The 57671-nt window shown below is 39.5% G+C and carries 46 protein-coding genes, 2 tRNA genes and 2 pseudogenes (2 of these 50 cut by a window edge); 21 read left to right on the forward strand and 29 right to left on the reverse strand.

Annotated elements, in window-relative coordinates; genetic code table 11:
* Positions 1-551, forward strand: partial view of a rhomboid family intramembrane serine protease gene (locus tag ACLD6A_RS05660; protein WP_004133875.1) — the 3' portion only. The gene continues 160 nt to the left of window position 1, outside the view; only the last 551 of its 711 coding nucleotides appear in the window; the start codon falls outside the window, past its left edge; it ends in the stop codon at positions 549-551.
* 235 nt (positions 552-786) lie between these two features.
* On the opposite strand, the gene ACLD6A_RS05665 is transcribed toward ACLD6A_RS05660, so the two are convergent.
* On the reverse strand, positions 787-2439 hold the full coding sequence (locus ACLD6A_RS05665; protein WP_410313818.1) for a PASTA domain-containing protein: 1653 nt from the start codon (positions 2437-2439) through the stop codon (positions 787-789).
* A gap of 154 nt (positions 2440-2593) precedes the next feature.
* Between ACLD6A_RS05665 and ACLD6A_RS05670 the strand changes: the two genes are divergently transcribed.
* Positions 2594-3907, forward strand: a complete 1314-nt coding sequence (locus tag ACLD6A_RS05670) for a THUMP-like domain-containing protein (RefSeq protein ID WP_410313819.1) — start codon at positions 2594-2596, stop codon at positions 3905-3907.
* A 72-nt stretch (positions 3908-3979) separates the two neighbouring features.
* Here ACLD6A_RS05670 and crgA read toward each other — a convergent pair whose 3' ends face one another.
* Positions 3980-4372 carry a cell division protein CrgA gene (gene crgA / locus ACLD6A_RS05675; protein ID WP_004126581.1) on the reverse strand — a complete coding sequence of 131 codons (393 nt, stop codon included), beginning with the start codon at positions 4370-4372 and terminating at the stop codon, positions 3980-3982.
* Positions 4373-4449: 77 nt separating this feature from the next.
* On the opposite strand from crgA, the gene ACLD6A_RS05680 reads away from it, so the two are divergent.
* Positions 4450-5202, forward strand: a complete 753-nt coding sequence (locus tag ACLD6A_RS05680; protein WP_019260571.1) for a DUF881 domain-containing protein — start codon at positions 4450-4452, stop codon at positions 5200-5202.
* 43 nt (positions 5203-5245) lie between these two features.
* Positions 5246-6352, forward strand: coding sequence for a class E sortase (locus ACLD6A_RS05685; RefSeq protein ID WP_004133879.1), 1107 nt, complete (start codon positions 5246-5248; stop codon positions 6350-6352).
* 159 nt (positions 6353-6511) lie between these two features.
* On the opposite strand, the gene pknB is transcribed toward ACLD6A_RS05685, so the two are convergent.
* The 7 genes from pknB to ACLD6A_RS05720 are packed head-to-tail and all read right to left on the reverse strand — an operon-like array spanning position 6512 to position 15441.
* The gene (gene pknB / locus ACLD6A_RS05690) at positions 6512-8530 is read right to left on the reverse strand and encodes a Stk1 family PASTA domain-containing Ser/Thr kinase (protein WP_246906002.1); all 2019 of its coding nucleotides are present in this window, start codon (positions 8528-8530) and stop codon (positions 6512-6514) included.
* Entirely contained in the window at positions 8527-9489 is a 963-nt protein-coding gene (locus ACLD6A_RS05695) for a serine/threonine-protein kinase (RefSeq protein WP_004133883.1), read from the reverse strand. Before ACLD6A_RS05695 ends, pknB begins: the two co-directional genes overlap by 4 nt.
* On the reverse strand, positions 9486-10952 hold the full coding sequence (locus ACLD6A_RS05700) for a peptidoglycan D,D-transpeptidase FtsI family protein (RefSeq protein ID WP_019260574.1): 1467 nt from the start codon (positions 10950-10952) through the stop codon (positions 9486-9488). Before ACLD6A_RS05700 ends, ACLD6A_RS05695 begins: the two co-directional genes overlap by 4 nt.
* On the reverse strand, positions 10945-12444 hold the full coding sequence (locus ACLD6A_RS05705; RefSeq protein ID WP_004136630.1) for an FtsW/RodA/SpoVE family cell cycle protein: 1500 nt from the start codon (positions 12442-12444) through the stop codon (positions 10945-10947). Before ACLD6A_RS05705 ends, ACLD6A_RS05700 begins: the two co-directional genes overlap by 8 nt.
* Entirely contained in the window at positions 12441-14168 is a 1728-nt protein-coding gene (locus ACLD6A_RS05710) for a PP2C family protein-serine/threonine phosphatase (RefSeq protein WP_410313820.1), read from the reverse strand. Before ACLD6A_RS05710 ends, ACLD6A_RS05705 begins: the two co-directional genes overlap by 4 nt.
* A 4-nt stretch (positions 14169-14172) precedes the next feature.
* Complete coding sequence (locus tag ACLD6A_RS05715; protein WP_019260576.1) at positions 14173-14706, reverse strand: FHA domain-containing protein FhaB; 534 nt, start codon at positions 14704-14706, stop codon at positions 14173-14175.
* A gap of 39 nt (positions 14707-14745) precedes the next feature.
* Positions 14746-15441 (reverse strand): FhaA domain-containing protein, encoded by a 696-nt coding sequence (locus ACLD6A_RS05720; protein ID WP_004126547.1) that lies wholly within the window; start codon positions 15439-15441, stop codon positions 14746-14748.
* A 151-nt stretch (positions 15442-15592) separates the two neighbouring features.
* On the opposite strand from ACLD6A_RS05720, the gene ACLD6A_RS05725 reads away from it, so the two are divergent.
* Both ACLD6A_RS05725 and mscL read left to right on the forward strand, forming a co-directional pair.
* Positions 15593-16348, forward strand: a complete 756-nt coding sequence (locus ACLD6A_RS05725) for a phosphatase PAP2 family protein (protein WP_032837648.1) — start codon at positions 15593-15595, stop codon at positions 16346-16348.
* Positions 16341-16751 (forward strand): large conductance mechanosensitive channel protein MscL, encoded by a 411-nt coding sequence (gene mscL, locus ACLD6A_RS05730; protein ID WP_004126541.1) that lies wholly within the window; start codon positions 16341-16343, stop codon positions 16749-16751. The genes ACLD6A_RS05725 and mscL overlap by 8 nt, the downstream gene beginning before the upstream one ends.
* A gap of 125 nt (positions 16752-16876) precedes the next feature.
* Here the strand turns inward: mscL and ACLD6A_RS05735 are convergent, their stop codons facing one another.
* The 7 genes from ACLD6A_RS05735 to dnaA all read right to left on the reverse strand — a co-directional run bounded on the left by ACLD6A_RS05735 (position 16877) and on the right by dnaA (position 27605).
* Complete coding sequence (locus ACLD6A_RS05735) at positions 16877-17491, reverse strand: DUF3566 domain-containing protein (protein WP_004133896.1); 615 nt, start codon at positions 17489-17491, stop codon at positions 16877-16879.
* A 168-nt stretch (positions 17492-17659) separates the two neighbouring features.
* Positions 17660-20290, reverse strand: coding sequence for a DNA gyrase subunit A (gene gyrA / locus ACLD6A_RS05740; protein ID WP_410313821.1), 2631 nt, complete (start codon positions 20288-20290; stop codon positions 17660-17662).
* Between the two features lie 72 nt (positions 20291-20362).
* Positions 20363-22438 carry a DNA topoisomerase (ATP-hydrolyzing) subunit B gene (gene gyrB / locus ACLD6A_RS05745; RefSeq protein WP_410313822.1) on the reverse strand — a complete coding sequence of 692 codons (2076 nt, stop codon included), beginning with the start codon at positions 22436-22438 and terminating at the stop codon, positions 20363-20365.
* Positions 22439-22629: 191 nt separating this feature from the next.
* Entirely contained in the window at positions 22630-23091 is a 462-nt protein-coding gene (locus ACLD6A_RS05750; protein ID WP_246905999.1) for a DUF721 domain-containing protein, read from the reverse strand.
* 16 nt (positions 23092-23107) lie between these two features.
* On the reverse strand, positions 23108-24316 hold the full coding sequence (gene recF / locus ACLD6A_RS05755) for a DNA replication/repair protein RecF (RefSeq protein WP_410313823.1): 1209 nt from the start codon (positions 24314-24316) through the stop codon (positions 23108-23110).
* A gap of 108 nt (positions 24317-24424) precedes the next feature.
* Positions 24425-25549 (reverse strand): DNA polymerase III subunit beta, encoded by a 1125-nt coding sequence (dnaN, locus tag ACLD6A_RS05760; RefSeq protein WP_410313824.1) that lies wholly within the window; start codon positions 25547-25549, stop codon positions 24425-24427.
* A 433-nt stretch (positions 25550-25982) separates the two neighbouring features.
* Positions 25983-27605: a chromosomal replication initiator protein DnaA gene (gene dnaA / locus ACLD6A_RS05765; protein ID WP_410313837.1), complete on the reverse strand. Its 1623-nt coding sequence runs from the start codon at positions 27603-27605 to the stop codon at positions 25983-25985.
* Between the two features lie 422 nt (positions 27606-28027).
* Here dnaA and rpmH point away from each other — a divergent pair, with 422 nt between their 5' ends.
* The 8 genes from rpmH (at position 28028) to ACLD6A_RS05805 (ending at position 34812) form a co-directional block, all read left to right on the forward strand.
* On the forward strand, positions 28028-28162 hold the full coding sequence (gene rpmH, locus ACLD6A_RS05770) for a 50S ribosomal protein L34 (protein WP_004114029.1): 135 nt from the start codon (positions 28028-28030) through the stop codon (positions 28160-28162).
* Positions 28163-28183: 21 nt separating this feature from the next.
* Entirely contained in the window at positions 28184-28678 is a 495-nt protein-coding gene (gene rnpA, locus ACLD6A_RS05775) for a ribonuclease P protein component (RefSeq protein WP_102695111.1), read from the forward strand.
* Positions 28679-28720: 42 nt separating this feature from the next.
* The gene (gene yidD / locus ACLD6A_RS05780; RefSeq protein WP_004133909.1) at positions 28721-29041 is read left to right on the forward strand and encodes a membrane protein insertion efficiency factor YidD; all 321 of its coding nucleotides are present in this window, start codon (positions 28721-28723) and stop codon (positions 29039-29041) included.
* A complete protein-coding gene (yidC, locus tag ACLD6A_RS05785) occupies positions 29041-30054 on the forward strand; it encodes a membrane protein insertase YidC (RefSeq protein WP_004133910.1) in 1014 nt (337 codons plus the stop codon). The genes yidD and yidC overlap by 1 nt, the downstream gene beginning before the upstream one ends.
* Positions 30055-30189: 135 nt before the next feature.
* The gene (locus ACLD6A_RS05790; RefSeq protein ID WP_004133911.1) at positions 30190-30750 is read left to right on the forward strand and encodes a protein jag; all 561 of its coding nucleotides are present in this window, start codon (positions 30190-30192) and stop codon (positions 30748-30750) included.
* Between the two features lie 190 nt (positions 30751-30940).
* Complete coding sequence (gene rsmG, locus ACLD6A_RS05795) at positions 30941-31651, forward strand: 16S rRNA (guanine(527)-N(7))-methyltransferase RsmG (protein ID WP_004133914.1); 711 nt, start codon at positions 30941-30943, stop codon at positions 31649-31651.
* 836 nt (positions 31652-32487) lie between these two features.
* A complete protein-coding gene (locus ACLD6A_RS05800; protein WP_004133917.1) occupies positions 32488-33435 on the forward strand; it encodes a ParA family protein in 948 nt (315 codons plus the stop codon).
* Between the two features lie 21 nt (positions 33436-33456).
* The gene (locus ACLD6A_RS05805; protein ID WP_410296324.1) at positions 33457-34812 is read left to right on the forward strand and encodes a ParB/RepB/Spo0J family partition protein; all 1356 of its coding nucleotides are present in this window, start codon (positions 33457-33459) and stop codon (positions 34810-34812) included.
* On the opposite strand, the gene trxB is transcribed toward ACLD6A_RS05805, so the two are convergent.
* The 5 genes from trxB to ACLD6A_RS05830 all read right to left on the reverse strand — a co-directional run bounded on the left by trxB (position 34793) and on the right by ACLD6A_RS05830 (position 43199).
* The gene (gene trxB, locus ACLD6A_RS05810; protein WP_410313825.1) at positions 34793-35734 is read right to left on the reverse strand and encodes a thioredoxin-disulfide reductase; all 942 of its coding nucleotides are present in this window, start codon (positions 35732-35734) and stop codon (positions 34793-34795) included. The two genes, ACLD6A_RS05805 and trxB, sit on opposite strands and share 20 nt — an antisense overlap.
* A gap of 75 nt (positions 35735-35809) precedes the next feature.
* Positions 35810-38041 carry a kinase gene (locus ACLD6A_RS05815; RefSeq protein ID WP_032837651.1) on the reverse strand — a complete coding sequence of 744 codons (2232 nt, stop codon included), beginning with the start codon at positions 38039-38041 and terminating at the stop codon, positions 35810-35812.
* A 169-nt stretch (positions 38042-38210) separates the two neighbouring features.
* The gene (murJ, locus tag ACLD6A_RS05820) at positions 38211-40004 is read right to left on the reverse strand and encodes a murein biosynthesis integral membrane protein MurJ (RefSeq protein ID WP_410313826.1); all 1794 of its coding nucleotides are present in this window, start codon (positions 40002-40004) and stop codon (positions 38211-38213) included.
* Positions 40001-42367 carry a DUF6049 family protein gene (locus ACLD6A_RS05825; protein WP_410313827.1) on the reverse strand — a complete coding sequence of 789 codons (2367 nt, stop codon included), beginning with the start codon at positions 42365-42367 and terminating at the stop codon, positions 40001-40003. The genes murJ and ACLD6A_RS05825 overlap by 4 nt, the downstream gene beginning before the upstream one ends.
* Positions 42368-42422: 55 nt before the next feature.
* Positions 42423-43199, reverse strand: coding sequence for an NUDIX hydrolase (locus ACLD6A_RS05830; RefSeq protein ID WP_004133924.1), 777 nt, complete (start codon positions 43197-43199; stop codon positions 42423-42425).
* Positions 43200-43241: 42 nt separating this feature from the next.
* Here ACLD6A_RS05830 and ACLD6A_RS05835 point away from each other — a divergent pair, with 42 nt between their 5' ends.
* A complete protein-coding gene (locus tag ACLD6A_RS05835; RefSeq protein ID WP_047923033.1) occupies positions 43242-44714 on the forward strand; it encodes a CCA tRNA nucleotidyltransferase in 1473 nt (490 codons plus the stop codon).
* A 1-nt stretch (position 44715) separates the two neighbouring features.
* On the opposite strand, the gene ACLD6A_RS05840 is transcribed toward ACLD6A_RS05835, so the two are convergent.
* The 4 genes and pseudogenes from ACLD6A_RS05840 to ACLD6A_RS05855 all read right to left on the reverse strand — a co-directional run.
* Entirely contained in the window at positions 44716-45342 is a 627-nt protein-coding gene (locus ACLD6A_RS05840; RefSeq protein ID WP_004133930.1) for a LytR C-terminal domain-containing protein, read from the reverse strand.
* 170 nt (positions 45343-45512) lie between these two features.
* Positions 45513-46418 carry a 16S rRNA (adenine(1518)-N(6)/adenine(1519)-N(6))-dimethyltransferase RsmA gene (gene rsmA, locus ACLD6A_RS05845; RefSeq protein ID WP_019260593.1) on the reverse strand — a complete coding sequence of 302 codons (906 nt, stop codon included), beginning with the start codon at positions 46416-46418 and terminating at the stop codon, positions 45513-45515.
* Positions 46419-46487: 69 nt separating this feature from the next.
* Positions 46488-47951 carry a G5 domain-containing protein gene (locus tag ACLD6A_RS05850; protein WP_019260594.1) on the reverse strand — a complete coding sequence of 488 codons (1464 nt, stop codon included), beginning with the start codon at positions 47949-47951 and terminating at the stop codon, positions 46488-46490.
* 566 nt (positions 47952-48517) lie between these two features.
* Positions 48518-48772: pseudogene (locus ACLD6A_RS05855) on the reverse strand (IS256 family transposase); the annotation flags it as partial.
* A gap of 243 nt (positions 48773-49015) precedes the next feature.
* Here ACLD6A_RS05855 and ACLD6A_RS05860 point away from each other — a divergent pair.
* On the forward strand, positions 49016-49999 hold the full coding sequence (locus ACLD6A_RS05860) for an Abi family protein (protein WP_019260595.1): 984 nt from the start codon (positions 49016-49018) through the stop codon (positions 49997-49999).
* 84 nt (positions 50000-50083) lie between these two features.
* Here ACLD6A_RS05860 and ACLD6A_RS05865 read toward each other — a convergent pair.
* Positions 50084-50212, reverse strand: a pseudogene (locus ACLD6A_RS05865) (ATP-binding cassette domain-containing protein); the annotation flags it as partial.
* An 88-nt stretch (positions 50213-50300) separates the two neighbouring features.
* Positions 50301-50377, reverse strand: a tRNA-Thr gene (locus ACLD6A_RS05870).
* Between the two features lie 166 nt (positions 50378-50543).
* Here ACLD6A_RS05870 and ACLD6A_RS05875 point away from each other — a divergent pair.
* From ACLD6A_RS05875 to ACLD6A_RS05890, 4 genes are all read left to right on the forward strand, one after another.
* Positions 50544-52211 carry a serine/threonine-protein kinase gene (locus ACLD6A_RS05875; protein WP_410313828.1) on the forward strand — a complete coding sequence of 556 codons (1668 nt, stop codon included), beginning with the start codon at positions 50544-50546 and terminating at the stop codon, positions 52209-52211.
* A 96-nt stretch (positions 52212-52307) separates the two neighbouring features.
* Positions 52308-53294: a DsbA family protein gene (locus ACLD6A_RS05880; protein WP_410313829.1), complete on the forward strand. Its 987-nt coding sequence runs from the start codon at positions 52308-52310 to the stop codon at positions 53292-53294.
* 376 nt (positions 53295-53670) lie between these two features.
* A complete protein-coding gene (locus ACLD6A_RS05885; RefSeq protein WP_102695096.1) occupies positions 53671-54798 on the forward strand; it encodes an ABC transporter ATP-binding protein in 1128 nt (375 codons plus the stop codon).
* A 303-nt stretch (positions 54799-55101) separates the two neighbouring features.
* The gene (locus tag ACLD6A_RS05890; protein WP_102695095.1) at positions 55102-56517 is read left to right on the forward strand and encodes a DUF4032 domain-containing protein; all 1416 of its coding nucleotides are present in this window, start codon (positions 55102-55104) and stop codon (positions 56515-56517) included.
* Positions 56518-56587: 70 nt separating this feature from the next.
* On the opposite strand, the gene ACLD6A_RS05895 is transcribed toward ACLD6A_RS05890, so the two are convergent.
* Positions 56588-56660 (reverse strand) — tRNA-Lys (locus ACLD6A_RS05895).
* Positions 56661-56732: 72 nt separating this feature from the next.
* A complete protein-coding gene (locus tag ACLD6A_RS05900; RefSeq protein ID WP_004126433.1) occupies positions 56733-56990 on the reverse strand; it encodes a glutaredoxin domain-containing protein in 258 nt (85 codons plus the stop codon).
* Positions 56991-57196: 206 nt separating this feature from the next.
* Here ACLD6A_RS05900 and ftsY point away from each other — a divergent pair, with 206 nt between their 5' ends.
* On the forward strand, positions 57197-57671 hold the 5' portion of the coding sequence (gene ftsY, locus ACLD6A_RS05905) for a signal recognition particle-docking protein FtsY (RefSeq protein ID WP_410313830.1). Its footprint extends 632 nt past the window's final position; only the first 475 of its 1107 coding nucleotides appear in the window; the start codon lies at positions 57197-57199; its stop codon lies off the right edge, out of view.

Below are 57671 nucleotides of genomic sequence, written 5' to 3' on the forward strand. Positions count from 1 at the left end.
CTTTCGTGCCGGTTACTGCGTTGAATACCCCATGGACTTGGTTTACGTCAATGTTTGTTCATGCGCCAAACATCACCCATATTTTCTTCAATATGTTGTGCCTTTGGTCACTCGGCGCAGAACTTGAGCGTTATTTTGGCAAATGGAAATTCTTTGGACTTTATTTAATATCGGGTCTTGGAGGATGCGTTGCAGATATTATTTGGTGCAGAATAATTAACAATTGGCTGTCCGCCTCTTATGGTGCTTCGGGCGCAATTATGGGTCTTATTGGCGCACTTTTAGTAGCTCAGTGGCGATTAGGTGAAAACATGCGAGGAACAATTATTTGGATTGCGATTACTCTCGCTATGCCAATTATTATTCCAAATATAGCTTGGCAGGCGCATGTTGGAGGTTTAATTATTGGTACAGCACTTGCAGCATTGTTAGGCGTACAAAATCCTCTGCTTAGAAAAGCTTCGTTTAATACGCGTTTCTTAACGTATTTTATTTCGATTTTTATTATTCTTGTTGCGTGCGCAGTATTCTGCTTACAAGGATTAGCTTAGTTAAATTACACGCATGTAGTTTTCCACCATTGTGTACAGAACTGTGGATAACTTGGGTATAAGTTGGGCATAAGATGCTAACAACTACTCAAGTTATCCACATAATTATTCACAAATGCTAATAACTCGCCATTTTTGCGCTTGTGCAAAAGTGTATAAAAGTTATCCACAATTACGACTCTATGTTAATTAACTTTCGAAAAGCGCAGAAACGTAATTAGAAAAACAATCTACTCTACTGTTTTTCTGGCAGTTTATTCCAATTAAAAAGCTGTTCAACCAAGTAGTATGCGTTATCGTCATCAGGCGCAGGCGCAAACTTCACAGGCTTAGTTTTATATGATGGAATAAATGGATTTAGGAAAGAATCTATAGTTTTAGCAGGCTTAATAGGTTCTTCGGTTTTCTTATATAACTTAGGATCTCTACGCAGAATAAACGGCCTATCCATATTTGGCTTATTTTTTCCTACTCCTTGGAAGTATCCGTCTTTTTCTAATTTGATTAAATCAGCTCCTACAGGAACAAGAAGATAAAAATCAGCCATTCTAAAACTTAAACCGTGATTTATACCAGGATCTTTATTAAGAGTATCGAGATAGTCATAACCGTAATCACCAGTTTTATAAAGCTTACCGTTCACACATTTATCACCGGTAATATCGTCAAATTCAGAATTACCACAGAATGTTTCAAAACCTCCACGATACAGTTCTACAACTCCTGTATCTCCATAAATAAGATGATTCCTCATATAATTTTCTTCGCGAGGAGGGTAATTAACACTGCACCCAACAACATTCTGATTAGCATGACACATATGCAATTCATTGTTTAAATTCAGACCTGTATAAGTGCTCACATTATCAGCCTTTCGCATGTTAATATAATCTTTTTCATGCGACCCATGTAAATTCAAAATCTTATAATCAGGATCTTGTGGATTAAACGGCTCTAAACGAAAATCGAGACAATCTCCAGAATTTGTGCACCATAAACCAACAAAACTATCTAGTTTCATAGCGTCCATCAAAATATGGTTGTCGTAAGTATCTGAAGATTCAGTAAACAAAGATTGTCCTGCGCCAACACCGTAATAAAGAGTAATGGAATCACTAGTAGTTTCAGTTCCCAACGCAGGATCCGAATCAACTATTTTATACATATTATTACGAGAAGAAAGTCGTTCTTTCGTTTTAACATCTTTGAATCCTCGACTCTTCAATAAATCCTCAGCCTTGGCAAAATCCATGCCGTACAAATCAGCTGGAACACCTTTGCCTTCAGTACCAACTAAAACATGAATAGTACGATCAGCAGATTCATTAATTGAACTTCCAGGCTGAGGCGTAGTTCCAATTACCGTACCCGGATTAATAGCAGTTGCAGTATGCACTTTTACTGGCACGTTCATCTTTTTTAATTCGCGCACAGCATCTTCCGGCTTCAATTTAGTAATATCATCCGGAACTCCAGGCCCCAACGATTCATACACTGTTATTCTCGAAGAAGGTGATATTTTTTCGCCTTTTTTAACTCCTTTAATAGAAAGAACTTCACCTTTCTTTTTTGCGGAGAATTTTTTAACTACTTTTACAGCAGCTCCTGATGACGATATTTTTTCAATGATTTGTTGAGCATTTCCTCCACTCAAAGAAGAAATAACATTTTTCTGCGAATACGAATAATAGAAAATTCCAACCGCAACAAGAACTACAATAACAAAACTAGAAATGCTACAAGCAATTACTTTTTTATTAGGTTTTTTAAAATTATTAGATTGAACAACTTGATTTTCTAATTTGTCTTCTTCAACAGGAGTTCCACAGTTATTGCAAAACCTACTATTTTCAGAAAGTTGACTACCGCATTCGATACAAAATCGCATTGTTCCTTCTTCAACTGTTTAACCATTTAGCGCAAATTAAGTAAAAATCTTCTCAGCTACGCTATTTCTCTAAAATTTATTTTAATTATTATTAATCTGAAGAACAAGCGCTTATTCGCTTAAAACTTTACGTTTAGTATGCAAACACATCCATATGTTACGTAAGAATAAGATTATGCTTTCTGAGTTACATGCACCTTATGAAATTCCTTGCGCAACGCCTCAAACGCTTGCGTTTATTAAAGAAAATGCGAAATCAAATCCAAATAATGCAGCTCTTAAAGCACCACGTAACGCGGGAATTGATGTTCCTTTTGCAGTAAATCAAATCGCAGGCAAACAAATAGCACAACAAAAACTGCCAAAATGGGCGTCCTGCGAAGAGATTATATATCCGGCACATATATCTATGGAACAATGCTCTTCGCAAGCCACAGCGCAATATAAGGCTAATATTGCACAAAAATTACTTAGTGAGATAAATGAAGAAAACACTTCGAACACTCTTGTTGATCTTACAGGTGGATTTGGTGTTGATTGCGCAATAATGGCTGAGGCTTTTGACTCTGCAATATGCATTGAACAACAAAGTGATCTTTCCGCTATTTCACAACACAATATGCGAGCGCTCGGTCTTTCTAAAGTTACGTGTTACAACAACAATAGTCTTGAGGCGCTTAATCAGATTTCTAGCGCAACAATGATATACATTGACCCTGCACGTCGCAATAATCAAGGTTCTAGAACTTACGCTATTGAAGACTGCACACCAAACGTGCTATCTATTAAGGACCAACTTCTTAAAAAAGCACAAATTGTTATTATTAAACTTTCTCCAATGCTTGACTGGCATAAAACGGTAAGCGATTTTGGCGGCAACGTTTCGCAAGTGCATATTGTTGCTCATCATAATGAATGTAAAGAACTACTAATAGTATTAAGCAAATCTCAGCACACAAAACTGCCAATATATTGCGTAAACGACAATCAGTTAACTGTTATAGAAGCCGCTTACGATACTTCAAAAAATCAGGTTTCAATACTTTCTGAATTGGATGGTAAAAGTAAGGAAAACAAAACTTTAGACATACAAAAATGGCGAGAATGGGCTCGGTACGTTTATGAGCCAAATGCTGCAATTATGAAAGCGGGATGTTTAAAGTTTTTAGAAGAAAAATATGGCATTAAGCAAATAGAGCCAAATAGTCATATTGGTGTTGCAGAAAAACATTATGCTAATTTTCCGGGGAAAATATGGAAAATTGAGAATATTTGCAGCCTTAACAAGAAGGAAATAAAGAAAGCGCTTGCAGATATTACACATGCGAATATTGTTACTAGAAACTTTCCAATGTCTGCAGAAACTTTGAAAAAACGCCTTAAAATTCAAGATGGCGGAAATATTAGACTTATTGCAACAACTGACAGCAATAAAAATCACGTAATTATTCGCGCAATTGTAGAATAAAAATAATTAAAGTAGCCACACAAAACGTGCAGCTACTTTAATAGAATCGTTTTTAAACTAGTCGTAATTGTATTAACGCCACCACATGGTCATTAAGAAACCAACTACAACAAATCCGAAAGCAATAAGTAGATTCCATGCTCCAATTCCTGGGATTGGCAGCATAGGGTTCAAGTAATACACAACAGCCCACACTAAGCCAATAACCATCAACGCGCAGAACAGTGGCACGAACCATGCTGCATTAGCCTTCGCACCTTTAATGCTTTCTTCAACGCGTCGCCTATTTTCTGCTTGACGCTGCATCATCTTCTGAATTTGTGGAGAAAGCGATGCTTTATCTGCAGTAGCATTCAACACTGCTTCAACTTCATCCATAGGAACGCCATAAGTATTCTCATTTGACGTATCGCTCTTCTTTGCAGCGTCGTCAGCTGCAGTCGTGTGCAATTTCTCATCAGCCATAACTGTAACTCTCCAATCAATCGGCTACACGCTATAATAGTGGTTACACTCGAACGTAGGAAGAATGAGAGCAAATTATGGTAAAAAGAACAGGAAAACATAGAGCTCAACGCTCGTTGTTAAGTAGTGTTGCTGTTGCCGTTGCCATCTTTCTTACAGGATATTTATTTGTTACTAACCTACGAGTCAACCGCACTGCTTTCGTCACTTCCAACACGAGTCAAATGGTTGAAAGAAACTCGCAGCGAACAAAATCTTTGCGAGAAGATATTAAAGATTTAGATTCCAGAATTAGTTTGCTTAACAAAACTCTCGTAAGCAGTAATGAGAATAAAGATTCTTCAGATACTGGCAGTAGCACTGTTCTTCCTAAACTTGAAGGACCTGGAATAGTAGTAACTCTCAACGACTCTTCACTGTGGAAGGGAGCAGTAAACGGTTCTGGAACTTCTGTAAATATTAACGATTATGTTATTCACCAGCAAGATATTGAATCCGTTGTAAACGCGCTTTGGCAAGGTGGAGCAGAAGCTATGACCATACAAGATCAGCGCGTTTTGTTCAATTCTGCAGTAATTTGCATTGGGAACGTGGTTATACTTCAAGGTCATCAGTACTCGCCACCGTATAAAATATCTGCTATTGGCCCAGTAGACGATATGGTTGATGCGCTTAATAATTCACCAGCCATACGCACCTACAAGGAATACGTAAGTTCATTTGGATTAGGATGGAAAGTAGAGAAGAAGGAGAATTTGAAATTCCCAGAAGCATCTGCTTTGTTACAACCATTAAGGTACGCATCCGTGCTTAAAGAACTAAATAAATGATTTGTGTCGCAAGACCCTCACATCAATAAAGGAGTAACGTATTATGCAGTCTGCTTACACGCAGGAAAATGATACGAAGAGCAAAGGCTCTAACTTCTGCTGGCAAATTGCCGGAGTTATTGGCGAAGTTTTAATCGCTTTTGCAATTATCTGTGCACTATATATTGCATGGCAAATGTGGTGGACCGGAGCTCAAGCAGAGCACAATCAGGTAGAAGCACGTAAAGAAATATCTTGGAAGAATCCTAAAACAGGTGACAAAACAAAGATTGCTTTACCTCAAAATGGCGAGCCGCCAAAAGTTAGCAAACCAAAAGGTGACGTTTTAATAGCTCGACTTTATGTTCCTCGCTTCGGAAACCAGTGGGAGCGCAATATTATTGAAGGAACAACACCAGATATTTTGAGCAAACGTGGCTTAGGACACTATTCAGAAACTCAAATGCCTGGAGAAATCGGTAATTTTGCAGTAGCTGGACACCGCAATGGCTACGGACAGCCTTTGGGCGATGTTGATTTGCTTAAACCTGGCGATGCTATTGTTGTTAGGACTAAAGATTACTGGTTCGTATATAAGTACACTTCTTATAAGATTGTTACGCCAGATCACGGTGAAGTAATCGCTCCAAACCCTGATCATCCTAACGAAAAGCCAACAAAACGTATGCTTACTCTAACTACATGCGAGCCTAAGTATACTACTGCAACACATCGCTGGATTAGTTACGCTAAGTTAGCTTATTGGGCAAACATTAGCGATGGTATTCCGAAAGAGCTTTCCACAATTGATGAGCAAGGAAAGGTAAAGTTTATTAACAATGAGCAGCAGTCTCTTGTTTCTCATCTTTCCTCACTTGTTCCAGTAATGCTTGTTATTGCAGTGCTTTATATTGCTATTTTTGCGGCTGGCGCTATTGCTTGGCAGTGGCCGGCACTTCGCGAAATTCGCGTAGGAAGAAGAAAAAGGCCAGATGCAAGCATTTTTGGCGGAATCCTCTTAATACAACCAGGCATTACAGCAATTCGTTGGATTCTTGCAATACTAATTCATTTCTTCATCATATTAGCTCTATTCCAATGGGTATTCCCTTGGGCAGCTGCAACGGTTCCATTCCTTCAGCAGATGTCTAATTACACAACAACTATCTGAAATAAATCTAATTAAATATTTAATTGAAATATTTAATTAGATTTAGGACATACTCGAATAAAGTCTAATAAAAAATAAATATGTACAAATAAGGGCGATACTTAAAAAGTTATCGCCCTTATTTTTATTCGATTCTAAAATATTTTCTAGTATCTAATATCACTTACCTTGAGTATCAGTATCTGAAGAAGAACTAAGCCCTGGTCTAGTAATCAAAGTGATTGCAGAACCTTTATCCACCTTAGTTCCAGCATCTTCAGACATGCTGATTACTACGTCGTCATCTTTATTAGAAATAGAATCAGAAACTACTCTTAAGCCCTTTGCTTCAAGTATTTTCTTAGCCTGCTTAAACGTAATAGTACCAAGATCAATATGCGGCACTTCTACCTTTGGCGAGCCTTGTGACACATAGACTGTGATCGAGCTATGAGGCTTAACAGAAGATCCGGAATTAGGGTTTAATCTGGTTACAGAATCTTCAGGTACACTATCTGAATCTTCCTTTACAACATCCGCAGTAAAACCAAGATTTTGCAGCTGACTAATCACAATATCCTTGCTCTGACCAACAAGACCATCAGGAATCTTAGTTAAACCAGAAGCAATATAAAGCGTAATCAAAGTACCTTTATCTGCGAAGGAATCAGCATCTGGGTCAGTGCGAGTTACATGATCTTTCTTCACATCAGCACTATCTTCTACACGAACATTAGCAATCTTAAAACCAGCACGTTCGAGTATCTTACGAGCTGCTTCCTGCGATTTACCACTCACATCTGGAACACGTGTTGATTGAGGTCCTACAGAGAACCAAACCGTAACTTTAGTGCCAGACGCAACATGCTCGCCACCACGCGGAGACTGCTTTGTAAACGTGCCTTCAGGCTGGGAAGAATGATCGTCTTCGCGAATATCTGGGACTAATCCTAATGCTCTAAGCTTTTCTCTAGCCGCATCCTGAGTAGTTGTTTCCATAAATGTTGGAACAACAACATTACCAGACATTCGATTATGACCCAGCATAAACAAAACGCCTGCTAGAACAACGATTGCAACAACAGCACCAATAATAGAGCCGATTACAGCACGCTTACGACGCTTAGCTTGAGATTGAGCGCGTTGAGCTGCACGAGTGCTTGGAGCAAATGCAATATTTGATGGCTCAACCTGACCTGTAATAGGATTAAACGATTGCGTTGCAGCACCATCAGTAGCATTAATAGCCATAGTTGCAGCTGTTTGCTCAGCTTGTTTGCGAGCTTTCATATTCGCTAAATCAGTAAGCGGATTAAAAGCTGCTGCAACAGGAACTCCGCCGTTCATGAACGCTAGAATATCGTTCTTAAATTCCGAAGCTGTAGCATAACGGTTCTGACGGTCTTTTGCCATTGCTTTAGCGCAAATTTTATCCCACATAGAAGGCATTCCAGGCACAAGAGTGCTTAAAGGAGTTGCAACTTCAGAAACATGCTGGTATGCAATAGCTACAGCGGAATCACCAATAAATGGTGGGCGACCAGTAAGCATTTCATAAAGTACGCATCCTGCAGAATACAAGTCAGAGCGCATGTCTACTTGCTCTCCGCGAGCCTGCTCTGGAGACAAATATTGTGCAGTTCCCACAACGCCTTGAGACTGCGTCATAGTTGTTGCAGAATCGTCAAGAGCACGAGCAATGCCGAAGTCCATCACCTTCACCATGCCCTGCTCGGAAATCATAATATTTCCAGGCTTAATATCGCGGTGAATAATTCCCATTCTGTGAGAATATTCCAAAGCATTAAGAACACCAAGCATAACTTGCTCAGCGTCACGCTGACTTAAAGCACCATTCATCTTAAGAATATCGCGCAGCGTTTTGCCTTTAATATACTCCATTACTAGGTAAGGAAGGCGTTCTTCCAAGCCGTTGTCGGCGGTAACAGATTCCTCACCAGAATCATAAATATTAACGATATTAGGGTTGTTCATTTGCGCAATTGCGTGTGCTTCCCTGCGGAATCGCGAAAGGAAGATTTCATCGTTCGCTAAATCAGAACGCATGATTTTCACAGCAACAGTACGACCTAGACGCTTATCTACCGCAACACGCACTTCTGCCATGCCGCCGCGGCCAATAAGTTCTCCTAATTCATATCGACCATTCGCTAATGAGGTGGGCATTGTGGTATTCATTGCTGCTCCTTGCGATTATTGGTATTCAAAATGTTAATAATATTGACTTGATTCTGCGGCATACTCTTAATACATCGCGTTTGTCGAGAATCTGTAGAAATAAATCCTGTTGTATTGTTAAAAGCTGTTTCTTGATCAAGCAGCCTACGTTCAATACGAGATAAAACTTTTGACACAACAAGCGCATCTTTTGGCCGATCTTTTGGATCTTTTGCAAGCATCGACATAATAAACTGTCTTAATTGCAGATCAATATTTTCCGGCAATGGCGGAACAGGATCATTAACATGAGCCGCAGCAATATCTACCGGAGTAGCTCCAGTAAACGGCCTGTGCCCGCATAATCCTTCGTAAGCAACAACTCCTAGCGAATAAATATCGGATTGTGCTGTTGCTTGTTCGCCTTGTGCTTGTTCAGGAGAAATGTATTGTGCTGTGCCAACTACCATACCGTCCTGAGTAATCTGCTCCTGATCGCTTGAATAAGAAACACCAAAGTCGGTAATTTTTACGTTTCCTGTTTCAGAAACCATAATATTTGCAGGTTTTACATCACGGTGAATAACACCATGCGAGTGAGCTACAAAAAGTCCTCGTGCTGTTTGAATAAGAATAGGCAACAGTCTGGTTGGATCAATAGCTTTTTCTTTATGATACAAGTCTGCTAACGACTTACTTGGCACGTATTCCATAATTAAGAAGCCAATGCCATCATGCTCATAATAGTCAAATAGTGCTGCAATATTCGGGTGCGCAAGATTTGCCGAATTATGAGCTTCCGCACGAAGCCTACGCAACTTTGCTTCTACATTCGCAGTATCTGTACGCAGCGCTTTAATAGCAACAATTCGCCCAAGTTGAATATCAAAGCCTTTCCAGACTTCTCCCATACCGCCTTGCGCAAGGCGGCGATCCAGTCGATAACGATGATGAACTAACTGTCCTTCAACAAGTTTCATTGTGTAAGCGCCTCCTTCATCACTTGTCGCATAATTGGTCCTGCTGCGTAACTGCCCAGAACATTAGTATTGTGAACAATTACCGCTATAGCTATTTTAGGATCTTCTGCCGGAGCAAATCCAATAACCCACCCATTTGCAGACTGATTATTAACTCCGATCTGTGCAGTACCTGTTTTTGCAGCAACATGCATATTTGGTAATGCAAGATTTGGATTTTCTTTTATTACTACAGCTTGCATCATAGCGGATAGTTTTGCAGCACTATCGCTGCTCATGGCTTGATTCATAATTGTTGGCTTCGTTTGCGACAACACAGACAAGTCACTTGAACGCACACAATCTACAAGCGTAGGTTTCATAAGCGTACCGTTATTTGCTATAGCTGCTGCAATCATAGCATTTTGCAAAGGCGTAACTTTTGCGTCACCCTGTCCAATAGATTCCAAAGCTAATCTGTCTGGAGTTGGTTTAATTGAAAATGTTGAGCTTACGGATCTCATTGGGAAACCTGTAGAATCAGATCCATCTATAGAAAGAGAATCAAAGAAGCCAAACTTTTTTGCCTGTTTTACAATCGCATCTGAACCCAAAGAATTGCCCAACTGAGCGAATGCAGTATTTGAAGAATAAGCTAACGCGTCTTCAAACGAAATTTTTCCATCAGTGCCGTTTGCTTGAGAAACAACATTAGTTAAAGAAACACTTGTTCCAGGAAGAGTGTATTTCGCACCAGCAGGTATTAGCGTATCTGGCTGATATTTTCCAGTTTCTAGTGCTGTAGCAGCAACAATAGTTTTAAATGTAGAACCAGGTGCGTAAAGCTCAGAAATCGTACGATTTAACATTGGATTCCAAACATCTGATGTTATTTGTTCGTAAGACTTATTTACAGCACCAATATTGTGCATGGCAAGAATATTCGGATCATAACTTGGTGTGCTAACCATTGCGCGAATCCTGCCAGTTTTTGGTTCAATTGCAACAAGAGCTGCGTCTTTGTCTTTTAGAAGATTATAGGCAAGATTCTGCAGTTTTGAGTCAATTGATGTTTCAATAGAAGCTCCGCGGTTTGTAGCTCCAGTAAACAAAGATTTGAACCGCTGCCAGAATAATGCGTCAGATTCGCCGCTTAATAAACTATTCCTAGAAGCCTCAATACCTCTATCTGCACGCTGACTAATAGAAAAGTAGCCAGTAATTGGAGAATATACAGGACCGTTAGAATATTTGCGCTGATACACGAATGCATCTTTAGAGGGATCTGATTTAGCAATAACAATTCCATCCGAAGTAAGAATTGCCCCTCTAGGAGATCCAAACTCATGGTATAAGGCTCTACGATTTCTAGGATCAGCATTTAAAGCATTAGCATTAATAGAGGTAATAATAGTACTTGAAATACCAAGTACAACGAACAATACTAGTACAGCAATGAATAATTCTTTTAAGCTTTTATTCATTTTTCTCACCTCGTTCCTGCGAAGAAACAAGGGTTTGGCTATTCATACTATTCGCTTCTTCCTGACTATTAATTAAATTACTTTCACCAAGATTATTATTTTCAGATTTACTACGAATTCTCTCCTGTAATTCTCGCTCACGCAATGCTGCCAAAGCCTCATACTGGAAGGCGTCGGAAACTGGAGCTGATTCAGGTTTATTCGCAGAGTTAGAAATAACAATAAGCAATGCTGCAAGCAAATAATTTGCCACTAATGAAGATCCGCCAGCAGCCATATATGGCAAGGTTAAACCTGTTAAAGGTATAACCAAAGTAATACCACCAACAACAGTAAATACTTGGAATGCCATAGTAAAAACAAGACCGGATGCTAATAATTTACCGAAACCATCTTTAATTTTCATTGCGGTAATCATTCCGGAAGTAATAATAATTAAATACAAAACTAATACTGCAAGAAGTCCTGTAAGACCAAGTTCTTCACCAATAGAAGCATAAATAAAATCAGAATTAGCTAGTGGTGTTAAGGAAGGATGACCCTGACCTAAACCTGTTCCTGTAGTTCCTCCGGCTGCAAGACCAAATAATCCAGATACAATCTGAGCCGAACCTCCAGGGAACCTGTTATACACAGCATTATCAAACGGGTGAAGCCAAGCATCCACACGATACTGCACATGTGCGAATAACTTTACTGCAACTAAGCAGCCTAATGTGAATGCAATAGATCCAACAACCAGCCAACCTTTGCGACCTGTGGAAACATAAAGCATTGACACGAACATTGCGAAGAACATAAGAGAAGTGCCAAGATCGTGCTGCACAACTAATACGCCCATTGATGCAGCCCAAACTAACGCAATAGGACCCATATCTTGCAATCTTGGCAAATGCACTCCAAGAACTTTTTTCCCTCCTACAGCAAGCCTGTCGCGATGATTAAACAAGTATGCTGCAAAGAAGAAAGCTAGGAAAAGCTTAGCAAATTCTCCAGGTTGAACAGTGTGATTTCCAAAACCAATCCAAATTCTTGCGCCGCCAATTTCTTTGCCTAATCCTGGAATCATAGGAGAAAGAAGCAAAACTAAGCCGATTACCATATTTACGTAAGAAAAACGCCTTAATATGCGATAATCTTGCAGCACAATAACAAAAATAATAGATAATATAAGCGCTACACACACCCACACTAACTGTTTAATAGCAATATCAGTATTATTTTGTCTATCGATTCTTGCAATAAGAACTGTTCCTATTGCTGTAAGAAGCATAATACACGGCAAAATTGCTTGGCTAGCATAAGGCTGCTTAACAAGAAGTACACCCCAAAATACTAAGAATAACAGCATAACAATTGTTAGCATTGCAACATAATTAGCCGATATGCAACTGTCTATACGAAAGAACATTTGCAAAAATGCAATTGCTGAAACAAAAATTGCAAAAAGCAATAACGCTATCTGTCTAATACGCGTAGCAACCAAATTCATGAGGATTTACCCCCTTGCTGCGCATTATTGTCTTTATTATCCTTATTTTCCTTACTATCTACGCTTTCTTTGCCGCTTTTACTATCTTTGCTGCTTTTACTATCATTTGAAGAAACTATTTTTTTCTGACGCTTAGCATTTAATTTTTCTTTCGCACGCTGGAACATTTCTCTACGAATTAAAGAAGCATGACCGCGAGCTTCAGCTAAACTTCCAAAACTAATACCTTCACGCAATTGATCCTGCCATGATTTATCAAGATTTTTTACAGGAATATCGGTTGATTCAACTTCGTGAGATAACGCAATTCCGAAAATATTTGTTGGAACACCTTGATAAATAACAACGCGATCATTGTTCTGACTAATGTAATACTGCGTTTGAGTCCACGAATAAACTCCATAACCAGCACCAGCAATAATCAACAATCCAAGCAAAATTCCTAGAATAATACCTATGCGAGTCCATCTACGACGCAACGAATAAGCTTTATGAGCTTCATCTTTCTCATATTTAACCGCGCGCGCAACATCCGGATCGTGCGGATCGGTAGATATTTTGCCGTTTTTCTTAGTTACAATAGGAATTTCATTCGTATCAGGAGTGTGTAAATCTTCTGATTCTTCGCGAATATGTGAAGGCTGAACAATTCTAGTCATTAATACGGAAGGATTAACAGCATCTGACTCATCCGCATTGTTTTGAACTAAAGCTGCAGCACGTTGCGCTGGAGAATTTTTATCTTCTCTCAGTGCCGGCGACGACGATACTGCTTTATTAACAATATCTGCAATAGATTCAAGATCTTGGCTTGCAGCTCCACCAATCAATGGAGTTTGATGAGGCAAATCAAACGCGTCCGCATCGAGAGCAAGAGTCGCATCCGCAACAACAGCAGTAACATTATCTGTGCTTCCTGCTCGAAGAGCCATAGCTACAAGTTTTTGAGCACATTCTTCTTGATTAGAAATAGTGCTCATAACATCTTGAATAGTGGAATCTTCTAAAACTCCGCACAATCCGTCTGAACAAAGTAACCATCTGTCTGAAGGATGAGCTTTTCGTAAAGCAATATCAGGACGCGGATCTATATCAAAATCTCCCAATACTCGCATAACAACATTTCTTTGAGGATGATTCCTAGCCTCTTCGGGAGTAATATGCCCAGTATCAATAAGATGCTGAACATAGCTGTGATCTGTAGTCATTCTCATAAGATGATTGTCACGAAGCAAGTATGCTCTTGAATCACCTAAATGTGCCAAAACCCAATATCCGCATACGAGAGTTACTGCAGTAACAGTTGTTCCCATTCCAGCAAGACGTCGCTCGCGCTTAGCTTTTCCAACAATCGCGTCATGAGCTGCCATAATCGACGTTTCCATCATTGAAGACACAGCTTTTACATCGTACGGCCTGGAATCTTGCTCAATATGTGCAAGCGAACGAATGGCAATAGTAGACGCTGTATCTCCTCCAGCATGACCACCCATACCATCGCAAATAGCTGCTAAATGTTCTCCAGCAAACGCAGAATCCTGATTATTACTTCTAACTGTGCCAACATCACTAACAGCAGTAGAATACATAAATAATATTTTTTCAACTGATTCTACATACGCTGATTTATTAACATTCTGATTATTATCGTCTGCTAATTTTTCAATTTGACCAGTTTTTTCTGTATTGGATTCTTCCTCATTATTTGAATTGATTTGCGTCATATTATCACCTCAATTCAAACATGGTTGCGCCTATTCTAACCGAAGTGCGCGGAGCTAATATAACTGGTTCACTAACGCGAGAATGACCAATCATAGTCCCATTAGTACTGCCTAAATCTTCAAGCACCCATGCGTGAACTTTTTGATTAAAATACACGCGAGCATGATGTGAAGAAACAAATTCATCATTCAAAACTACCGTATTAGATGCAGCTCTACCAAGAGTTACTCCAGCAGCATTTAATGGGAAAGATGATCCTGCCAAAGGCCCATCAATAACAACTAGCAAAGTAGGATTAACATCAGAATTTTTTGAAGACGAGTTAACCATTACAGGTGATGCTTGTCGCTGTACAGGCTGAGAAGAATTTACGTCATGAGATGCGCGTCGAGATTTTTTATTCCAAAAATGCGATTTTTTAGGACTAAAAACCTCAATATCCCTACGAAGCGAACGAATAGCGCATAACACAAACACCCAAAGTAAGACTAAAAAGCCATACTTGAATATTGCAAACGTTAATTCTGTGAATATCATACGCGTTATCGTCTCCTCATTCGGAAAATACTTTTTCTCCTACTCTTGAGACGATGCCCAGTAGAGAATACGCGTACGCCCAATAGTAATAGTGTTTCCGTCTACCAAGGTTGCAGCTGGCACTTGATGACCTTCTACATAAGTACCGTTTGTTGAACCAAGGTCTCGAGCAATAACACCATCAGGAGTGACGTCGATACTAAGATGATGTCGAGAAATACCAGGATCATCAATTACAATATCGCAACCGGAACCTCGTCCTAAAATTGTACAATCTTTAGTAAGCAAATACTGATTTCCATTAATCTCAAGCATTGGATGATTCTGCTGCTGGTCGTCGGTAGTAACAGGAACAGCATTTCCTTGAACTGATTCAGAAGTCAAATGGAAATTACCCTTAGTTAATTCCAAGTCTTCTTCAAAAATAACAACTACTGGTCCTACAAAAGCATAATGTTGACTTTTAGCATATTGCGTAAGATTGTCAGCAAGCTCATTAGCTAAAGCTTCACTGCCCCATTGTTCAATATGATCAAAATCAGGAGTACTTAGCTTAAAACGATATTCATTTGGAGCAACAGTATGATCTCGGCCAATAGGCATAGCTTCAGCATCAATTTCACGTTCCAAAGCACTAGAAAAATCAACTGGCTGTAAATCTTTGGAGCCGAATTTTGCGAAGACGCCGTTCACTGCACCTTCCACGCTCTTCTCAAATCGGTCAAAAACGCTCATGGTAAACCCTTTCTATCTGTTCACCATAGTACTCGTCACCGGGTACGGTACTCAAATTTCACACACTTTTTTCTAATATTTTATTATTTTTAATGCTACTTGACTATTTTCAACGTGCATTTACATCATGGTAAGTGTACTCTTAGCAATTATGACGCAAAAAAATAATAACAATCACAGCAGATTGTCGGTAATTACTCGCAATTTCGCTACTATTTTTACTTTAATACTCGCGATTATTGTACCTTGCTTAGGTAAAGCACTACTTATTAGTAGTAAAGAAAGAAATTATGAAGCAACTATTGTAGCTTATTTTCACAATAGTGTTCCTTCTTCGCTACTGAGCTTTTCAAAAATAATTGCGATTGTTTTTTCCACTAAAGGCTGCTTGGCAATACTATTATTGCTTGCAATAATTTCATTGTTTGTTAGTAAAAGCTTAAAACTTACAATTACTCAGCTTCTTATTTCTCTGCTTCCTATGATTTACATTTTTGCAGTTAAATTTGCTGTACACAGACCAAGACCATACATTGGTTTGAATATTAAACTACCTTCTGATCCAAGTTTTCCTAGTGGACACACTTCTGCAGCAGTCGCAGTCTGTGCAATGATAATGCTAATTATTTATGTAACTAAGCCTTCTCTTGTTAAAGTTGGATTGCTTTTTAGCGCAATACTAGTTGTTATCGTCGCTATTTCGCGACTTATTGTTGCAGCTCACTTCCCTACAGACGTATTAACTGCAGCAATCATGTATCCTCTTCTTTCTGTTACAGTATTGCGCTCATGTCAGAGACACAACCTGTATGTAGATAATAGAAAAAACAATAAAGATAACAAAAATTACTCTGCTAAAAAATTAGTGGAAGATTTTTCTTCAGAAAGCGAAAACACTAATGCTTAAAGGTTTTAAGAAGTTTATTTTACGCGGCAGCGTTATTGATATGGCTGTCGGTGTTGTTATGGGTAGTGCAGTAACTGCAGTAGTAACAACAATAGTAAATCATATTATTAATCCTCTTATTGCAATGATTTGCGGTAAGCCAGAACTTAATGGCGTTCTAACTATTACTATGAACGGTGCAACAATTTCTTTTGGCGCAGTAATTGGCGCATTATTAAATTTCCTTATTGTTGCTACAGCAGTTTATTTCTGCATTGTTTTACCTATTAATAAATTGCGTGAAATTGGTGCAGATTTATTGCAAATAGAACATGAAAAAACTGAAGAAGAAAAACGTAAAGAGCGCGAAGAAAAAACTATTCAACTCTTGCAAGATATTCGCGATGAATTAGCTAGAAAATAATATTCTTGCTAATTAAAAAAGTATTTAGAAAATATTAAAATTCCCGCTAGTTAGAAACAATTAGCGGGAATTTCTATTAAAAATAAAATCCTATTAATAGGCTGTTACCTATACGTTTTCGCTTATTAGTCGTCACCTAAAGTAACGTGTATTCCGCCGACCAATGAGCCAACTACGTTATAAAGTAGAGCAATTATTGCGGACAGTATTGTAATAATAACAATTTCAACAATAGAGAATATAGTAACTGCGCTCAATACTGTTGGAAGAGAAAATACGTCGGCAAGATTAAAACCATTACTATCCAAACCTGTTGATGAAACAATCTGCGTTACCTGATCAAAAACACCAATCATGTTCAGGAACAACCAAACTAAACCTGCGGCAATAACTTGAATAATACCGCCTGCAACGCTTAGAAGAAATGTAACTTTTGCAACTGACCATGCGTCAACACGAACCAAAGAAAGGCTCATACGACGAGCTCTAGGAGTATGACCTGCTTTAGAAGAATGTAATTGACTTGCTGAAGATGTTGATGATGCCATACCACCAATAGTTCTACGCGAAGAAGATGAACTACTATTAGATCCACCCAACGTAAACTGTGATTTTCTAACAACCCTTCCTAAAGAAGAATCACCAAACTCTTCATTAGAATTATTGTCTTCTCTAATCGTATAAGAAGATTCTTCATTAATATTCGTTGGATTTTGCGATGGCTCAAAATCTTCGCTCATCTTAAGTTTTCCTTCTCTTATTACTTTTCTTATAATTAGACTAATTATACTAATGAGAGTACCAATCAAAACGGACTATATCCGCTCAGTTGGCACTCTCATAAGTTATTGATAATTAAGTTTTTAGCAAAGAAATTTTATTATTTACTACTTTTCGTAAATAAGATTTTAAGCTTCCTCGTTCGATGAAGTTGTTTCAACTTCTTCTACTTGATTTTCCTCATCATCTGTTTCTTCATTACGAGCAATAGAAATAATTTCATCACCCTTGTCTGGCTTAGCAAGAGTTACACCTTGCGTAGTTCGTCCTGTACGCTTAACTTCGTTAACGTCGGAACGAATTACCTTACCGGACTTCATAATTGCCATTACTTGGTCAGTTTCTTCAACAATCAATGCACCAACCAAAGAACCGCGTCCTTCTGCAAGCTGTACTGCCTTAACGCCGTAACCGTTTCTGCCTTGCAAACGATACTCTTCAATAGCAGTCCTCTTAGCAAAACCTTCGTTAGTAACAACAAGAAGATCTTTACTTGTTTCAGCGGCAACAACATCCATATCCAGAAGTTCATCACCTTCACGGAATCTCATGCCCTGAACACCTGCAGTTTGGCGTCCCATTGGTCGAAGTTGCTCATCATCAGCTCTAAACTTCAAACTCATACCAAGCTTAGAAACAAGAATAATGTCATCTTCTGGGTTGCACAAAGCTGCACCAATCAGCTCATCAACAGGTTCACCAGTTTCTTCGTTTGCCATTAGTCGAACAGCAATCAAACCACCTTGACGAGGAGAATCATATTCTTGCAAAGCAGTTTTCTTAACTTTTCCAGAACGAGTTGCCAAAACCAAGTACTTTGCCACTTCGTAGTTTTGAATTGACAAAACTGTTTGAATTGTTTCTCCAGGAGTAAACTGAAGCAAATTAGCAACATGCTGACCTTTAGAATCGCGAGATCCTTCTGGAAGTTCGTAAGCTTTCAGACGGTAAACTCGACCACGATTAGTAAAGAAGAGCAACCAGTTGTGTGTAGATGTTAAGAAGAAATGATCTACTACATCATCTTCACGAAGCTTTGCACCCTTAATACCTTTACCACCGCGGTGTTGAGCACGATACTCATCTGCTTTAGTTCGCTTAATATAACCTGCGCGAGTTACTGTTACAACAACATTTTCTTCAGCAATAAGATCTTCAACATTCATTTCACCAGAGAATGGAAGAATCTTAGTTCTGCGATCATCACCATATTTTGCAACAATTTCATCAAGCTCGTCACCAACAATCTTGCGCTGACGTTCTGGACTTGCCAAAATATCGTTGTAATCAGCAATCTTAAGCATCAAATCTTCATGCTCGTCAAGAATCTTCTGACGTTCCAAAGCTGCGAGTCTACGAAGTTGCATTGCAAGAATTGCATCTGCTTGAACTTCATCAACATCAAGCAAATTCATCAAACCAGTACGAGCTGTTTCAACATCTTTAGATGATCTAATTAAAGCAACAACTTCATCGATCATATCCAAAGCTTTTAAGTATCCTTGCAAAATATGATCACGCTCTTCAGCTTCACGCTTTAAGTAACGTGTACGCCTATCAATAACTTCAAGCTGGTGACTTACCCAATGACGAATAAACGCATCCAAACTCAAAGTTCTAGGAACACCATCAACCAGAGCAAGCATGTTTGCGCCGAAGGTCTGTTGCAATTGTGAATGCTTATAAAGATTGTTAAGAACAACTTTTGGAACAGCGTCACGCTTAAGAACAAGAACCAAACGCTGACCTGTACGACCAGACGTTTCATCGCGCATATCTGCAATGCCTTGAATCTTGCCGTCGCGCACAGCCTCCCTAATTGAAGCAGCTAAGCGATCAGGATTAACTTGGTATGGAAGCTCAGTAACAACCAAGCACATACGTCCCTTAATTTCCTCAGTATTAACTACTGCGCGCATTGTGATTAAGCCGCGGCCCGTACGGTACGCTTGCTCAATTCCTTTATGACCTAAAATGGTTGCACCAGTAGGGAAATCAGGTCCTTTAATTCGCTGAATTAAAGCTTCAAGAAGTTCTTCTTTACTTGCATCAGGATGATCCAAAGCCCAGTGCACACCATCAGCCACTTCACGCATATTATGAGGTGGAATATTGGTTGCCATACCAACAGCAATACCAGCAGAACCATTAACTAAAAGATTCGGGAAACGAGCTGGTAAAACAGTAGGCTCTTGAGTTTTACCATCATAATTTGGCAGGAAATCAACGGTATCTTTATCAATATCTCGTACCATTTCCATAGCCAAAGGTGCCATACGACATTCCGTATAACGCATTGCTGCTGCAGGATCATCGCCAGGAGAACCAAAGTTACCTTGTCCATCAACAAGCATGTAGCGCATAGACCAAGATTGAGCCATACGCACCAAAGTGTCATAAATAGCAGAATCACCGTGAGGGTGATACTTACCCATAACATCGCCAACAACACGAGAGCACTTGTTATATCCGCGATCAGGCCTATAACCACCGTCATACATTGCATAAATAACTCGACGGTGAACAGGCTTTAAACCATCTCGAACATCTGGTAAAGCTCGCTCAATAATAACGGATAATGCATAAGCAAGATATGATTCGCGCATTTCCTGCTGCAAATCCATATGCTTAACTCGAGCACCCTTCATTAATCCATAATCAGTATTATCGGCTTCCTGAGGGCTTTGTGGTTCCATTGAACCATCTGGCAGTTGATCTCGATCTTCGCTATTATTAGCGGCGTTTATTTCGTCTACCACTGCAATTCCTTTGTATTCTTATAGGTTACTAACGTTTTTATTTTTCTATCTTTGTAGATATATCAATAACTTTTAAGCATCAATAAACCTTGCATCATGAGCATTTCGTTGAATGAAGAGTCTACGTGGCTCTACTTCATCACCCATAAGCATTGAGAAGGTTTCATCAGCTCGAGCAGCATCTTCAATATGAATCTGCTTCAAAATACGATGCTCAGGATCCATAGTGGTTTCCCACAATTCCTGATAACTCATCTCACCCAAGCCCTTGTATCGCTGAATACCTTCACCTTTAGGAAGTTGACGACCAGCAGCTTTACCTTCTGCTAAAACTCTGTCTCGCTCAGCATCCGTATAAACAAAATCATGCGCTCCCTTGCTCCACTTCAATCGGTACAAAGGTGGCATAGCAACATAAACGTATCCTGCTGTAATCATAGGACGCATGTAGCGGAAGAACAGAGTCAAATTCAAAGTTGCAATATGAGCACCATCGACATCAGCATCAGCCATAATAATAACTTTGTGATATCGAACCTTGCTTAAATCGAAGTCTTCACCATATCCACCACCAACAGCAGTAATTAATGATTCGATTGTTTCAGACTTCATCATTCTGTCAATTGATGCACGCTCAGTATTCAAAATCTTACCGCGCAAAGGCAAAATTGCTTGCGTAATAGGATCTCTACCTTGAATTGCAGAACCACCTGCAGAATCACCCTCGACTATGAATAATTCGCACTCTTCAGGATTACTAGATTGGCAATCCTTCAGCTTATCTGGCATACCAGCTGTTTCAAAAATAGATTTACGTCTAGTATTTTCACGAGCTTTTTTAGCAGCCAAACGTGCACGAGAAGCTTCAACAGCTTTTTGAATAATATTCTTAGCTTCACTTGGATGAGCATCTAGCCAGTCACCAAGCTTTTCTGTCATAACTCGCTGCACAAAAGTTTTAGCTTCAGAGTTTCCAAGCTTTGTTTTAGTCTGACCTTCAAACTGTGGAGTTGTAAGTTTTACAGAAACAACCGCAGTTAAACCTTCTCGAACGTCGTCACCAGAAAGATTAGTATCTTTTTCTTTTAAGATATTCTTTTCACGCGCATAACGATTAATTAATGTCGTTAAAGCAGCGCGGAATCCTTCTTCGTGAGTACCACCTTCAGTAGTGGAAATCGTGTTTGCAAAAGTGTGAACAGCTTCGGAATAAGCAACAGTCCACTGCATAGCAATTTCTGCAGAAATACCAATTTCAAGATCTTCAGCCTCAAAATCAATAACATCTGGTTCAACTGGAACAGCTTTACGAGACTTAACTAAATAATCAACGTAATCCTTAATACCATGCTCATACTGATAACTTACGCTTTGATGCTTATTTTCATCAGTAGATTCACCATCTCCTGCAACCTCATCACCTGCCTCATCAGGCTTACGCAAATCAGTTAAGGAAATCTTTAAACCTTTATTAAGAAATGCCATCTGCTGGAAGCGAGATCGCAAAGTTTCAAAATCATAAGTAGTGGTTTCAAAAATTGTTCCATCTGGCCAAAATGTTACAGAAGTACCAGTAGATTCGCCATCTTCCATCGGCTTACCCTTTGCCAATGGTGCTGTTGGATGCTGATCTACATAAGTTTGAGTCCAATGGAATCCTTGACGGCGAACTTCAATTTCTACACGAGTAGAAAGAGCATTTACTACAGAAATACCAACACCGTGAAGACCACCAGAAACAGCGTAGCCGCCGCCGCCAAACTTACCACCAGCGTGAAGCTTTGTCATAACTGTTTCAACACCAGAAACACCTTCACCTGGTACTTCATCGACTGGAATACCACGACCATCATCAACAACACGAATAGCATTATCTGGCAAAATAGTCACTTCAATGTGAGAAGCATAACCTGCCAACGCCTCATCAACGGAATTATCAACAATCTCATAAACCAAATGATGCAAACCACGAGGTCCAGTAGAACCAATGTACATACCTGGCCTAATTCTAACTGCCTCTAATCCTTCAAGAACTCGAAGATCACTTGCATCATAATGTTCAGGAGCAAGTGAATCATCAAGTTGAGCATCGTCAAGCTTATGCTCTTCGACAGCATTATCTATCGAATTATCTTCCGTGTTTGTCACTTTTTGTCCCTTCACAATTTGCCTCATATTACAAGGCTTTTACAGAGCCAACATATGCCAGAAAGCACATAAAAGGGGATTCTAGCGCTTCAACTATATTACACGACATTCTATACATATAATATTGCCTCTCGTTAATGAGAGGCCTTTTTACTATTTTTTTGAAATTATAATATTTATAAGTTAAAAAATTACCTTCTCCAAGAACCTAATCCGGTTGTAGTTGGGCCTATAACTTTAATTTCTCTAATTTTAATATCCGAAAGGTTATTATTAATTTTTTCTTTTAGTTGAGGAAGCAAATAAGAAAGTTGAGTAGCCCATACAGCAGATTGTGCTCTAATAATAAGCACTTCATTTATAACTTGACTTATTTCACAATGATTTGCAATATTTTCACCAACTACTTCATTCCAAGAACTACGTAATTTTGCTATATTAAGTTGCTTATTCCAATTATTACTAGAAGCAAAAGATTGTAAAATACCGCAAAAAGTTCTAGGATCTCTACCTGGTTTGCCAAAATTTTCCCAAGCTTTATCTGCTCTTACAGAACGATTATTTTCTCTTTCAGCTTTTATATTAATCGGTTCAAAAATAAGAGCAGGTAATTTTCTTGTGTCTAACTTAAGTATTTTATAAACAGGAATCATAAATAATCCTCTGAATTTAAGCAGTTCTTTGTTCTAATATACTTTTCAAAATACTGTTATGTTCTTCATAAGTATTATTAGCACTATTTTGTTGACTTAATAAATCTTCAATATTTATTAAATTATCTTTTTGAACAATACTATTTTTTGGTATGTCACTAAGAGAAGATGTTGTAATAAAAACCTGATTTTGATTTTCTACAAAATTCAAGATTTGTTTACGCCTATTTTCATCTAGTTGAGCAAAAACATCATCCAAAATAATAATAGGTTTTTCATTATTTTTTTCTTCTAAAGCATTACATAATGCCATTTTTGCGGCTATTGCAAGCGTCCAAGATTCTCCATTAGAAGCAAAATCTTTTGCTAACATTTTATCAAGCATAAAATCGATATCATCTCTATGAGGTCCTATAAGATTGCATCCTCTAGCTAATTCACCCTCATAAATGCGTTGAAAATGTTCACTTATTAGATTAAAAACGTTATTTTCTTCTTCTGTTTCTTCTCCAACTACTTCTTGAAAAGAAGGATTATATTTTAGTTCAGCATACTCTTCACTATTAGTAAGATATTTAATAATTTTATTAAAATATTTATTAAGAATATTTACTACTTTTTGTCTAGCTTTTGTAAGAATAATTCCAGATTCAATAAATTTACCAGTCCAAATTTCTAAGCCAGATAATGAAATTGGTTGATTATTATTTGACAATTCTCTAATACTTTTTAATAATGCAGCACGCTGTTTAGAAATATGCTTAAAATTTTGCAAAATTTGAGAATAGTTTGGTAATAGTAATAATCCTGCTTGATCTATAAAAGTACGTCTAACAGTTGGATCTCCAGAAATAAGTAATTGATCACTAGGTGTAAAAGAAACTACTGGTAAATGGCCTAGAATATCTCTCATATAAAGTGATTTTCCGTTATTAATACGAGCTCTATTTGTTCCTTTTAAAAAAATATTAACTTCATAAGTTGTTTCTTCATCATTTTTACACGTATTTATTCTTATAGTGGATTTTTCATATCCTCTTCTTATAAGAGGCAATGTTGAAGATGTACGATGACTTATTCCAGTACCAACAAATTCGAGAGATTCAACAATATTTGTTTTACCAAGACCATTGTTGCCGTAAATAATATTAATTCCTGGTTTGCAATCAAAAATTATATGATTCCAAGAACGAAAAGTATCAAGGGCAATTCTCGAAATATACATTTCTTTATTACCCTTTCTTTTAAAAATAAAACATAAAAAATTGTGATATTACATTCTACAGTAAAAAGATGCTGCAACAAAATGTAATATCACAATTAATATTAAAAACTAATTATTAAAACGCATAGGAACAAGCAAATAACGGTAATTCATAGATTCGTCACCGTCTGATTCTTGTTGACCATTAAATTCAACAGGTTTTACTGCAGTTGCCATTTTCATGTGAACGAATGGTTCAGTAATTGCACTTAAACCTTCAATCAAATATAAAGGATTAAAAGCAACCGTAATTTCTTCACCATCCATGTCAATGTCAAGAACTTCTTTTGCTTGAGATTCGTCAGCAGCACCAGCACTTAAAGTTAATTCTTGATTTGAAAAAGTCATTCTAATAGGAGCATTCTTTTCTGCTACCAAAGAAACTCTTTTAATAGAATTAATTAAATCTTGTCTATTAATAACAGCGTGAATTGGATAGTCATCAACAAAAAGCCTATCTACAGAAGGAAATTCGCCATCGATAAGTTGTGAAGTACTATTTCTACCAGAATTTTCAAAACCTAATAGTGTTGGCTCTTTTTCATCAAAATCAATAATAACGTTCTGATGATCATCAAAAGAGCGAGCAATATCTCTTAATAAAGTACCACGAACAAGAGTTACAGAATTAGTATTTTCATTTTCTGGAGTCCACTTAAAAGTAGAACGAGATAAACGGAATCTATCAGTTGAAGTCATAGTAACAGTGTCATCTTCAAACTGCATTCGAATGCCTGTTAAAACTGGCCTATTTTCTTCTCTAGAAATAGAAACAGAAGCCTGGTTAACTGCTTGAATAAATGTTGGGGCGTCAACTTGACCCAGCTTATTAGGAAGAGCAGGTAAATCAGGATATTCTCCTAAAGGCATAAGTTGAAGAGTAAATGTTGACTTTCCAGAAGTAATAGTAAGTAAATTATTTTCTGAACTTAAATAAGTATTTTCTGCAGGAAGTGACTTTGTAATATCAGCCATTAATTTGCCTAGTACAAGTACACTACCTTCTTCATCAACGCCAGCTTCAATATGGTTTAGGCTAGAAATTTGATAGTTGAAGGCAGAAAGTTGCAGTGTTCCATTTGTTGCTTCAATTTTTAGACCTGCAAGAATAGGATTTGCAGGCCTAGAATCTATAACGCGTGTAGTCCAAGCTACAGCATCAGCAAATGATGCAGAGTTGACTTCTACTTTCATGCTTCCTCTTTTCGTTTAAAGTCTGCAATCATTCTACAGTATTAGTGCACATATCTGTAGTCTTTAAAATTTATAAGGCAGAGAAGATTTATAAATGCTATTAATAAATAATTAAATAAGATAGTAGTCATAATAAAAGCTGTGTATATGTGGAAAACTCTTATTTAGGCGCGCAATTTATAGGTTATTAACATTGAAAGATTGTTAATAAGTGTCTAACAATAATGTGTATAACTTGCGGAGTTATCCACACTAAAAGCTATTTTTTGATGTATTAACATTTTTAAGACTCTTATACACGACTTATTAACATTTAAAAACGGCGTTTTCCACGAGTTATACTCAGGTTTTACCCACATTTGTTATTAAGTATGTGGATAACTTTAGAAAAAATTATAAACAAATCTTTATAAAACAGTGGAAAAGTTATTTTTTAATTTCTATGATCTGCAGGATTTTGCTTTAATCTAACCGTTAATTCCATAACGTAATTGTAAATTTCCTGCTTTTCCTGCATTTCCCCACTTACACGAGTATAAGCGTGCATTACAGTTGTATGATCTCGGCCGCCAAAAACTTCGCCAATATCAACCAAGCTCATACTTGTCATCTCTCGAGCAAGATACATAGCAATTTGACGCGCAAGAGCAACATTTTTTGTACGCTGACGACCAACAAGTTCGTCAAATGTCATATGGAAGTATTGAGCGACTTGACTAATAATGTCAGTTGGACGAACTTCAATATCTGTTGCAAAAAAGTCTTGTAAAGCTTGTTCTGCCAAAGCTTTACTAACAGGCTGATTACTTAAGGATGCTACAGCTGTAACACGAGTTAAAGCACCTTCAAGTTCTCGAATATTTTCAGTAAATCTTTCTGCAATTAAATCAAGAACATCGCTTGGAACATTGCAGTGATTCATTGAAGCCATCATTCTTAAAATTGCAATACGCGTTTCCAAATCTGGCGGCTTAATGTCTACAGTAAGACCAGATTCAAATCTGGAAATTAAACGAGCTTCAAAGCCTTTAAGATTTTTTGGAGCAACATCAGAAGCAATAACTATTCGCTTATTTGCCTGGTATAAGGAATTAAAAGTATGGAAGAATTGTTCAAGAGTTGCTTCTTTTCCACCCAAGAATTGGATGTCGTCAATAAGAAGAACATCAACTTCGCGATAACGCCTATTAAACTCAGCTATTTGACCTTGACTTTGATTAGGTGTTTGAAGAGCTTCAATAAATTCGTTAGTAAATTCCTCACTAGTAACATAACGAACTTTAAGTGAATTGTCTTTTACTAAAGCGTAATTGCCAATTGCATTAAGCAAATGAGTTTTACCAAGGCCAGATCCGCCATAAATACATAAAGGATTAAAATCACGTCCGGATCCTTCGGCAACAGCAAGAGCTACCGTTCTTGCAAAACGATTTGAATCTCCCGGAACGAATGTGTCAAACGTTGCGCAAGTATTTAAATGCGTAATTGCATCTCTCTGCACAGAAACAGTCTGTTGTGCAGATTGCGTTGAAGGCGAAGAAATTTGTGTTTGTTTAAGAGTTGATAATCCAGTAGCATTATCAAAATCTGGTTGCAAAGTAGAATTTGCTGAAATTTTTTTATTATTGACTATTTCACTAACAAATCCAGGCGAAGTAAGGTTAGAAGATTTTGATAATAAATTTTCAGAATCTTGGCTTGGAACAGTAACAACAGGAGGAACAGCAGCAGCTGAAATATTATTATTTAAATTAGCTGCACGATTGTTTTGCTGAGATGATTCAGATGCTCCATTTGTTACAGAATTATTCTGAACATTAGAGTTAGGAACAATTTTAAAAGCAGGGAACATGTCTTTGCCTGTGCAAATTTTTAGAGCTGTTAAAAGTGGTGAATTAAGCTCATTTTGCAAAGCCTGCTGTGCTTCCGCATTTGACACACACAAAACAATAGTTGTTCCAAAGATTGATTCCGGTGTTACACCTTCAAACCAACCCTTATCCCTAGCGGTTAAAAGGGCATTATGCTGCAAGACAGTAAGCGTATTAGACCAAATTGATTCAGCTTCCGATTTAGGTTCGCCTAATGTATCAGCCATTTCACCCCCAACCTGTGATTAGTGCGTAGCTTTTTTACAACTTCGCGCGCACGTGTCTTCAAAGTGTCAGTAAATCATGTTTACTCTGACCCTACGAAGTTATCCACCGTCTAGCGTGTTGAAATTGCTCAATTGTGAATAACATGTGTGTAATTTGTGGATAAGTTACTGTTGAGATTTTGGCTATTTTTCAACGTTTTTAATAAATAATAAAATGTGATAAAAATGTGAACAGAATATTTTTTAGCGCATTTAAACAAGTTAAATAAAATGCTCAAAAAATATGGAGTTTTGACTATTGGTGAGGGGTAAGAGTATTTTAGTAGAGCTTGACTCATACGGGGCCATGCTTTTGCATGGTTGAATACAGGAGCATATTTATGAAGAGGACATTCCAGCCAAATAACCGTCGTCGTCACATGAAGCACGGCTTCCGCGTTCGTATGCGTACGCGTGCTGGCCGCGCCGTAATCAATCGTCGTCGTGCCAAGGGTCGCAAGACACTGTCTGCCTGAGTTAAGGTAGCGTCGTAAAACATGGAAAGGCTGAAAAGCCACCGCGATTTTGTTGCGGTTCTAAAGAAGCGACGCAAAGTGAGTTCGCGAGATATCGTCGCGCATTATGTGATGCGTGACGATACAGCCCTTAAGAACACACCTAACGAAGATAGAAGTGCAGTTTTAGATTGTATTGCCACGGGTTTTGGAAATAGTATTCCCGCGGCATTTTCTGATACCTTAATGCCTTCTCAAAATAGTGAGGATGCCAAGAGGTTAGGTCTTGCTGTATCTAAATCGGTAGGTAAAGCTGTAATTCGCAATAAAGTGAAGCGCAGACTTAGGGTTATTGCTAAAGATTGTGAATCATTACTACCTTATGGCTGTGATGTTGTGTTACGTGCAAAACCGACTGCAGCAGAATCCTCATTTGATTCGCTGCATAGGCAGATAGAAAAACTTTTTGCTAAAATTAGTGAATTATTAAAAACTGTGCATGAACATGATTTTCACGAAGCAGTTAAAAATAATTGACAGAAATAACTGATTTTTAATAAAGGTATGGTGACTATTATGATGCGTAGCAAGAAAAGCTATATTGCTCGCGGAATAATTTGCGCCATACGCTGGTATCAGAAAAAAATTTCTGCAAATAGACCAGCTTGCTGCAGGTACTACCCCACATGTTCTAGATATGCTATAGAAGCTGTTTCTCGCTATGGTGCATTTAAAGGTGGTATTCTTGCAGTATTGAGGCTACTTCGCTGCAGACCATGGACCAGCTGCAGTATTGATGATGTGCCACGTAAATATTCAATCTTTTATCGTTGTGCTTGGTCTAAAGCGCATGAAGAGCCACGGCTAACTCCCTTGGCTGAAGAAGACAAGGAAAACTAATGTTTAATCAAGATCACTTCTTACTTGATAATGGATTCTTAGGATGGTTCTATAAGATTCTTACACCAATTGAATGGCTTATGACTCAGGTAATGTCTTTGTGTCATAAGTTCCTAGTTCTTATTGGTATGAACGAAATTGGATTCTCTTGGGTTCTTTCAATCGTTTTCCTTGTGATTGTTGTGCACGCGTGCATATTCCCTGCTTTTATTAAAAGCATTAAAGGTATGCGTAACATGCAGGCTATTGCGCCTAAAATGAAGAAAATTCAGCAAAAATATAAGGGCAAAAGCGACGCTGCAAGCAAGGAAGCAATGCAGCGAGAAATGATGAAGCTGTATCAGGATAACAATGCAAATCCTGCAGGAAGTTGCTTGCCTATGATGATTCAAGGTCCTGCATTTATGAGCATTTGGTACACGCTTTCGGTTATTCCTTTTATTGCTCGCGGAAAGCATGCTGCTCTTGGCGCTTTTGATACTGCAACAGCTCAACAGTTTATAAAAACTCACGTATTTGGAGTAGGTGTTGCAGACACATTTATGACGGTCGAACTAACGGGCAAAATCGTAATCGTAATCTTTGTTGTACTTATGTGTGCAGCAATGTGGTATATGCAATTTAACAATATTCGTAAAAATCTTCCTCCAGAGTCTAAGCAAGGCAGCCAATATACAATGCAAAAGCTTATGATGTGGGGCTTCCCGCTGATTTATGTTTTCTCTGCTTTTGCGCTTCCGTTTGCAATGCTTGTTTATTGGTTGGTTAACAACATTATGAATATGCTTCGCTCTATTTGGCAGGTATATGCTTTCCCAACTCCTGGCTCTCCTGCAGCTGAAGAGAAAGAGAAGCGAGATTACAAAAAAGAAACAGAGCGCAGAAAGCGTGAAGGTTTGCCTTCTATTGAAGAAGAAAATCTTCAGAAAGCTCGCGAAGAGGCTGAACGCAGGGAAAATGAAGGATTCCAGCGTAAGCAGCCACAGCGCAAGCGTAAAGTATCAAAAAAGTAGTAATTAAATATGTTAAGCGCTTAATAAAGGTAAGAAAATAACTCTTTAAAAATTATTTATTTGGCTTTATTATCCGCTAAACTAGACTTCAGAATTTTGCAACGTGAATTTTTAAGTCACGATAAGGAGTAAGTAATGGTACAAGACGATAAGAAGACGGTTGACCAGCTCAACGAAGAAGCTGATATTGCTGCCGATTATTTAGAAGGTTTGCTTGATATTGCTGATTATGAAGGCGATATTGAGATGGGCATTCGCAATAATCGTCCAATGATTCAGATTGTTGCAGATGATGACACTGATATTAAGCATTTAATCGGTCGTGAAGGCGAAGTTGTTGATGCTTTGCAACAGTTAAGCAGGCTTGCGGTTCAGCAAAAAACTGGTGATCGTTCCCATCTTATTGTCGATGTTGATGGTTTTTTGAAGCGTAAGCGTCAGCATTTGCGCGATATTGCTTTGGATGCGGTTGATGAAGTTCGCGAAACTGGTGAATCTGTAGATTTGAAGCCAATGAATTCCTTTGAACGCAAGGTTATTCATGACACTGTTCGAGATGAGGGTTTGCGTTCTCGCTCCCACGGTGAAGAACCACATCGCTATGTTACTGTTTATTTGCCTGCTAGGTCTGATGAAGATGTGGTTGATGATATGAATGATGCACTTTCTTCTGATGACGAATATGTAGAGGAATAATTTTAAAGGTTGCATTTTAAAACATTCTATTGCTTTTTAAATGTAAGTTTTGAAAAAGCATTTAGAAGAAAGTGTTTATAAAACAGCATAAAGTAACATTTTTGAACAAAAAATGTTTAGTTATGTTACTTTATATTTTAATAGATTTAGATATTTTGAAAATATCAAGATACGAATAAGTGTGGGGAAAATGGCCGATAATCAATCTACTCAGATGGCAGAAAACACTCAGCCTGTGATTGATGAATTAGAAAATTCTCCATTACTAAATGACGTTCTTGGTAGCGCACTCCCTCAATGTTCCATGTTTCACGTGAAACTGCAAAGAGAAGGTTTGCTACGAGGACTTGTTGGCCCTCGAGACATGGGAATTTTATGGGAGCGTCACATATTAAATTCTGCAGCAGTTGTGCCTTTTGTTCGCAAAGTTGCGGAAAAAAGTAAGCAAAAAAGAGTTGCTGATGTTGGCAGCGGCGGAGGATTTCCTGGTTTAGTTTTAGCTGCTTGTTTACCTGACTATGACGTTACATTAATTGAACCAATGGAGCGTCGCGTGGATTGGTTGCGCGAGTGTATTGCGCTTATGGGGTTAAAAAACGTTACTATATTTCACGGCAGATCAGACGAAGTTATTGAAAAAATTAAATCACATGAAATTCCTGCGTTTGATGTAGTAACGTGCAGAGCTGTAGCTCCTATGACAAAATTGGCCGGATGGACTATTCCTTTATTAAGAGCGCATGGAAGTTTAGTCGCCTTAAAAGGTAAGTCTGCTAAAGCAGAAGTAGAAAAAGCTGCAAAAATGATTCGCAAAGCTGGTGGCGCAAATCCTCGAATTCTTGAAGCGCCAGTTGCGTCTGGTTTGCAGCCGACTACAGTCGTATTAATCGATAAGGCTTGATTTTTAATTAAAATTTGTGTTTGCGTGCGTGTTTACTGTGGTTATGAGATGTGGCTGCGAGAGATAGGAATTACTTGTCTCGCAGCGCTACGCTCTTATACCTTATTTAGACTTAAAGGTTGCATAGTTAAGTTTAGTTTTTTACTTACTTTCTTTCAAAAATAGTTATTCATCAAAAAGATATTACTATCGCTCCGCTTTTATATTGCTCGACCAAGCAATTCCTATCTCTCACTCGTAAATTCACCCACCGTTTTTTTGGTGTGGTAGGAAAGAGTGATTGGTGTGACATGTGCGGCAGCATGAATGTTAGTGTGCGCTAATCAACAGGAATCAACGTTAGCAAAGCACTGGTGCAAAGCTACATTAGCAGCGTCAGCAGAGCATTGATGCAAAGCTACAGAAGCATGCAAGCATTCAAGCAATGCAAAAAATCTCAAATCTCACCGCACTGGTATTCGTACGCTAAAGTCACACAATTAAGCTGCGCATTGACTTGCCGGAGCGCTCAATGCGTAGCGCGCGTAGGCATTTCAATGCGGAAACTCGCTTAGGTTGGAAGTCCAGTGGACTTCCAACGCGAGTTTCGTAAGCGAGCGCGTTATCCGCGCGAGCGTTACTTTGGTGGTTGAGAGTTAGTTTGGTGTGGTGTGGGCATCGGCACGGATGTTAGTGTTTTATGATTAGAAAAATACGTAGCTAGTTATGGAATAAGGTGTTGATGTTTCATGTGAAACATTACGTGATTTTAGTTTTTTATGTCCATAGAAACAAGGAAACTTAATAAACGTATCGTATTTTTTAGGCATTTTCATTACTATGCGGGGGTGATTGTCGTGGAATCAGCTGAAGAAACGATTCAACGCATTTTTGGAGATTCAAAATCTTCCTTAGGTATTGAATTAGCAAATTTAACATCGCGCTTTCGTGCCCTCGAAAAAGTAAAGTATCCTAAGCCAGAAAAAACTCGTTTTATTGCAGTTGCAAATCAAAAAGGCGGTGTTGGTAAAACAAGTTCTGCTGTTAATCTTGCTGCAGCTATGGCAGTCGGCGGATCTCATGTGCTACTAATTGATATGGATCCGCAAGGCAATGCGTCTACTGCGTTAAATGCTCCGCATTCTTCCGGAGATTTATCGGTTTATGATGTTATTGAAGGTCGTAAAACTATTGCTGAAGTAAAAAGATCTTGTCCGGATATTGAAGGTCTTGATGTAGTCCCCGCATCTATTGATTTAAGCGGTGCTGAATTAGAGCTTGCCGAAATGGATAATCGCAACAATCTATTAAAGAATGCTCTTTCTGATTATCTTAATAATTGTGAAGAGCCTTACGATTATGTGTTTATAGATTGCCCTCCTTCACTAGGTTTGTTGGTTATTAACGCTATGTGCGCAGCACAGGAAATGCTTATTCCTATTCAAGCAGAATATTATGCTTTGGAAGGTTTAGGTCAGCTTATTAGAACAATTGGATTGGTGCAACAGCATTACAATCCTATTTTAACTGTTTCGACTATGCTGGTAACAATGTTTGATAAGCGCACACTATTAGGGCGTGAAGTTTTTCAAGAAGTTAAAAAACATTATCCGAATATTGTGCTTGAAACGACTATCCCTCGCACTGTAAAAATACCTGAGGCTCCTAGCTTTAATCAAAGCGTAATAACTTATGATCCTCATGGAGCTGGCGCAATATCGTATCGTGAAGCAGCATTAGAAATTGCTAAACGATCTAAAACTGTATTATCTGTTATTGCGGAAAAACAAGAGAATAATAAATAGGAATAACAAGAGGAGATAATAATGAGTGTAAGTAAGTCTCGTTTAGGCAAAGGCTTAGGCGCATTGTTCCCAGCTTTGCCTGGCGAAGATGCTCTTGTTGATTCATCTATAAAATTGCAAGATAGTGTTTCACATGAAACATCTTCCGAAAATGATTTGCAAAAAAAGAATTCTTTAGAAAAGCAGAACAAAAACACAGAACATGTTTCACGTGAAACTGTAAAAAAAGACAGCAATAGCGAAAAAAGTGTTTCACATGAAACAAAAGTTCCTAGCATGGAAAATTCTATTTCGCCGCACGCGAATGTAGATAGAAATACAATAAAGAATGTTTCACGTGAAACTGTACCGTCATTGCAGGGTAGTGAACAAGGTGAAAAGCATGTTGGAAAGCATGCTCATAAACGTTCTGCAATGCCATCTCTTGGAGATGTAACTCGCCCAATTGACTTCTTCTTCTCTGACTCAACTTCACCTAATTTCAAGCTAGATAAGCAAAAAAATGCTGAGTCTAATAATCTTGAAAAAGGCGCAGAAAATCAACAATTAAAGCCAATTAAAGGCGGTTATTTAGATTATTTGAAGCCTCTTGATATTGTTCCTAATGCGCATCAGCCTAGAACTATTTTTGACGAAGATGAATTGCGTGAGCTTGCATCTTCAATTAAAGAAGTCGGCGTGCTTCAACCTATAGTTGTTAGACCAATTAAAGACGCTGATAAGAATAATAAAGAAATTGCACATTACGAACTTATTATGGGCGAGCGTCGTTGGAGGGCTTCTCAAATTGCGCAACTTGACACAGTGCCAGCAATTGTTAGAACCACGGCTGATGAAAATATGTTGCGCGATGCGCTTCTTGAAAATCTTCACCGTGTAGCTTTGAATCCTTTGGAAGAGGCTGCCGCTTATTCTCAAATGATTGACGATTTTGGATTGACACAAATTCAGCTTTCTAAATCTGTTTCAAAGTCTCGTCCGCAAATTGCCAATACTTTAAGGCTTCTTAATTTGCCTGCTAGTGTTCAAAAGCATGTTGCTTCTGGAGTTCTTTCTGCAGGTCATGCTCGCGCATTGCTTGGATTAGAAAAGCCGGAAGATATGGAGGAGCTTGCTAATCGTATTATTTCTGAAGGATTGTCTGTTAGAAGTACTGAGGAAATTGTTTCATTAAAAACAGAGCATCCTGCTAACGGTGTGACTCGTACGCGCGCTAGGAGAAATAACTACTGGTCTTCTTCGCCTATTCGTCAGCAGCTTGAGGAGCGTTTTGCTACGAAAGTTGCTATTAAAGGCACGCAGAATCACGGAAGAATTGAAATAGTGTTCTCATCTCCGGAAGAAATGAAGCGTATTATTAATCTTCTTTCTCATTAAGATACGCCTGCGCGTCAAGAGCTGCTCTGCACCCCATGCCGGCTGCAGAAATAGCCTGTCGGTACACGCTGTCTACAACATCTCCCGCAGCAAAAACTCCGTCTACGGAGGTTCTAGTTGAAGCGCCGTCAACCGCAATGGTTCCGTCTTCATTTAGTCTTAATGCGCCATTAAGGAACTTTGTTGCGGGAGTATGCCCTATTGCAACGAATAATCCTGAAGACTCGATTTCTTGCGTTTCTCCTGTAACAACATTTCTAAGAGTTAACGATGTTGCTTCCTTGCTGTTGCCGTGCACTTCGTCTACAACACTGTTAAGTATGAAACTAATTTTTTCGTTCTCTTTTGCGCGATCAACCATAATTTTAGAAGCGCGAAACTCGCTGCGTCTATGAATTAAAGTCACAGAAGATCCAAATCGAGAAAGGAATTGTGCTTCTTCGAATGCGGAATCCCCGCCGCCAACTACCGTAATTGGTTTGCCGCGGAAGAAGAATCCATCGCAGGTTGCACAATATGAAACTCCTCGCCCAGAGTATTCCTGTTCACCAGGCACGCCCAATTTGCGCACTGTAGAGCCCGTAGAAACAATAACAGCCTCCGCCTCATAAGTTATACCATCTTCGGTTGCAACGCGCTTTACAGGGCTGTTAAAGTCTACAGAAGTAACGTCGCTTAAAATGACTTCAGCACCAAATTTTTCGGCCTGCTTTTGCATTGCATCCATTAAATCTGGTCCCAAAATGCCTTCTGGGAATCCTGGATAATTTTCTACCTCTGTAGTATTAACTAATTGGCCGCCAGGGGTTAAAGCTCCAGCTATAACAAGTGGATTGTATCCGGCGCGACCCAAATATATTGCAGCAGTATATCCAGCAGGTCCGGATCCAATAATAATAACTTTGTGAATTTTATTTTCCATTCGTTATTTATCCTTACTTGTTATTCACAGGGGTTTATTTGGTTAATTATTTATATTTATTTGACTATTGCAAAATTAGTAAAGCTTTACAGAATTAATGTAAAGACTGTTCTTAGGCATAGTATCCTTTGGAACCCAAAGCATAAAGTCTTGCGATTTTACAATCTTTTTAAGCTTCACATCAGTTGTTCCGCTTTCGTCAAACGTAAATTCTGCAAGTTGTGTGCCTTCTCTAGGATCATCTTTTGTATTTGCCAGCAAGAAAGCGTGTCCGCCTGAGGTTCGTATTGAAATAACAAAACGATACACAGTTTGAGGCTCTGTTAAGTGAATGTAGTAGCCGTATCCAGGTTGTTGGGCAGGGAAGCTAAGGAACTGATAGCGATCTGCCTTATATGCAACAGTGTTCGTAGGAATTTTAGGTTTTGGAACAGCCTTTACCTGTTTTCTTCCTATGTGCTTCTTTGCCTGCTGCTTTTCTTGTGGCAGCACTCCCTGGCTTCCAAAAGGCACATTTTCAACGGTTGTACTATCCCATGAACCATTATTGCTAAGACTGTCTTGGCTTTCATGCGTTCCAAATAAACCATGTATTGCTAAAACTAATCCAATAATAAGAAGTAAGCATACGGCGCCAATTGCAATAACTTTTGTTGAAAGGCCTAACCATATTTTTGCATTAGCAATGGCATCTGTACCATTTGGATTATTCTTATTTTTACTGTGTAAATCAGCAGATTTCTCGCGAGGCTGGAAGCTAGGCGGCAATGAAGGGGAGCTTGTTTTAAGAGCATCTTCGGCCTGATTATTATTAATTTCATCCTGCAGTGCTCGCGCAGATTCTTCGCCAGGCGCAATAAACCTACCTCGGGTATCGACTACTGGTACGCGACCAGTAGATTCAGCCTCTGAAGTTAAGCTTTGCGGTCTTGACATAAGCTCTGTATGCTGAGCATTTTCTGCAAGTAAATGTTCAAAATCAAAGCTAGAAGCAACACCAGTTTCGGTTAAATCATCTCTTTGACTTTGATTGCGAGAATTATTAGCACGATCAAGAACATTTCGAGAAGTAGCAGATTCAGGAAAATGCTTATATGATGCAGATAAAGTTGGGAAAATAGCGTCATCAGTATCTAAATCTGTAGGAGCAAGAATACTTGCCATTTCTGCAGCTGCAATATCGTGAAAATCAATGTCAGTATTGGTGTTTGTATCTTCGTCAAAATCATCATCAATGTTTTTGTTGGCAGAATTAGCATTATTTCGCTTAAGAAGCGAGCCAAGTGTTCTGCCAGCATTTTTAAAACTGCTACTAATCTTCGCAGCTCCACTATTTGCGGCAGATCCAGAATTGTTGGACGAGTCTTGCAAATTAAGAGAATTAGCATTTTGCTCATTTGCTTGCTGCATAAACTGAGCGTCAAACTGTTCTTCACTTTGTGTTAAACCTTCTGGCAAAGGAAGAATTACATCATCTTGTGCACTAAGTAAACGAGCATTACTAATAGATGCAACACTTGTTTTATTGCTAAACTCAATATCTTTATTGGAAAGCTTAGAAACAGGCGTGTATGAGCCTAAAAGCGCCATTAACTCAGCAATAGAAGCCATAGGAACTATATGATTATTCTCGTTAGCATCTAAGCTTCGTGTGCAAATCATCCTAAATTCTGAAGGAGTATCATTTGCAAGCATAGAAGCGTCAAAATTCGCTTGTACGCGCGAAGAAGTTCTAGTAAGAAGAGCATAAAGTAAAGAAGCAAGTTGACGAGTAGCAGCGTGTTCTATGCTTTCGCTTGCTGCATTTTCTTCGCTATTTTGCGATTTAGTTATGTCTTCTAAAAGCGGGCTTACAGCAGTATCTGCAAGTTCAATGCCGTTAGGAGTAATACGTACAGTGTCGCTTGAAACAGCATGATGAGTTATGTTATTGGAAAGAAGCTTGCTTAATGCTTGAGCTGTTTCGGCAACAATTGTTCTTATAGCTTCGTAGCTTAATGGGGTTTCTTTTTTAGCTAAATAATCGCTAATTGTAATACCGCGATCGAGAGCTGTAACAATAAGAGCAATCGAATCATGATGTTGAAGCTGCAAAACCTGAGTGAATTTAGTGCTGCGAGATAACGCCAAAGTAGAAGCAATCGTATTAACTTCTGGCAAAAAACGAGAATCGCGCACAATAAATAGTTGGCAATCTTGAGTAAGTATGCGGTCGTTCGCCTGCCATACTTGTAGTCCAGCCTCATTGCGCAAAAGCGATACTAAAACGTATCGGTTTAGTACAATATCTCCGAGCCGAGGTTCCATTTGCTACTCATCTTCCTACGCGTGCGCAATAAACAATGACAACATTTTTAACTACAATCTAATTGTACTTATGAAATGACAACTTATGTACAGTAATTTTGTTGATATTGTAATAATTTCTAAAACAACTAAAGAATTACATAATAAAGTTTGATTGTAAATAGAAATATTACAAATTATGCTTATCTGTTTGCTTACTTGGCAGCTTACCGGATCGAACTACTCGTGCAGTACGATTAGCTTGCTTTTGCTCAGATTGTTTGCGAGCAGTGTCTTCAAAAATCTTTGCAAGAGGAATAAGCACAGGAATTTTCTTGGAAAGTTTGCTAATTATTGGTGAAGATAAATCAATAAGTTCGCTGGTTTTCAAAAGAAGAAGTACCGCAAGATAAATAATCGCAATAATAATTGTTGTAATTGCGCAAACAAGTAAAGCGTTAAGCCACCTCAACACTCCGTGCAAATGTGGGGAATTAATAGTAAAAACTTGTAAAAGAGGTTCTCGTACAACAAGACCTATAAAAATAGAAATTAGTGCAGATGCAACAATTTTTACATGCGTGGTTATAAGTCTTTTTTCGTCTAAATCCTTGTTAAAACGATTTCGCAGCATGTGAACAAGAGATGGGAAAGTTAGGAAGTAACTTATTGAAACGCAAGCTCCTAAAGCTGTTACCCAGCATGTAGGAGGTAGCAAATTAACACAAGATACAAACGCAATAATCTCAGTAAAAAGCTGAGCAAAAGCAAAAATAAACGGGCTTTTGCCATCTTCAAACGCAAAGAACGTGCGTTGAATAATCAAGTAGCTACTTGTAAGTGGTAATCCAAATGCAAGCATTGTAAGAGGAGCAGCCATAAGATTAGCTTCTTGCAAACTTATAGACGGAATCAAAGCTAACGAAATAGGCGTTGGTATAACAATAAAAACAACCGTAAAGAAGCACATTATTAAACTTACGTGCCTAAGCGCTTCGCTTAAATCTTTGCGTGCGTCATTTAAATCATGATTTGCAATAGCCAGCGAAATTTTAGGGAAAATAGCTGTTGCTACAGATACTGCAACTAGTGAATAAGGGAGCAAAAACATTGTGTAAGCGTTTTGGTAGGTGGCATTACCAGCTACCTCAAACTGGTCTAATCCTAAACGCTGTTCTGCAACAAATGGGACGCTTGTTGTTATATGCGTAGTAATCATAACAACTATTTGCGTAACAACAACAATGCCCATGCTCCACGCTGCAACAGGGCCCATTGAGCGTAAGCCAATATCTCGTATACCAAAACTTGGTCGGTAGTGTATTCCGCTTTTCATTAGCGGCCAGAATAGAACTAAAGCTTGAGCGGCAACGCCAAGAGTCCAAAAACCTGCTGTAAGAAGAAGAGTATTTCCGTTCCAGAAACTCAGAGGCTCTCTATTAGCTTTTCCAAAAATAAAAATGAAGACGCCAAAACCTAGGCAACTAATAATATTTGCAGCAACAGAACTCCACGCATACATTGCAAAACGGCCCTTAGCGGCAAGAACTTGCCCTAATACGGTGTATAAGCCGTAGAAGAAGATTTGTGGCATGCACCATAGCGTAAAAGCACAAGTAAGCGTTTGCATTTCCTGGCTTCCGCCCGCGTAAAGCATTGTGAGTACAGGCGTTGCTGCAGCCATAAGAATTGTAACTGCAAGAAGTAAACCAATAGCAAAAGTAATAAGCTTATTTAAGCGCTCTTCTGCATTCTTCTTTTCGAGCGTGCGAACAATTTGCGGAACAAGCACGGCGTTAAAAATTCCACCCGAAACAAGAGTGTAAATAAGCTGAGGAATCATAGATCCAGCTTGATACGCGTTTGCAGCAAGTCCCGTGGTTCCAAGTGCTGCAGCTAGCAGAATAGTACGTATTTGCCCTGTAATTCTAGATGCGGCTGTTCCGCTAGCCATAATAACGGAATTTCTACCTACTGAGCTCATTCGTCTGAATCCTTCTTACGGTTAAATTGCCTCCAAAGTCCAAGAAGACCAAGCATGAAAGCAAATATTATAATAATCGTACCGCTTTTATCACTAATTTGCAGAGTACTCGTAATAAGCGTGTGTTCAGTGGCGGAAAATGCTTGATGCTGATCATCTTCCAAAACGAAAGTAGCTTTAGTGTGAAGAGAAGTCGTAATTCGCAAAGGTAAAGTAACTTGCACTTCGCTATTTGCTGGAACTTTAACTAAAGTCTTTCTACGAGTAACAATTTCCATAACGTGCGTATCTGCAGATAAATACACTTTTACTGGATAAGCGTAAGTATTGCTGATAGTAATTGGTATGCTTGCTGTTTCGCTAACTGCAGTAATATCTTTTGGAGGTATTATGCGAATCCCAGAAAGTAGCTTATTTACAAAGTATTTCGCTGTGCTATTTTCGTTATAAGCTGTTTGTTGTTGTTTACGATTTGCGTATTTTTTTGTTTTAGTCGGAAGACTGCTTGTTTTATTTGTTAATTCTTGCAACGCAATATCGTCGTACAAGCGTAATAAATACAATCCCCAATCTTTAGCGCTAATCCTATTTTTTGCTTTAGCAGCTTGTTTAGCTAGAGCTTGAGCGTCGCCTTCCGTATTGCGTAATTTCGTATCCTGCTCGTAATTAAGAATATTTTTAACAAAACGCGAAACTTTTTGCCTGTAAAGAATTAAATTCTTTAATTCTAATCGTCTTTCTTTGGCTGAAACTGCGTTAATTGCACTACTGTGAGGCATTGAGTGCATAAGATCATTATTTTTCCAGGAAGGCAGCTTTTCCTGCTTAATTTTTGCCATTGTATTTAAGTCGCTTAGTTGCAGCCAAGGCGATTGTTCCAATGCGCTCATAACGCCATCAATATTTTTTACATCTGTTTTGTTAGAAAAAGTAATAAGAATATTGCGGTCTACGTAAGGTTGTTCCATTTGGTAGAACGCGCTTTGTGCAACTAAACGATTTATTCGACCGGCTTGAGTGCGCTCGCTAAGAGCTGTAGAGTTTGTTGCCTTGCCGTTTGCCAGCATTGTTAGCACAGATTGAGCAGATAATACGCGTACGTTTCCTGCTGGAGTTTCAACATCGTATATGCCGTTGCTAATAGCAAATTGTGAAGCTGTAGAATCAAATTCATCTGTGGAAATAACAGTGTTATAACCGTTGCGTTTTGCAAGCTCAAGCGCTGAAAGTGTCCATTTTCCTCGAGTCTGCCAAGCGTATGTATTTTGTGATCCGTTGTCAACCTTCGCAATCTGCTTCGTTTCATGAGGATGATCGTAGGAGCTAGAAGTTTCAGCTATTTGTGAAGATTGTGGAATTTTTGAATTTTGTGGAATTCTTGAATTTTTAGCAGACCATGTGCTTTCATTAATGCCAGCAGAACGATACATTTTGCGATTGTGATCATCTGCATAAGCGCTAATATCAAAACCTGATTTTTGCATAAAAGCGTTAGGAACAAATAATAATCGAGCTGCTTGAAGCGTATTTATATCGGCAATAGTCTGTAATTTGTTATGCTTGCTAACTAAATCTGCCTGCTCAAGCACATAGTGCGTATCTTGCTTGTTTGCTTGCAAATTCGATACAACTCTACTATTTGTGCTTGTGAAATTATCTTTTAAAACATGTTGCTTATTTGCAAGAATTGGCATAACTGCCGTAAGTTTTATTGCTGGAGATTCAGGCACATTAAAGCCTGCGTTCGATCTTGTTAAGAAGGAACGAATAGATTTATATCGTGAAGAATCCTTAGAAAAATACGTGATTTTTAAAGGTTTTGGACCCCAATGCCAAATAGATTTAAGTTCTTGAGAGTCTGATGGTATATCAAAGTGGAATGTTGAAGTTTTTCCTGCTGCAATCTCGCCAATTTTTATTGAGCCAAGTATTTGCGGAGTTGGTATAAGAGATTCTCCTTGAGCCCAATTTTGCAAATCTGTTCGTGAAACAAAAGTGTAGTTGGAATTAATAGAAAGTTGCAAAAGGCCTTCCGGAAGTGCTTCTGTTGTAGCTTTAACTGTTGCAGTAAGATGGTAGCCGCTTTTATCGGTCACAACCGGCGTAGATTGAAGAATATTAAGATCGATTCCCTTTATGTGAGGATTTTCGTAATCGTTCTCTTTTTTCTTAGTGTTTTTACCGGGTTCATCTTCTAAAGTCGTATTAGACGTAACCGCGTTTGCCGTATTCAACAATCCCACATATTTTGCGCATTGCATATTAGTTATTGCAAGAATAATGGCAAGAGACGTAATAAAAATAATAGTAAAATGCAAAACTTTTAAGCACAAAGCTCGCGCGGATTGCAGTAAATTACGCATGTAAAAACATGTTTTGTGACATGTTAAATTGTGCGCTTCGTGCGCTATATGGTTCTTACGCGTGAGATTCGTCACTGTGAGACCGCCTGTTTGCTTTTTTTGCGTAAAGCCATGCAACTTTACGTTCATTTGGATAACTTAAAATCGCGCTCAGTTCTTTGAAATTTACCCATATTGCATCTTCTGCTTCATGATCTGGATCTCCCAATACAGAAAGATCGCCGCCTACGTAGCGTAACGCAAAATGATGAACTAATTTATGAACTCGATGAGTTGTTCCTGTAAACCAATAGTCTATTGTGGCAATTGAATCAACCACTTCGCCTATAATTCCAGTTTCTTCATGAATTTCACGAACAGCAGTTTCTTGAGGTGTTTCACCCTTCTCAATATGGCCTTTTGGTAGACACCATTCAAGGTGTCCGCTTCTGGAATGTCGAGCAATAATTGCGACACGCCCGAGTGTGTCAAATACGAGTCCACCTGCGGAATATTCACGAATAATTGGCAAATCTTGAGCGTATAAAGAGGCAAAAGTAGCAGGCGTATCTGCTAGTCTACGCTGTGGCATAATAGCCGGAGATGCTCCAGGGATTATTGAAGTTTTTTGAAGAATATCCTCATCTTCAACCACTTCTTGAGACTCTTGCTCAAGCTCTGAAAAGATTGGAATATCAACGAAAATCTGAGATTTTTCTTCGTTTGATTCTAAAGATTTTTTACTATGAATTTTAGATAAATCAAGAGGCGTTATTGAAGGCGCAGACTGATTTTGGGCATGATTATCCGCAAGCTTGGCGAGCATACGTCGTAAATCTGCAGGAGTAACCATACACTCCACCTTACTCAATCCGCTGTGCATTGGGGTAACTGTATGCTGGAATATAGATTAATTTTTGCTGAAAGGGTGTCGGTAAGGGTGACTGAGAACTTCAAAGTTTGGCCTGAAGCTATAGAGTTGGGGCGACTTTTCGCTGAACACGATTATGAACTTGCATTAGTTGGTGGACCTGTGCGCGATATGTTGTTGCATCGCGTGTCGCATGATCTTGATTTCTGCACTTCTGCTCGTCCAGAAGAATTTGAACCCATTTTAAGACGTTGGGGACATGACGGTTTTTGGGATATGGGTCGCAAATTTGGCACTTTGGGTGCTGTGCGTCGACGCCCGGATGGAACGGAAGTAAAAGTTGAAATTACTACATACCGTTCAGACGCGTACGATCCTGATTCTCGTAAACCTGAAGTGCAATATGGGGATACTCTTGAGGGCGATCTTTCTAGAAGAGATTTCACAGTTAATGCCATGGCTTTGCGTGTTCCAGATTTGGAATTTGTAGATCCGTTTGGTGGTGCTAGTGATTTAGCTAAAGGCGTGTTGAGAACACCTGTTGATCCTCGTCAATCCTTTGATGATGATCCTTTGCGAATGATGCGTGCGGTTCGTTTCGTTGCACAACTTGGGTTTACTATCGAAACTAATACTGCTGAAGCAATTGTAGACATGGTAGATCGCCTTGATATTGTTTCAGCTGAGCGTATTCGTGACGAAATTACTAAACTTCTTCTTTCGGACCGTCCGCGTAAAGGTTTGGAAGCGCTTGTTGAGTCTGGTATTGCAAAGCGAGTCTTGCCAGAAATTCCAGCTTTACAGCTTGAAATTGATGAGCATCATCGTCATAAAGACGTTTTTGAGCACACAATGATGGTTCTTGAGCGCGCTATTGCCCTAGAAACCGATGATGAAGGCCCTGTGCCATCCCCTGATTTAACTTTGCGACTAGCAGCCTTGTTGCACGATATAGGCAAGCCTCGTACTAGAAAGTTTGAAGATGGTGGCAAAGTCAGTTTTCACCATCATGATGTAGTTGGTGCAAAAATGACGCGTAAGCGTTTGAAGGAATTGCATTTTGACCATCATCTTATTGAAGATGTAAGCGAATTAGTAAATCTGCACCTGCGTTTTCACGGTTATGTTGACGAACCTTGGACTGATTCTGCAGTACGACGTTACGTTAAGGATTCAGGGCACTTGTATGAGCGTTTGAATCGACTTACTAGAGCTGATGCAACTACGCAGAACCGTCGTAAATCTTTGATGTTTGAGCACGCAATGGACGAAATGGAACAGCGCGTGCGCGAATTGAAAAAGCAGGAAGATTTTAATGCTATTCGTCCAGATGTTGACGGAAATGAAATCATGAAACTGCTTGATTTACAGCCAGGGCCAATAGTTGGTGAAGCTTATAAACATATGCTTGATTACCGTCTTGATAACGGGCCTGTAGCTCACGATATAGCTGTTGCAGAATTACAGCGCTGGTACGAAGAAACGTATAAAAAGTAGATTATTTAACAGCTTTATGTGAATCTGCTTTAGGAAGTTCCTTCATATCTTTTGCTTTAACGCATCCAGGGACTTCTCGTATTGCGGCTCCTGCAGCTGGAACATCAACTTTTGGACGAAGATTATTAAAAGTCGAGCCAAGAACAATATCTACGAGCTTATCTTGGCGATCGTCCATGCGCATAACAGCATCAGCAAAATTAGAATTTACTGTGTATGCTTCATTAATAGCGTTCTTACCGAAATAAATAGTTGTTCTTTTAACATTACTTGTTTTGTTATTATTTACTTCTGTAAGATTAAAACCTCGAGCATTTAATGCTTCTCCTACTGCTCTTGCCAAGCCGCGGAATTTCGTACCGTTTAATACTCGAATTGACACAGCACGATTATCAACATAAGGAGTTTTAGAGCCTTCTTTGCCTTTGGTCGCGCATGGTGCTGTTATGCCGAAATTAGGATTATCTTTTGGTGCAACTATTGAATTAATCCCAAAAACATGAAATTGTATTAACAGCGCGAATACAAACGTAACTGCCAAAGCTATGCTAACAGTAGTAATAACAGATCGCTTCTTTTGATACATGAAAGCCTTACGAGCAATACGTTCGTCGTATTCTTGCGTCATGTTCACTTCCGATCTGTAAGTTTATTTTGTTTGCAGCAATTTTCTTAATCTGCAAAGCGTAATATAAATCGCATTTTACTGACTATGTATGACTTGATTTTTACGCGTATAAGCGTTTGTTAGCAAACTGTTCTTTAGTGAAATTGTTATTTTAAATTTCGAATAAAAAGCTATTTTTGATGCAACTCTAAAGTTTTACAAGCGCGATACAACGCAATAAAGTCGTCGCATGTAAGCGTTTCTCCGCGTCTTGTAGGATCTATATTAGCTTTTTCGTACGCTTCGTCACTAACTAAATGTTTAAGAGCCGCATGTAAGGTTTTTCGTCTTTGCTGAAAAGCTGCGTCAATTAAAGTAAACACACCTTCGCGTTCGCTATTATCTCCCTTATTTTTGCAATAGCGAGTGAAAGATACTAGTGCAGAATCAACATTTGGCGCTGGCCAAAAAACGTTACGCCCAATAAGACCCGCGCGCTGAGATTGACCGTACCAAGCAAGTTTTACGCTAGGTGTTCCATACACTTTATTTCCTGGCTGAGCGCATAGTCGATCTGCTACTTCTTTTTGAACCATAACCAAAAAATGCTGTAAATTACTAAATTTTTCAAGTAAAGTAAGCACAATTGGTGTTGCAACATTGTATGGAAGATTTGCAACAAGTGTAAACTTATCTGCTTTTGAAAGTTGCGGAACGTCGTCTGCAGTTACAGCCAAAGCATCTTTTAAGATAACGTTAAAACGTTTAGAAGCGTTTGGCATAAATTCTTCAACAGTGTTAGGAAGGCGGCGTGCAAGAGGTGGGTCTATTTCTACAGCTGTAAGATTAGCTCCAGTTTGCAGTATTGCAAGAGTAAGAGAACCAAGACCAGGCCCTACCTCCATAACGGTATCGCCAGATTTAACTTCAGCTGCCGCTACTATTTTTCGCACTGTACCAGGATCAATAACGAAATTTTGACCAAACTTTTTGGTAGGAGTAATGCCTTCTTCTGCAGCAATACGTCGAATATCTGCTGCTCCTAAAAGCTGGCCTTCAGTTTCAGTGTTGATTTCTGTCAATGCTGTACCGCCCAATATGTGTGCTGATTAAAATAATAAAGTTTTAATCTATAGTTTTTAACTTAAATAGGATGAGTGTCTAATTTAGTACCAGCCAACCTCGTGTGAGTGCCTTACAGCTCCGCTAGGATCTTTGTATTTTCCTTTTATGTAGCTAATTCCCCAGCTAATCTGCACTGCAGCATCTTCATGCCAATTAGCTCCAGCGCTGCTCATTTTATTGCCAGGAAGAGCTTGAGGAATGCCATAAGCGTGCGAGCTTGGATTTTCCGCATTCCAGCGCCATCCAGATTCCCTATTCCACAGCCAAACAAGATCTTCCCACTGTTTTCCAGTCCAGCCCATTTGTGCCGCAGCTCCTTGCGCAAAAAGCTTTGCCTGCTCTGGTGTAGCGTGAACAAGGCTATTTGGGTTTGACTCAGGAGCAGGAGCGGGAGGATTTGATTTCGGAGCAGCAGGTTGCGTTTGTGATTGAGTTTGCTGATTTTCCTGCGATTGCGCTGCAGCATCTTGCGTAGACTTTTGTGCGTCGTTTCCCTGTTTTGCTTGTGATTGCTCCTGGCCTTGTTTTGAAGGCTGCTGGTTTTGTGAATTTGTATTCTTAGTTTTAGACGCTTGAGATTCAGATTTTGGCTCCTGCTTTGGCGCAGGCTTAGCAGCAGGCTTTGGTTTGTTAACAGGCTTCGGCTGAATTGGAGCTGCTTTTCCAACAGCAATAACCTGATTAATAGCAGGCTTTAATACATTTTGCGAAACGAGAGTAGAGCTTTCAGCTTTGCCATCAACATAAGTTACGTTATATACGTCTTCGCGCTCGCCATTAACGCCATCTTGTTGCACGACTCGAGAATTTGCTGGAAGCTTAGGGTCGATTACGGTTTGTGTAGCAAAAGGCAATGAAACTGTTCTAGTTTCTTTACCATGCGTGACTCTGGAAATACGCAAAACAGTATTGCCTTCGTCATCTTCAACGCTAACTCGATCTTCTTTTCCTAATACGATTCCTTGCGCGTCAAGAATAGCGCTTGCAGGTAAGCTTCCGTCCGGAGCAATCCGAGATTTTCCATCCGCAATAACAGTTATTGGGCCTTTTTTATTAATTGCTAACCCGCAGGTGAGTTTATCGTAAATATTTTGCAAATTTACGGTAATTCGTTTAGCGTTTTTAGCGTTTGCTTTAAAGAATCCAATAAGCTGATCAACGCTGGTTGCAACTGTCCAAAATGGTATAGTAACGCCGTCTACAGTAATAGAAGTTTGATACGCGCTTCGCACAGTAACGGTAGCGTGATTTGAAAGAATATCGCCGGAAGAAGATATAACCTGATCGTGTGTTTTTACAGGCACATGCTGCTCTTGTAGCAGGCGAGCAGAAGTTGTGGCATAAGTGTTAACAATGGTTGCTTTGCCATTTACAACTAAGGCTACTGCTTTTTGAGATGTAAATGCAAAAATGCTTATTGCAGCAATAGATAGAGACAAGACGCATGCAATAATACGAGAGCGCCGCATTATAATCAGGCGTCGAGGCGTCCATCGACGTGCCATGTAATCACTCCATTCACTGTAAGACTAGCTTTTATTATAACTTCTATTCTGCATTGGGTTTAAAAATGCATAACAAATAAAATGGGGGCGGGAGAGAAGGGGATATTCCCGCCCCCTATGAGGTGGAGCTGGTTGGGGGACGCTCCACACTCACCCCGGAAACCCTGAGTTGGGGGAAGGTTTCCGAGTTCTTACTCGCGAAAAGTTTTATTATACAGATGATTATGTGCGCAGATATAGATTTGCTATTTTCATAATACGCCATAATTTGGCACTTTATATGAAAAGTAAATTTTTTCTATTTTAAATAGTTAAGTAGTTACTATCCCCTCTGCTTTAATCATTTCACGTTATTATATGCGATATTGAAGATAAGAAAATTATTGTTTTCGAAATTGGCATAAAGTGTTTTTAATCTTTACTATTTATCATACAATAAATCCAGTTATAACTTATCATCTTATTATTGCTATTGTAAATTTAATAAAAACTTTTTATACGCTTTTGACTCATAATATGCGGACAAGTGGATTTTTATAATTTAGCTATTTTATTATGCAAAATGCCCATAAAATGAACCAAAGTTGGTCATGGATACGAATACTGAGATGGGTGCGGGCTGAGAAGTCGTATGAATAATTATCCTGAGTCTTATTAGATAAAAGCCAATTTAAGCTAATTGTTAAATCGTTTGATTGTTTATCATACGCTCTACTTTTAGAAGCCCCGCAGTTAGGACAACGGTATCTAGTAGTGCCAGCATTGGTGTGACCGTTCTTGCTCATTTTGTGATGACAGTTATCGCATAGTGGGTTATTCATACAAATGAAGAATAACCAACATTCGATATACCGCGAGCCCTACTGCTATAAGGGTTATGAGCTTATTTTTTACACACTTTTTGTCCAGGTGGCGAATGTGCAGAAAACAGATTCGATTACCGCAAAACGCTTGTAAACAAGGGGGTGCGTTAATGGTGTTTATCTGATAACATGAAAATAACCGTTCAGCCCGCTGCTCTCTTGGAGTAGACGGGCTGGATTTCTACTCGGGAAGGTGAGGGTATGGAGGTCAAGCCGTCAACCACGTTGGAACAGCAGCTGAATATTCTGTCTGAACGAGGAATGAAACTTGATGAACCACTTGCGCGTCAGTGGTTAACGAGTGTCTCTTACTATCGCTTGTCTGGCTACTGGTACGCCTACCGCGTTCTACCAGAGGATGCTAATCCAAAGCAACCAGTTCGTTTAGACCAATTCGTAGAAGGCACATCGTTTACTGAGGTCGCTGGATTATACGAGTTCGATCGTAAGTTACGCACGTTAGTACACGATGGAATTGAGCGTATTGAAGTTGCCCTACGCACTCGCGTTGGCGAGTGGATTGTGCAGAATGATGCATTGGCTTATTGTAATCCATCGTTGTTCCGCGAGGGATTCGACCATGTTGCTTGGCTTGCAAAAGTGTATGGTCGAATTGTGCGAGCCAGGTCAAGTAATGCAGCAATTTTACATTACGCGAACGAGTACGGTCATTACCCATTCTGGGTAGTAGCGGAGGTTCTGGATTTTTCAGATGTGTCCCTTTTATTTGATGGATTACCTGCTGATGCTCAACACAGTATTTCTACTGATTTTGGATTTGATGTTGATGCCGGTAAGCTAAACTCGAAGCAGAAGAAAAGCTATCACGATAAGGACCCTCTTGTGCGTTGGTGCGAGCAGCTGACTGTTGTTCGCAACGTTTGTGCACACCACGCTCGTCTGTTCAACAGGCATCTGACGCCAGCATCAACGAACGCTTTCCGCACCATTCCCGCTCTCTCATCGTTACCGGATGGGCAGAGCGATAAACTCTATGGGGCGCTACTGGTGATGGCATTCATGCTGCGCACCATATCTCCGGGCACAACATGGCCATCAAAGCTCACAAAATTGATACATACGGACTTCGAAAAACTCAGCCTACGCAGTATCGCTGAAATGGGGTTTCCTGACAATTGGGAAGACAGCCTAAACGCCTCACACAAGTCCGAATCCTCCATATAAAACTCGGGTTATTCCCCAAAATGTGTATACAGAATTTCTTGTTTTTTTTTGTTCTTATTTGAGGCGTGTTATGCGCACTGCATACTAAAAAGTATTCAATACGCGCCCATAAGTAGGACGCAGAATTCCTGCAATTGTTTTAAGCAAGATTGACTTACCTGCATCGTTCGAACCGATTAATGCCACACGCTCGTGCGGAGAAATCTCGAAACTGACATTATTTAAAGAACAAAAAGCGCTTGAAAAGCACTAGCCTTACATTCGTCTCACTCATCATCTCACCGCCAAAGTGAGGTAGGTATGGAGCCTCCTGCCGGGATCGAACCGGCGACCTGCCGCTTACAAGGCGGCCGCTCTGGCCATCTGAGCTAAGGAGGCGAATGTTTTGCCATGCACGCTATTAAGTCATGCTAAGCAGAACATTGATTAGTGTACCATATGCCACGTCATTACAAAACATTTGGAATGTTTGTATAAAAAATTTTATTTATTTCTATACTCATATAGCGCAATTTGGTAACGTTAAGCACTACCATAATGGAGTATGGAAGATATGAGCATGTTCGATTTGCAGCCAGGTAACAGTGTTGGCGGGTACACTCTTATTGCAAGACTTGGCGGTGGTGCAATGGGCTCGGTTTGGCGCGTTAAAGACGATGGCGGAAATCAATATGCAATGAAAATATTGCGAGCTTGCATAAGCGCTAATCAAAGCGAAAAAGAATATGCTGAGCAGGAACGGGAACGTTTACGTTTAAAGCGTGAAGCTTTAGCATTGCAAAAAATTCACCATCCTGGAGTGTGTTCAATAGTAGATATGGAACTTGATGCTTCAGTAGCATTTATAGTTACGGAGTTGATTGAGGGTAAAAATCTTCGCGAAGACGTTGCAGAAAATGGTCCATATGTTGCTGACGACTTGGAAAGATTAACGCATAAGCTTATTGAAGCTGTTAAAGCGGTGCATGAAGCCGGAATTATACATCGAGATATTAAGCCGACGAATGTTATGATTGCCGCTCATGGACCTGTGCTTGTAGATTTTGGTATTTCTATGGGCGAAGGCGAAAGTCATGTTACGCGTACTGGATTAGTTATGGGAACTCCAGGATTTATTGCTCCAGAAATTATTGAGGGCAAAGATTCCGATGAGTCTACTGACTGGTGGTCGCTTGTGGCAGTGTTGGCATTTGCTGCAACTGGTAAGCCTGTTTTTGGCACAAAGCCTTTGATGGCTGTTTTGGAGCGTGCGGCTTCTGGCAATGCGGATTTAAGCGGTCTTCCTGCAAAAACCATGGACGCTTTTAGAAAAGCTCTTGATCCTAATCGCGAAAAACGTTGCTCTCCCGCTGTTCTTGAGCGAGCAATTAGTGAAGATGCAATAAATCCTTTAGCGTGGCCAGATAACCACCCTTTTGATCGAGACGCTACACGCGGAACTATGCGCGAAATGTGGCGTGAAACAACTCGTGAAACAATTAGTGAAACAATTAGTGAAACAGCTCATGAAGAAGAAACTGTTGTGTCAACTATTCAAAGTGGTTCGACTACAGTTATGGAACAATCTTCTAACGAAATAAATAATAATAAAACTGATGAAGACTATGACGAAGAATCTTATGCGGAGTCTGATGAATCTTCTGACGAAGAAGCTGATGATGCTGCAGATAAACCTTATGAAGATTTAGAAACCAGCAAGTATGATTATTTAACTCGCGGATCTTGGATTTTATTGCTATTTGTGCTTATTTGTGCTGCTATAAGTTGTTTGAATTTCTTATCTGCAGTTGTATTAAATATATTTATTATGTGGGCCAGCTCAACAGCTGGATACAATATTTCCGCGCGGCTGCGTAGAAAAGAGCTTAATAACGGCGTTGCTCCTCGCGGGGACACTTTTATGAGAGTTGCCGCTCTTCCGTGGCATATTATTCGTGGGCTTGCGTATACGTTGCCAAGAATTGTACTTATTTTAATTTGTGCTGTTATTGGAGCTTGTGTGTATCCGCTACTGTTTGGTAGTTCTGCAGAATTTATGGCTTTTAATATTTGGTCAATTCGTATGATTTTCCCAACTTATTTGCCAACTATTCTTTCTTATACTTCTGCCGGGTATGCCATAGGTTTTGTTATTGCGTGGATTATTCTTGCCGTTTTTAAGGGTACTGACATGTTCCGCATAGGCCTTGGCTCATTTTTACGTTTCCGTTGATGCCATCTATTAGACTGTGGTGAAGTTATTATTTTATTGACAAGCATGCGCTAGGACTAAGTCTTAGTTTGCAAAATAAAGGGTTGAAGGATAGTAATGCCTAAAATTCAGATACAGGACAATCAGCAGGGGAATCCATCTTCTACTCGTCAGCAAAGAAACATTGAGAAGCGTGAGCGCGCATTGCGTGAAGCGCGTGAGCGTCGTCAGCAAACAATTATCGGAATTGTTGTAACAGTTATTGTTATGGCTATGTTAGCCGCAGTTGGCGTTACAGCTTACCAAGCTTTTTATCAGTCTCCGCAAACAAATATTGAAAGAACGCAAATTGAGCGTTCTGAAAAAGCTAAAAAGCAACTAAAGAAACTTGGTGCTAAATATAAGCCGGAAGTTGCCAATTCTAAAGGCGGAATTCTTATAAGCAAGCTTGGCTACAACAAGCCTGTTGCTAAAGCTCCAACGGTTGCAACTTATTTTGATCCTTTATGCCCTGGATGCGGAAACTTTAATCGTGAAGCAGACAGAGTGTTGGCTGCAATGGTTCGTGCAGGCCAAATTAATTTGGAAATACACCCAATGTCATTCTTGGATAGGATTTCTACTGATAAATATTCAACTCGTGTATCTGGCGCTATTGCCTATATTGCTAATAATGACAGCAATCCAGAGCATTTGCTGCAATTTATTAACAACATTTTTGCAAAAAACTTCCAGCCAGAAGAAGGCGACGACTATAAGCCTGTAAGTAACGAAAAGTTGATTGAACAAGCTAAGAACGCTGGAGTAGACGATTCTGTTGCCAGCAAGGCTTTTGATCGCAGATACTTAGAGTGGCAGAATTTGATTAACAAATACACTCCTGATTTTATGGAGTTGTTGAATGTTTCCGGATCTAACAAAGGTTCTATGACAACGCCAACTGTAACAATCAATGGAAAGTTGCTCGATATTAATGCTGCTAGTAACAAGAATATGCACACTCTTGAGGCTTTGCTGCATTGCATTGGTTTGAATAAGGACCAAATTGGAGTTGAAGGTCAAATGCCTAAAGTTTCAAGCACTGACTCTCCTATAGACCTATAGTTACATAAAATATTTAACTAAAACGGGCGTTATGCTTATGCTTAACGTCCGTTTTCTTTTTTAATATTTCTTTTAATATAAACAAATGATTACATAATCTCGTATTTTTTATTGCAAAAACTAACTATTGTTTAGGTGTTTATTAATAACTTTCCGTCCGTTCGACACGCCGAAGTGTTGAAAAATACTGATTTTTTACTGTTTTTCTAAGATAAACATGGTATATTAAGGCTTGGCTCAACGAAGAGAAACCTTCAATGGACCAGGTAAGTAAACTGTGGACGATTGATACCCGCCGATGTAGGAATTGGGGTCATGAGTGCACACCCTTCACTACGGATCGTTCGGCACGTACCTGCCGATGAAAGGACATATCATGGCAGAAGTTGTATTTGATCATGTGACTCGTATATACCCGGGCAACGATAAGCCTTCGGTTGACGATTTGTGCATGACTATTAGAGATGGCGAGTTCCTCGTACTGGTTGGTCCATCTGGTTGCGGTAAGTCTACTACTTTGCGTATGTTGGCAGGCCTTGAAGAGGTTAACAAAGGACGTATCCTCATTGGCGGTCAAGATGTTACTACAATGCAGCCAAAGGATCGCGATATTGCAATGGTCTTCCAGAACTACGCGTTGTATCCACATATGACAGTTGCAGACAACATGGGCTTTGCTCTTAAGATTGCAGGTGTTCCAAAAGAAGAGATTCGCGCTCGCGTAGAAAAAGCAGCTGAAGTTTTGGACTTGACAGAGTATTTGGATCGTAAGCCAAAGGCTTTGTCTGGTGGTCAGCGTCAGCGCGTTGCTATGGGCCGCGCAATTGTGCGTGAACCAAAAGTCTTCCTTATGGATGAGCCTCTTTCGAACCTTGATGCTAAGCTCCGCGTGCAGACTCGTACGCAGATTGCTGCTTTGCAGCGCCAGCTTGGTGTTACTACCCTGTACGTGACCCACGATCAGACTGAGGCTTTGACGATGGGTGATCGTATTGCTGTTATTAAGCTTGGTGTTTTGCAGCAGGTTGGTGCTCCAACTGAGCTTTACGACCGCCCAGCAAATGTGTTCGTTGCAGGCTTCATTGGTTCTCCATCCATGAACATTAACCAGCATCCAGTGGTTAATGGACGTGCTCAGATTGGTGAGGATTCTATTGTTCTTCCAAGCGAAGCTGTTGATAAGCTCACCGCAGAAGATCGCGGACAGATTATTGTTGGTTTCCGTCCAGAAGACGCAAGCTTGGCAACTTCCGATGATCCAAATGCGTTCTCCTTGAAGGTTATGAACGTAGAAGATCTCGGTTCTGATGGTTACATCTACGGCAACATCATCACTGATGGTTCTCCTGAGGAAGCATCTACTATGATGTCTGATCAGAACAAGCTTACGACAATCCGCGTGAATCCACGTGCTTTGCCGAAGATTGGCGATACTGTCAAGATTAAGATTGATCCATCTAAGATGCATCTGTTTGCACCTTCTACTGAGCTGCGTTTGAACTAAAAGCGTAGGTTTGCTGCTTACAAAAGCAAAATAAGCAAACTTTCGGTATAAGGGTATGGCGGGGTTCGCAATGAAAGCGAACCCCGTTTTTGCCAGCAAAATCGGTAAAAATCGGTAAAAACTTGCAGAAAAATAAAAGCAAAAAAGAATTTAAAACAAAATAAAAGCAAGCAAAAGTTTGTACATTACTGAACATGCTTTATTATGTATAGTTGTTATCAATAATTAGCCAGTGGTTGATTTGCGATGAATAGTTATTGCAGATTGTATTGTTGGCACGAGCTTGATTGGTAAATGGAAACTATGGAATGGAATGACGCTCCTCAATTGGATCCGCGTGCTGTGCAGGCAACTTCTGTATCTGCACAGGACGAGAGTGCGTTGTCTCAGGAGCCTACTGCGCTTAAGATTACTGCAGCTAGTTCAAATCCTAAGATGTTTACGTTGCCATGGGAGCTGCCACTTTCTCAATGGCCGGCTGATTTGTTTGTAAACCTTCCTCGTGGTATTTCTCGACATATTGTGCGTTTTGTTCATGTTGGCGATGAAGTTTATGCCATGAAGGAAATCACTCGTCAAGTTGCAGAACGAGAATACGAACTTTTGCGTAGATTGCGCAAGCTTGAGTTGCCAACTGTAACGCCTATAGCAGTTGTTGCAGGCCGCAGAGATGCTAATGGCGAAATGCTTGAAGCAATACTTGTGACGAAGCATTTGAAATTCTCTCTGCCGTATCGTGCTTTATTTGCTCGCACATTGCGACCAGACACGGCTGAACGACTTATTGATGCTCTGGCTGTGCTGATGGTGCGCCTGCATCTTTCTGGCTTCTACTGGGGCGATGTTTCACTTTCTAACGTACTATTTTTGCGAGATGCTGATGCGTTTTCCGCATTCCTGGTTGACGCAGAAACTGGTGATTTGCACGGAAGCTTAACAGAAGGCCAGAGAGAATACGATATTGATTTAGCTAGAACCAATATTATTGGCGAGCTTATGGATTTGAGCTCCGGTCAGCTTTTGCCTACGGAAGTAGATGAAATTAGCATAGGCAATCGTTTAGTGGATCGTTATCATTCACTTTGGAGCACGCTTACAGACGTCGATAAGTTCAGTCCTGATGAAATGTGGCGAATTGAGCGCCGCGTTAATCGTCTTAATGAATTGGGATTTGACGTTGACGAGTTGGAAATGAAAACTTCCGAGGATGGCCGCAGAGTGCTTGTTCGTCCTCGCGTTGTGGATGCTGGTTATGCTTCACGCAAGTTGCTACGTTTGACAGGCTTGGACGTGCAAGAAAATCAGGCTCGAAGGTTGTTGAACGATTTGGATGCATACCGTACTTCTACATGGCGTCAAGGTGAAGAGCTGGAGATCGTTGCGACTGATTGGATGCGTGAGATTTTTGAGCCTACTGTTCGTATGATTCCACCTGAATTCCGTTCTCAGATTGAGCCAGCGCAGTTCTTCCATGAGGTTTTGGATCATCGTTGGTTTATGGCAGAAAAAGTCGGTCACGACGTTGCTATGCAAGATGCTGTGACAAGCTATATTAAAAATGTGCTTCCTCAGTACAAAATGGACAAACGTGTGCTTGCTGCAATTAACGCGGATGCTGATTCTGGCGTAGTAGATGATGAATCTACTTACTTGCAAGCAAATAATCCTGGCGTTGATATTGACGAAGACGATCAAGACGCAAGCGTTTGGGCAAGTTGATTTTTAATATAATTACTGTTTGATTTAAGCAGTTCATTAAAGCCTAAGTCTAAATTTGGGTATAAAAAAGTGCCCCCTGTGGGACTCGAACCCACAACCCAAGACTTAAAAGGACTCTGCTCTGCCAATTGAGCTAAAGGGGCAACAGATGCCCAGTATACTACATTCAAGAGACGAAGTGAAACCAGCATACTGTTGTGCGTGTTATAAACAAATTATTGCAGTATTCCTAATGTTTCCAGCTTTGACTTAATTTGTGTAGCAGAAGGTTCAACCATAAAAGTATTGTCAGCAAAAGTAACTACCGGAATATGCTTTTGACCACTAATCTCTACGGCTTTTTCTGCAGCGCCTTCTTCAGTTTCTATATCGTGCCAAATAAAATCTACGCCGTACTTGTTAAGTGCAGCTTTTGCTCGTATGCAATCACCGCACCAGTTAGCACCGTATACTTCTATAGATTTATCTGCCATAAAATCTCCTTAAAACTACTAATCATTGCTAATCAGCACTAATTATTATTAGAACATTTAAATTGCTTATTTTGTGCAATATATTGCTTTTAACAGTGTAATGGAATCTATTGTGTTGCGGTAGTTAGATTTTAAAGTGTGACGAAGATGAGAAAAAATAGTGAAATCTATTGCTAGTGTCCCTTGATTTTCATAGGCTTAATTCCATGAACATGGTTTTAGATATGAATATGGTGATTTGGTTTGTGGCGGCGACCATAGTTATTGCCGTATTGCTAGTGGCTGTTGCGGTAATCTTGCGAATTTGCAGCCATAGCCGAGGCCCTGAAATTCCAAAAAGTGTTGATGACTCAGTTGAAGTAGGAAAGAACGAGTCTAAGATTCCAGAATCAACAACCTCTCGCTTACAGCGCCTTCGGAAACGTTTATCTAATAGCGCAAATCCATTCGGCCGCACACTTTTCAATATCATAAGCAAAGATCATCTGTCGCAGGAAGACTGGGAAGATGTAGAAGACACTTTATTGATGGCTGATGTTGGTGCGAAAGCTAGTGAGGAATTAGTTGATTCGTTACGCCAAGATGCGCGTATTTCTGGAACTTCTAGTGCGGAAGATGTGCGTGCGGCTTTGCGTGCAAAACTTTTGGAACTGGTTGGTGAAAATACTGATCGTCGTTTGA

Source organism: Gardnerella sp. Marseille-Q9691 (assembly GCF_046507715.1).
GTDB lineage: Bacteria > Actinomycetota > Actinomycetes > Actinomycetales > Bifidobacteriaceae > Bifidobacterium > Bifidobacterium greenwoodii.

Excerpts from the sequence above, each read along its gene's own strand:
- ACLD6A_RS05665 (WP_410313818.1), bottom strand. The coding sequence starts at position 2,439 with ATGCGATTTTGTATCGAATGCGGTAGTCAACTTTCTGAAAATAGTAGG.
- ACLD6A_RS05670 (WP_410313819.1), top strand. The coding sequence starts at position 2,594 with ATGTTACGTAAGAATAAGATTATGCTTTCTGAGTTACATGCACCTTAT.
- crgA (WP_004126581.1), bottom strand. The coding sequence starts at position 4,372 with ATGGCTGATGAGAAATTGCACACGACTGCAGCTGACGACGCTGCAAAG.
- ACLD6A_RS05680 (WP_019260571.1), top strand. The coding sequence starts at position 4,450 with ATGGTAAAAAGAACAGGAAAACATAGAGCTCAACGCTCGTTGTTAAGT.
- ACLD6A_RS05685 (WP_004133879.1), top strand. The coding sequence starts at position 5,246 with ATGCAGTCTGCTTACACGCAGGAAAATGATACGAAGAGCAAAGGCTCT.
- pknB (WP_246906002.1), bottom strand. The coding sequence starts at position 8,530 with ATGAATACCACAATGCCCACCTCATTAGCGAATGGTCGATATGAATTA.
- ACLD6A_RS05695 (WP_004133883.1), bottom strand. The coding sequence starts at position 9,489 with ATGAAACTTGTTGAAGGACAGTTAGTTCATCATCGTTATCGACTGGAT.
- ACLD6A_RS05700 (WP_019260574.1), bottom strand. The coding sequence starts at position 10,952 with ATGAATAAAAGCTTAAAAGAATTATTCATTGCTGTACTAGTATTGTTC.
- ACLD6A_RS05705 (WP_004136630.1), bottom strand. The coding sequence starts at position 12,444 with ATGAATTTGGTTGCTACGCGTATTAGACAGATAGCGTTATTGCTTTTT.
- ACLD6A_RS05710 (WP_410313820.1), bottom strand. The coding sequence starts at position 14,168 with ATGACGCAAATCAATTCAAATAATGAGGAAGAATCCAATACAGAAAAA.
- ACLD6A_RS05715 (WP_019260576.1), bottom strand. The coding sequence starts at position 14,706 with ATGATATTCACAGAATTAACGTTTGCAATATTCAAGTATGGCTTTTTA.
- ACLD6A_RS05720 (WP_004126547.1), bottom strand. The coding sequence starts at position 15,441 with ATGAGCGTTTTTGACCGATTTGAGAAGAGCGTGGAAGGTGCAGTGAAC.
- ACLD6A_RS05725 (WP_032837648.1), top strand. The coding sequence starts at position 15,593 with ATGACGCAAAAAAATAATAACAATCACAGCAGATTGTCGGTAATTACT.
- mscL (WP_004126541.1), top strand. The coding sequence starts at position 16,341 with ATGCTTAAAGGTTTTAAGAAGTTTATTTTACGCGGCAGCGTTATTGAT.
- ACLD6A_RS05735 (WP_004133896.1), bottom strand. The coding sequence starts at position 17,491 with ATGAGCGAAGATTTTGAGCCATCGCAAAATCCAACGAATATTAATGAA.
- ACLD6A_RS05750 (WP_246905999.1), bottom strand. The coding sequence starts at position 23,091 with ATGATTCCTGTTTATAAAATACTTAAGTTAGACACAAGAAAATTACCT.
- recF (WP_410313823.1), bottom strand. The coding sequence starts at position 24,316 with ATGTATATTTCGAGAATTGCCCTTGATACTTTTCGTTCTTGGAATCAT.
- dnaN (WP_410313824.1), bottom strand. The coding sequence starts at position 25,549 with ATGAAAGTAGAAGTCAACTCTGCATCATTTGCTGATGCTGTAGCTTGG.
- rpmH (WP_004114029.1), top strand. The coding sequence starts at position 28,028 with ATGAAGAGGACATTCCAGCCAAATAACCGTCGTCGTCACATGAAGCAC.
- rnpA (WP_102695111.1), top strand. The coding sequence starts at position 28,184 with ATGGAAAGGCTGAAAAGCCACCGCGATTTTGTTGCGGTTCTAAAGAAG.
- yidD (WP_004133909.1), top strand. The coding sequence starts at position 28,721 with ATGCGTAGCAAGAAAAGCTATATTGCTCGCGGAATAATTTGCGCCATA.
- yidC (WP_004133910.1), top strand. The coding sequence starts at position 29,041 with ATGTTTAATCAAGATCACTTCTTACTTGATAATGGATTCTTAGGATGG.
- ACLD6A_RS05790 (WP_004133911.1), top strand. The coding sequence starts at position 30,190 with ATGGTACAAGACGATAAGAAGACGGTTGACCAGCTCAACGAAGAAGCT.
- rsmG (WP_004133914.1), top strand. The coding sequence starts at position 30,941 with ATGGCCGATAATCAATCTACTCAGATGGCAGAAAACACTCAGCCTGTG.
- ACLD6A_RS05805 (WP_410296324.1), top strand. The coding sequence starts at position 33,457 with ATGAGTGTAAGTAAGTCTCGTTTAGGCAAAGGCTTAGGCGCATTGTTC.
- trxB (WP_410313825.1), bottom strand. The coding sequence starts at position 35,734 with ATGGAAAATAAAATTCACAAAGTTATTATTATTGGATCCGGACCTGCT.
- ACLD6A_RS05815 (WP_032837651.1), bottom strand. The coding sequence starts at position 38,041 with ATGGAACCTCGGCTCGGAGATATTGTACTAAACCGATACGTTTTAGTA.
- murJ (WP_410313826.1), bottom strand. The coding sequence starts at position 40,004 with ATGAGCTCAGTAGGTAGAAATTCCGTTATTATGGCTAGCGGAACAGCC.
- ACLD6A_RS05825 (WP_410313827.1), bottom strand. The coding sequence starts at position 42,367 with ATGCGTAATTTACTGCAATCCGCGCGAGCTTTGTGCTTAAAAGTTTTG.
- ACLD6A_RS05830 (WP_004133924.1), bottom strand. The coding sequence starts at position 43,199 with ATGGTTACTCCTGCAGATTTACGACGTATGCTCGCCAAGCTTGCGGAT.
- ACLD6A_RS05835 (WP_047923033.1), top strand. The coding sequence starts at position 43,242 with ATGCTGGAATATAGATTAATTTTTGCTGAAAGGGTGTCGGTAAGGGTG.
- ACLD6A_RS05840 (WP_004133930.1), bottom strand. The coding sequence starts at position 45,342 with ATGACGCAAGAATACGACGAACGTATTGCTCGTAAGGCTTTCATGTAT.
- ACLD6A_RS05850 (WP_019260594.1), bottom strand. The coding sequence starts at position 47,951 with ATGGCACGTCGATGGACGCCTCGACGCCTGATTATAATGCGGCGCTCT.
- ACLD6A_RS05860 (WP_019260595.1), top strand. The coding sequence starts at position 49,016 with ATGGAGGTCAAGCCGTCAACCACGTTGGAACAGCAGCTGAATATTCTG.
- ACLD6A_RS05875 (WP_410313828.1), top strand. The coding sequence starts at position 50,544 with ATGGAAGATATGAGCATGTTCGATTTGCAGCCAGGTAACAGTGTTGGC.
- ACLD6A_RS05880 (WP_410313829.1), top strand. The coding sequence starts at position 52,308 with ATGCCTAAAATTCAGATACAGGACAATCAGCAGGGGAATCCATCTTCT.
- ACLD6A_RS05885 (WP_102695096.1), top strand. The coding sequence starts at position 53,671 with ATGGCAGAAGTTGTATTTGATCATGTGACTCGTATATACCCGGGCAAC.
- ACLD6A_RS05890 (WP_102695095.1), top strand. The coding sequence starts at position 55,102 with ATGGAATGGAATGACGCTCCTCAATTGGATCCGCGTGCTGTGCAGGCA.
- ACLD6A_RS05900 (WP_004126433.1), bottom strand. The coding sequence starts at position 56,990 with ATGGCAGATAAATCTATAGAAGTATACGGTGCTAACTGGTGCGGTGAT.